This is a genomic window from Lacrimispora sp., from assembly GCF_032078915.1.
Taxonomy (GTDB): domain Bacteria; phylum Bacillota; class Clostridia; order Lachnospirales; family Lachnospiraceae; genus Lacrimispora.
Genome location: NZ_DAMAUN010000044.1, coordinates 1 through 48001, shown reverse-complemented (window position 1 = coordinate 48001; position 48001 = coordinate 1). Strand labels below are relative to the sequence as shown.

The following is a 48001-nucleotide window of genomic DNA, read 5'->3' as shown; positions in this document are numbered from 1 at the left end:
GGTTCCGCTTCCCTGTTCCTGTACATCAGAAGAAACTCCGCTTCCATGGGAGATGGCGCCATTGATGCCTGATTTGTAAGTAATCCAGGCCCACTGGGACTGGACACGGTCATACCCGTAGCTGACGGTTAAGTCATCGCTTGGCATGGTCCCCGTATAATCATGTCCGGTATCAAAGCTTCCACTTGAATCCGGTACTGCTGCCGCACTTTCATAGCTATAACCGTATAAATCACGGTACTCCGCACTGACCGCCGTATCCGCTGTTTTCTGCTGGACTTCAGGAATAACGATATTCCTTAAGTTATTATCGGTCGTGTTGTTATCAAGATAGTTGACCGTAAACCGGTAGCCTTCCCCTGTTGCTTCATATACATATGTAATTTCTACCGGCTGGTTCGGCATGACGCCTGTAAAACCGCCGCTGCTTCCAAAGCTTCCCTGGACTGCACTGACCAGATTCCCATCCGTATCATCCGCAGTATCTCCGGCTGTTATGCTTCCTGATACGAACTGGTATCCGTATATATCCAGCGGACTTGTACTTATGGCATCCTCCGGGTAATACGCTGTCACACCCGGAGTATGGATCACGGTTCCGTTCTCCGTCACATAGCGCACCGTTAAATCCGATCTGGCTGCCGGATTATTGCGATCTACCTTGTATGCGTATTTCACAGCCGCATCCTGTCCCGGCATCCTTCCGGTAAATTCCCCAGTCGAGCCGTTAAAGGTTCCGATCGGCACTGCTCCAAGCCCGTCATAGTTATATTCAGCAGGGCTGGTCAGGGAATCCAAAAGGCTCCACAAATATCCATGGATGTTCTTTTTCTGGGACTGGAGTACCGATTCCACGGAATAGGTATTTGCCGTGGTCGTCGACTGGAACACGATGGAGCCGTTCTGATTGGTGTAATCCACCGTATAATCAAACTTTACTCCCGGATCCGACTCCCATATGGCATAGTAAGTAACCGGGCTTTCCGGATAGACAGCCGGCAGGGAGGAGATGTACTCCGGACTCGTCTGGCTGTTCACTTTGCTCCAGCCCTTAAATACGTATCCGTACCTGCTTACACTGGGAAACAGGGCGTTTACGCTGTTCCCGGCCGTTCCTGCCAGTGTCTGCGGCTGAGGCGTCCCTCCGTTGACGACAAAGGCGATGGATGCATCGATCCGGGTGCATTCATAGGTGACCACCACATCCTGCCCCGGCATGGTCCCGGTTATCTTTCCAAAATCGGCTCCTGCTGTTTCTATCGCAGTTAAGGTGCTTCCGGTCCCCTGGTCAATGGCGATTCCGGTAAAATCATACCCAGAAATAGCCGATGGCGGCGAAATTACCACCCCTTCTCCCGATGCAAAGGACTGGCTGGGGGTATCCGGTGCACCGGTTACAGTTCCTCCTGTAGCAGAATCCTGGTACGCAAAGCTTACGGTATATCCGTTACGCTTTAAGACCGTGTTCCGCGAGTTGTTTAAAGCTGAAGAACCAATCGCGGTATAAATCCCAGTACCGTTCCCTGTGTCTTTATCTGCAAAAAAGTTGTCTGCAAATGGGCAAGAAGTAATGCTTCCGGAATAATCAGCCGAAGGTACAGCTATAACAACTTCATGTCCCGCGACTGTTGAATCTCCGACCGAGGCATCCGGTATCTGCTCTGCAGTCACGCCGATCCGTGAGGCATCCAGATCTCCATTTACAGTAATTCGTTTTCCCTGTGCAAGATAAGCATTGTTTTTTTCTCCTGAAGAATTTACATTATCCTCAATGGTTACCAAATTTTTAACGGAAAAGCTTCCGTTACTGTCAAAATAAACAGCTCCCTTACCATTGGAAATGTTATCCTTTACCGTTCCATAATTCATTGACAGATTTGCTGCTCCCGTTATCTCTACCGCACTTCCTGATCCAGTTGAGGTCCCATTGCAATTTTTCACAACCGCTCCACTATTGATCTCAACCGTTCCGTTAGCTGCAGATATAAGCGGAGAGGATGTTTCCACGCCATTTCCGTCAAGGATGATGTCTGTAAATTTTATTGTTCCGCTTGAAACATTAAAAACTGAGCCGGTATAGGAATCTGCACGTTTCAAAGTCTTAATATAATCCGAATTTTCACTTGTGGGATTTCCAGCAGAATCAAAATCTGTACTTGCTATTGTAATATCCTTAGAAGACCCGGATATTGTTATAGGAGCCACTATATCCGGATAATCCATCACATAGATATACCCTTTTTTATTTCCAATTTTATTTAAAGCATATTCAATAGTTTTATACGGACTGCTGTATGTCCCTTGTGCCGAACTGCTGTCAGATCCAGTTGAAGATACATAGTAGGATGTATCTCGGATTGCAAAAGCCACACGCCTATGTACCACCTCATATGGATGGAGCTGAAAACTCCATGAATAAGCCATTGCTGAATCGGTTCCGCTTAATGAACTTCCTCCGCCCTCATTAAATACGTTAGCCCCCCATGAGGAATAATAACTTATCCATCTGGTTGTTGGTGGTGTAACGCCAAGACTACTGTCGTTTGTGATACAGTCAAATGTTTCCTGTGTTCCCGAGTTCACCATATGAAAACCGCGGTCATTTTTGTATATCGTAGCATTATCAGCAGTGCTTCCCGATCCTATCATTACATCTGTACCTGTCCCCAGTTTAACAGACCTGCCATTAGTTCCACCCTGTCCGTTTTTGTCATAAACGTAATAATCCACAAATACATATTTGTCATCCGGACTTGGTGAGACTGCAATTTTTAATTCCACACCCATACTTGCCAGTTCTTCCACGGCTCCATTGGTATTCCCATTTGCCTTATAAATGGTACCTCCATCAACCTGAAGGTAGGTTGCATACCCTTGCCAGCCATAGGTTGTCTGAATTCCACTTGTGCTGTATTCTATCTGCCCTGCTTGTAATCCGCACAAGTCAAAACGGTATGAGTTACCCCCAGTTTCGCCCGTTCCACTTCGTGGTCCAATCCATTTATATGCAGTTGCCTCACTGGCTCCGTTTCCAAGATCTTCATTTGTCAATTCTGAGGAAGCATACGCGATCACACTCATTCCCGGCAATAACTGGCAACCTATGATACAAACTGACAGAATCATCGCAAAAAAGCGTATACATAGCTGATACCATCTTTTTGATATTCCTGCTTTTTTACTTTTTATAGTCATATCCGTTATCTCCTCTGATTAGAAATTAAGCCTTTCTTCCGGAGGCAGTTCATCTGTGTAAGACTCTGTACCATAACCGGCAATCAGACCCTCTTCATATGGATTCTCCTTGTTGTCTTTGTCATAGTGATAGAAACCAATTCCATCAACTCCGTCTCTCCATCTGGGCTTTTCATCATCTCCCACCCATGCTGCAAATCTGTCGTTGATAATAAGGAGATATCCTCCATCTTTATCCTTTACTGCCTTTTTATCACCTTTTACAATCTTTCCATTCATATCTACCACCTGGTAATAGGTCTCATCGTTATTCCGAACCTCTACCACACCGTAGCCATATTCTTCATCTGCCTCCAGCCTAAGTCCGTTGATGTAATATCTGTTGTCTTTTCTCTGAAGCTTGTTCCGGTTCCCATATGCCTTTCCGTTTCCGGAAAATCCAAATGTAAAGATTCCATCCTCCAGCTCCACCTTGATCTCCTTTCCAATCTGCATGGACCCGTCATTTAATTCGTCTGGCGCAAACAGATACAGATCGGATTTTTCAATTCCATACAATGAGCCATCTATAAAATCCTCTGAACTCCAATCATCCACATCGTACTGGGCTACAAACTCCGATTTCCCGTCGAACAATACAAAGCCCGTCTTCATCCTTCCGATTCCGTCAAAGGCATAATTTTTTCCGCTGATGTTACGGATCCGGTTCCGGTAGACTTCCCCTTTTTCATCCGTGTGCCACCAGCTGCATTCCTGATCAAAATAATCCGTTTCATCCAGATTTTCAGACGGGTACATCCAAAACCACATATTTTTCAGAAGCTTGCCTCCATCGTATGCGGAATAAAATCTTGCAGATGTGGAGCTGGTAGGATTGCTTTTATCCGCATTGCTGATGGTTGCCACTTTGCCCCACCATGGATTCATAATTCCATTTTCATCAAATCCATAGGCATTTCCGCCGATATTCTTCTGCTTTAAAGTCTCTCCTTTGCTGAAAACCTTTTTAGAGCTTTCATCAAAGTAGATCCACATTTTTTCATAATCCGAATAATAGCGGTCGGTCATGTTGCTAAGCAGTTCAGAACCACCGGTTCCATAGCCGATTTCACCATAATCCAGCCATTTTTCTGTAAACAGAATCCCATCTTCTCCGGAATAATAAACCCCTTCTACAAACGGATCATCCGAATCATTGATGGAATTTCCATTTTCATCAAACCAACCAGTTAACATAAGTCCATCTTCATTAAACAGATAGGTATTTCCATTAATCTTCTTTTTGAAACTGTTGCCCTTTCTTTGATACGCCTTGCCATCCGTTCCAAAATAGTACCAGCCTTCTTCAAAATCACCTTCCGGATCTTTGGTTTCATCAATCCAGATCCAGGTGTTTTGAACCATCTTTCCATCTTCATCCACGAAATAACTGGTGTTTCCCAGATGGAAGATACAATTCTTAAGAATCGTTCCTTCCGATGATAAGTAATACCAACTATCCTTTGATTTTTTCCAAACGTTCGTCACCGGCTGATCATCCGAACCAAGGTATGACCATTCGCCATTCTCGATCTTCCAGCCTTCAGCAGCATAGACATCTTCATGAAAAGATGACATTAAAAAGCCTACCGATAGCGCGAAGATCATTAGCACACATAATCTCTTTTTCATTCCTCATCATTACCTTCCTTTCTCTTAAGCTACAACTTCATGGAGTTTTCCCCGTCATAGAGAAAATTGTCACTCAACATGGATACTGTTTGCAAAATACAACAGAATTCCTCTTTTGTTGTTTAAAAATAAGAAAAACCGGGTTTGATATAACGCTCCGGTTTTTCATATCTAAATATAAACACTATAAAAGGCCGGTTTTGCAAAAATAATGCAAACCAGCTTATTTGTTGTACCTGAATTTCAAAAAAGGGAGATTTTGAAGAAAAATAGTGGATTTTATTTCCTTTATGTAGTAGAATATTTTAAGATACTATTATGCTTTTACAACAAAAGAGGAATTCTGTCGTCAACTTCAACCAGCAATTTCAGACCTTCCAGCTGCCTTATATGGTTATAGCCGCTTTCTATCGTATAAATACGTGTCGTATTTACACTGCTATGTCCCAGTATATCAGCAAGCCTGGACAAATCCTTCTCTGAATCATAGTAAGATCTGGCAAATAAATGTCGTAAATTATGGGGATAAATTTTTTCCTGTGCAACGCCCGCTTCTACGCCCAATGCTTTCATTTCTCTCCAGATATTACTTCTGTCCAATGCAGCTCCATTCCTTGTTATAAAAATCATACCGCTTTCTATATGCTTTTTTTGTGCATACAATATTAACATCTGAGATAACTGTCTTGTAAGGAACACAGTTCTCACTTTCCCCTTACAATCCACTTCCGCCCGTCCTTTGGCTGCGGCTTCTACCGTAATAAAAGGTAGCTCCGATACCCTTATTCCGGTTGAACAGATCGTCTGCAGCAATAAAGCCAATCTTATATTACCTTTTTCCAAAGCAGTTTTAACCAATCTCCTATACTCATCCTTTGATAACTCCTTGTTCTCTGAACAAAAAGTATTGCGGCTGATTTTAAGAAATTTCACTCTACAATCCTCCCAATTGCAATAATTAAAAAAACCATTAAGCGCAGCCAAGGCCCCATTTACCGTCACAGGAGCCATTTTTTCACGCATAACACCCTTCCACATAATCACAATTTCTTTATTAGCAGATCTTCCATTGAGATAGCGCATGAATAAGCAGAGATTATATCGGTAACTCCGAATTGTTTCTTTGCTTTTTTCACAACCGTGCAACCACGCACAATATTCATTGATCAGCGTATCTGTAACGATTCTTGCTTTATTCTTACAGGCTATATCCATATTGTCCTCCTATTATGCAATACCATATTTCAAATACGAATCGTTCCCAATTCAGGGATAAAATATTCTACATTTGCGAAAAGTTAAAAATAAAAAACAGAAATCCTCTTGCAGAAAAAACAAGAAGATTTCTGTCTGGCATTGAAAAGAAAACCTATCAACTTTCCGTGCTTTCGTTTTTTAACGAAGCTTCTTCGAATTAAATGATTCTTGTTATAGTATAATAATATCGGACATAAAACCCAAAATTTCTCTTCTTATCTTCACCTATTATTCTACTTTAACGTAAATCAAACTAGTTGTATCATGTAATTAATATTAGATTAATTGTATTAAATAATGTTATATATTACCATCCTTCATTATAGCTAACGGATTCTGCTTATCTTAAAAACCGGCTCATGACATAATTACTGATGTCGATCCCTCTGGAGGTCAGACTATAACAGCCATCTTTATACTCCATTAGCCCTTCCTCTTCCATTGCATCCAGCACCATACCGTAAACACTCCGGATATTGTGGCCAAAGTTGCCGGCAAACCCGTGGGCTGAAATACCTTTCATGAGACGCAGTCCCAGAAACATGTATTCTTCCATCTTTTCCTCTAAAGACAGCTGCTCAAACTCCTGCCTCAACACTCTCTGAAATGCTTCTTCCTGGTCTAAATGGGCGCTGCAATACTCATCGAATGAAGAAGTATTGTGAAAACGGCATCCATTCAAATAAGAAGCTGCCCCCAGACCTAAGCCCAGATACTCAACTCCAGTCCAATAGCCAATGTTGTGCCTGCATTCGTATCCGTTTTTGGAGTAATTGGATATTTCATACCTTTCATACCCCTGTTCCTTTAGAAACTCCTGGGTCAGGTAATACATTTCTCGCTCTGTATCCTCATCCGGCAAATCCGGCAGAGACATAAGACTATGACCTTCTTCCGATGTCAGAGAGTGGTTTTTCATGTTTCCCTGCTCTCCATACCGGTCAAAATAAGGTGTCCCCTTTTCCACGATCAGACTATATGCAGATATATGCTCCGGCTTCAGCATTGTCACCTTTTTTAAGGTATTCTTCCATGATTCCAATGTCTGCCCTGGAATTGCTGAAATCAAATCCACATTTACGTTGTCAAATCCGGCCATACGAATTCTTTGATAGCTTTTCAGGAATTCATCGTAAGTATGAATTCTGCCTAAATAGCGCAGTTCTTTGTCATCTGCGGACTGAAGCCCCATACTGATCCGGTTTACTCCTGCTTCTCTGTAACAGGAAAGCGCCTCGGCCGTTACCGTACCAGGATTTATCTCCATCGTGATCTCTGCACCAGGAAGGATCTCAAACGCTTCCCTTAGAGCATGAAGAACTGCTGCCATGTCTCCTATATCTAATATAGAAGGAGTGCCTCCTCCTATGAATACACTGATTACCTGGTATTCTTTGACATTGGCACTCTGGCATTTGATCTCTTCTATTAACTTTTCTGTATATTCCCGCTGCATCTTCCGGTTACCGGGAAAAGATAAGAAATCGCAGTAAGCGCATTTACGTGCGCAGAACGGGATATGCACATAAATCTCAAGATTCTTTTTATTCATCATCTAATTTCAGTACGCTCATAAATGCCTTTTGCGGTATCTCTACGTTACCGACCTGGCGCATACGTTTTTTACCTTCCTTCTGCTTTTCAAGAAGTTTCTTCTTACGGGAAATATCACCGCCATAACATTTGGCTAAAACGTCCTTTCTCATGGCCTTCACTGTCTCACGGGCAATGATCTTGCCGCCGATAGCCGCCTGGATGGGGATCTCAAAAAGCTGTCTGGGGATCTCATCCTTAAGCTTCTCGCACATTCTCCGTCCCCTGTCATAGGCAGATAATGCATGAACGATAAAGGAAAGGGCATCCACTTCTTCCTTGTTTACCAAAATGTCCAGCTTCACAAGCTCTGACCTCTGGTAGCCCTTTAATTCATAATCAAATGACGCATAACCCTTGGAGCGGGATTTTAAGGCATCAAAGAAATCGTAAATGATTTCGTTTAAAGGAAGCTCATATCTTAAGAGTGCCCTGGTAGCTTCCATATATTCCATACCCAGATACACCCCCCGCCGTTCCTGGCACAGAGTCATGATGGCGCCTACAAATTCCGTGGTCACCATGATCTCAGCACTGACAATTGGTTCTTCCATATATTCAATTTCCGTTGGATCAGGCAGATTGGAAGGGTTTGTCAGTTCCAGCTTCTCACCGTTCTTTTTATAAACACGATAAACAACGCCGGGTGCCGTTGTTACCAGATCCAGATTATATTCCCGTTCCAGACGCTCTTGAATAACCTCCAGATGAAGAAGACCTAAAAATCCGCATCGGAAGCCAAAGCCAAGGGCAAGAGAAGTCTCTGGCTCAAAGAACAAGGAAGCATCGTTAAGCTGAAGCTTTTCCAAAGCATCCCGCAGATCATTATAACGGGCTCCATCCGCAGGATACAGGCCGCAGTATACCATGGATGTCACTTTCTTATAGCCTGAAAGAGGTTCTTTACAAGGCCGGTCCGCATTGGTGATGGTATCACCCACTGCGGTTTCTTTTACATTCTTTATGCTGGCTGTCAGGTATCCTACCATACCGGCGCTTAATAACTCGCACGGTAGGAACTGTCCTGCGCCGAAATAGCCAACCTCCACTACCTCTTCTATTGCTCCTGTCGCCATCATGCGCACCCTGTCGCCTTTTTTTACCGTTCCCTCTTTAACACGGAAGAAAACGATGACGCCTTTATAGGAATCATAAAGAGAGTCGAAAATCAGGGCCTGGAAGGGAGCTTCAGGGTCTCCCTTTGGAGCCGGGATCTTTTCAACAATCGCTTCTAAAACTGCTTCCACATTTTGACCTGTCTTTGCAGAAATCCTGGGAGCATCATGGGCTTCGATCCCGATGACATCTTCGATCTCCTCCACCACACGCTCCGGTTCCGCGCTTGGAAGATCGATTTTATTTAATACCGGAAATACGTCAAGATTGTGATCCAGAGCCATATAGACATTAGCCAGTGTCTGGGCCTCGATTCCCTGGGAAGCATCCACAACCAGGATGGCTCCGTCACAGGCTGCAAGGCTTCGGGAAACCTCATAGTTAAAGTCCACGTGACCTGGAGTGTCAATCATGTTAAAAATGTATTCTTCGCCGTTCACGGCCTTGTAAACGGTCCGGACTGCCTGGGCCTTAATGGTAATTCCCCGCTCCCGTTCCAAATCCATATTATCAAGCACCTGGGATTGCATTTCCCTGCTGGTGAGCAAACCTGTCTTCTCTATGATCCTGTCTGCAAGGGTCGACTTTCCGTGATCAATATGAGCGATAATACAAAAGTTGCGTATCTTATTCTGCTGGGCAGCTGCCATATAGTTAATTCCTCTTTTCTGATGTTTCTGGTGTTTTCCGGCCAGGCCCATCCCTAAGGGCACAATCCGCCAGATTACTATGATATCTTTAAAAATATACCATTAAAATTACCGATTGTCCACTGTGAAAGCGTTGAATTTCCTTGTAATTCCGTTGAAATAGCAAGGATGATTGCTTGATTTGCTGTCCTTGGTAAAAATAGCAGTATCATAGCGTTACTAAAATGGTACCACTTTCACTTGCAAATACAGTAACTATGTATTAGAATAATATTAAAGAAACAACCGCCCCAATACAAGTGGTTGGCCAAATACTCAGAATAGAAACTCCACCCTTTTCACTCGCCAAAGTTTACAAGGGTGGTTTTTCTATGCCCATTTCTGGGACTTTATAGAAAAACTCAACTTACAATTATAAAAAATAAAGGTAAGCAATGCTAAAATGAATGTACCAAAAGCCATAAGGTCTTTAAATTCGTACTTCATCCGCACCACCTCCCATCTATGTAATAATGGAAGGCCAACACCCTTGCAGTGACACGATTGTTCCATGTCATTATGGTAACATATTCCATTTTAATCTGCAATTATTTTCCTGGCAGCAAATTGATGGATACCTATATTCTGTTATATCTTTGATAATCTATACAGAGAAAAGACTACTAAATAAGTGGTATTTTTACAAGCATAGCCATTTTTACCCCAACCGTCATATTGAGGTTGCAGTGAAATTGCAGGAAATCGTATTAAATTTGCATCATTTCATAATAAATAGCAGGGATACCTAGGAGCTAAGCCGGTTCCCTGCTTTTTATTATTTAAATATACCATTTCTTAGTTACCTTGCAACACCATATCCAAAATTTCTGACAGAGGTTCCATGGCGTTTAACGCTTCCTGGTATGTATTGGTCTGGGCGCCTACTTCAATCAGGGCTGACCTTGCTCTTAAGTGCTGATTATACCGAAGGCCTTTTATGTATATTTTCCGGGTCAGATTCGGAAAATAGGCCGCAGCGTCAAGCTGCATCTGCAAGCTGAAAGCAAGGTTCTGCGTTCGATAAGGATTGGGAAGATACTCAATCGGCCCTTTTGGTGTCTGGCTGACCCCATTAAAAAACATAATGGGAGCGGTTGGTTTCCCGTTGACCTGGTTCACCATATGCAGATTCTCATTTACCCCATCCCGGTGAACATCCAGTATCACCTCTATCGAGGGGTTCTTCTGGAGGATTTCTGTAATGCCATCCAGGGCATAAGTATATGCTTTGTTTCTATCCAGCTTTCCGTTTTGCAAATCATAAACCGAAGTATCATGAATCACATTGTAACCTTTTTTGGTCAAAAGCTCCGTAAGATAGTTTCCGATTCCTACCACGGTTGCATTGGGATTATTCGGCCCGTGGTCCGAAAATTCCTCCTGGGAATGGGTATGGTAAATGAGGATCTGTGGTTTGTCATTTCCACCCTCCAGGGTAAAATCCTTGGAAAGAAACTCATCCGCCTTCATTAAATCCCTGCCTGCCGTTGTGGAGGTATGGATACTGTAAAAATGCTGGATGAGGAAGTCATAGTCAGCCAGCTGTTCCTTGCGGTATACGGCCCCTGCTATCGGCCATAAAGCGCTGGACGCACAGGTCATTGCAGGGTCCTTATCCGCAGTCAGCGTATTTCCTTTATCAGCTTTTGCCGCCTGGGCAGTCTCTGTTGTCTGATTTTGTTCCGGTATCTGATTGGCTGTCGTGTCCCCTCCAGCCGGCGGCTGCTCTGCCGGCTGTGCCTTATGGGTTCCGGCATTGATGCTTCCGTCTTCTCCGCTTTCCTCTCCGCCGTCATATAAAAGGAAGCTGTGTTCCTCATAAAATTTTCCGCTTTCCAAATATCCTTCATAGGCCGGATCCACTTCTCCATGGTTCGCTGACCCTTTGCCGCTGCCGCCATACCGGTAAAGCGGTGACTGACTGAAAAGGATATCACAGAGAGCGTTTATCATGGATTTTTCATGGGTTCCGGACAGAATACTGTTTTGATCACTCTCATCCCATGTTGCGGCCGGATACTGGAGCCTCCAGATATAGGAAATCCCGAAGCCGGCCCCTTCTTTCGCCCAATGTTCCACTTTATGCGGATCCGCCTTTTCTCTCACTTCTGATACTTCTTTTATGCTGAGAAGAACGGCCAGGACCAGGCTTACGATGATCATCATTTTTCTTATATACCAGTTAATTTCCTTCTTTCTCCGCCTCATAACCGCCTTCCTGCATAGATTATTCATAATATCCTATGCGGAATGCCTGCCATTTACTACGAATCTTCCTGTCCCAAAAATGCCAGATGGATTCCTTCCGAGATGGTAAAGCTAAGTTCCTTTACCGTTTCATCAATATCCGGAGGTGTCACATACATTGGCCCGAATTCCGGTTCCAGCAATTCCCGGATAAGATCATACTGCTCATCCGAATTCAGATTACTGATGAAATCTCCCATTCCCTTTGTTTCCATGCTTTCAGAAAGAGCGCCAATCATGGCGGAAAACGTATCATGGACAATGGCTGCCGCCCCTACAACGGTAGGCACTCCGATGGCCATGACCGGCACGCCAAGGCTTTCCAAAGTAAGGCTGTGTCTGTGATTGCCAACTCCTGATCCCGGATGGATTCCTGTATTCGTAAGCTGAATGGTAGTTCCAAGCCGCTTTACGCTTCTGGCTGCCAGCGCATCAATGGCAATGATGAGATCCGGCTCTGTTTCTTTAATAATTCCTTTTAAGATCTCGGCACTTTCCATTCCTGTCTGAGCCATGACTCCCGGAACGATACCGCTGATAATTGGCATGGTTCTTCCCTTCCAGAAATCATCTCCGTACTGGATTTTCAGATGCCTTGTTACCTGTAGATTTTTTAAAACTCTGGGGCCAAGGGAGTCCGGTGTCACGGAAGAATTGCCAAGCCCGGCCACCAAAACATGAAAATTCGGTTTCCGGTAATCTTTTCCTGCAAGGAGTCGTTCGATCTGGTTTGCCAGCTCCTCCGATACTTCTCTGTGATAATCTTCGTCTTTCATGGAAAGCTCATCGGCCTCCAGGGTAATATAGGTCCCAATGGGTTTTCCCATGGCCTTTGAGCCTTTTTCGTCAAGAATTTTTACCTCGGTCATTTTTATGTGACTGTCTGATCGATGCCACTCACGCAGAGACACTCCTGATATCTCACCGCCATCACCCGGGAAACTCTCTCTTTCTTCTACCGCAAGGTCTGTACGCACTGTAAATGTGTTTTCCATTTTTTCCACCTTTCCTATTTACTGCCCATGCTTTTTGGGCATAAAGGTATTCCTTAAGGCATTCCTCTTTATTGCCAATGTTTTTTGGCATAAAGGTTTGCCTGTACGGCTTTCCTCTTTATTACTCATGCTTTTTGGGCATAAAGGCATGCCTATATGGCTTTCCAGCATTTCTAAGGTATTTTCTGCAAAAATACGGGAATTATGTATTGACATCTGCGTTGAAATTCGATAGAATACTAAGGTATGTTTACATTGAACTGTCCGTGTCCAGGCTTTGATGCAAAACAAATAATAATCATATATCATATTATTGGAGGTGTACCGATTGGCTAACATTAAATCTGCAAAAAAGAGAATTTTAGTAAACGAAACAAAGGCTGCAAGAAATAAAGCGATCAGATCCAAAGTGAAAACATCTATCAAGAAGGTAGAGGCTGCTATCGTTGCCGGTGACAAGGCTGCTGCACAGGCAATTTTAGTAAACACTATCTCAGAGATCGATAAGGCTACTACTAAGGGCGTATATCATAAGAATACCGCTTCCAGAAAAGTATCCAGAATCTCAAAGGCTGTAAACACAATGGCTTAATTCATAGAACAGACTTTTATCCCATTCGGAATAACCCACTGAATGGGATTTTTTGTGCAGTTTTAAGGCTTTTACAAAATAGTCTCACACAGAACTATTTTGTAAAAGCCTTTTTTTATAGTCAATTGGATATTCTCAATCCGCTGCATGATGAGGTTAAACTATTGATAAATCACAAATGCTTCATAAGGTTTCAGCTCTCCGCTTTTTCTCTCCTTTGTATCATAATTGCCGATCAAAACGGTTCCTGATTCAAATTCCTCTGGTATGCTGTAATTTAACGTCCGTCCGCAGAAGCTGCATACGACCAGAAGCTTCCTGTCTCCCAGGGTCCTCACGTAGGCATAGATATCCGGATCATCGGGAAGCAGCAGCTCGTAACTGCCATAAACGATGATCTCATATTCGTGGCGCAGAGCGATCAATTGTTTATAATAATGGAATACAGAAGTCTTTCGTTCTACCTGTTCTTTGGCATTGATGCTTTCATAATTGGGATTTACCATGATCCACGGGGCGGCTTCTGAAAATCCGGCATTTGCGCTTGTATCCCACTGCATAGGGGTCCTCGCATTGTCCCGGCTCTTATACCTTAAATACTTCATCATTTCCTCTTGGGTAAAAATTCCTTTTTCTGTCAGCTCATAGTAGGCATTTATGCTGTCCAGATCCCGAAAGTCATGGATGGTTTTAAAGGGGACATTGGTCATTCCTAATTCCTCTCCCTGATACACATAAGGAGTTCCCTGCATCATATGGAGGCAGGTAGCAAGCATCTTGGCTGAGCGCTCCCGGTATTCCTCACAGTCGCTTCCAAAACGGGAAACAACTCTGGGCTGGTCATGATTATCCCAAAACAGGCTGTTCCAGGCTATTCCCTCAAGCCCTTTCTGCCATTTTGTCATAATGGCTTTAAGATCCGGAAGATGGAGCTTCTTATCCGTCCATTTGTTGTCGGGATCCCCATCCACATCCATATGCTCAAACTGGAATACCATGTTAAGTTCACTTCCATCAGAGGATGCGTATCTGGCCGCTTCCTCAAGAGTCACGCCGGAGCACTCTCCTACCGTCATGATATCATAGCCGGATAAAACCTCCCGGTTCATTTCCTTTAAATATTCGTGAACCTTTGGACCGTTGGCGGAAACATTAAAGCTGGCATACCCATTGATCATGGCCGGACCGTCGGGAAGTCCTTCCTGCTTGGAAATCAGGCTGATCACATCCATGCGGAATCCGTCGATGCCCTTATCCAGCCACCATTTCATCATATCGTATACCTCTGTCCGGACTTTCCCGTTATCCCAGTTTAAGTCAGGTTGTTTTTCGGAAAAAAGATGAAGGAAATACTGATCTGTTTCCTCATCATATTTCCATGCAGGTCCGGAAAAGCAGGATCCCCAGTTATTGGGCTCTTTTCCGTCTTTTCCATCTCTCCATATGTAATAATCCCGGAAAGGATTATCCTTTGATTTTCTGCTTTCTAAAAACCATGAATGCTCATCTGAGGTGTGGTTTACCACAAGATCCATAACCAGTTTGATTCCCCGTTTATGCAGCTCTTCTAAAAGTCTGTCAAAGTCCTCCATGGTTCCAAATTCCTTCATGATGTCACGGTAATCACGGATATCGTAGCCATTGTCATCGTTTGGGGAATCGTACACGGGAGACAGCCAGACCACATCGATCCCCAGCTCTTTTAAATAGTCCAGCTTGCTTATGATCCCCCCTATATCGCCGATCCCATCCCCATTGCTGTCACAGAAGCTTCTGGGGTAAATTTGATATACTACAGATTCATTCCACCATATTTTCATAGTCTTCTCCTTTCTACTACAATATATTTATGGTTAATGTGCCTGACAGCCAGTCAGGTCACGCCCCATCTATTCCAATACATAATCACGCAACAGAATAAGAAACACACTGGCTGTCCAGGTAAAGCCGTGATCCCTCAGGCCCCGCCCGTCCAGTGCACTGTAATTTTCATAAAATCCATTTTCAGCACAAAGTCTGCAGAAACGTTCCGCATAAAAGCGTGCCTCTTTCTGTCTGCCGCACTGTCTTAAGGCATCGACCAGAATCATGGCAGCGGCTGGCCATACCGCTCCCCGCCAGTATCCGTCTTCTTCAAACAGCATGCTGTCTAAAGGCTCTGATGCAAACCCCCAGGGACCGGCCAGATGGCCTTTCTCTAAAAGCTCTGAAATCAGATTTTCCCGAAGCTTCTCTGGAAGGCGTTCCCCAAGAATCAGGGGAAGATACAAGATCAGGGAATCGGAAGGAACCACTTCCATCTCAGGGATCTTCACCGCTTCAAACCGGCCCTCTCTCACAAAATAGGCCAACAGCTTAGAGAGCAGATTTTCCCCTTTTTCCTTCCACGCTTCCGCCTCTGACATCCACCCAAGCTGTCTTGCCGTATGCTCCAGAAACTCCATCTGCAAGACTAGCCAGGCCGATAAATCCGGCGACTGGACCGGCAAGCCCAGACGGAAAACGGTGGCATTGTCCCAGCCGGAATCATTGCCATGCTGGTAGGTAGGGATGCCGTTTTCCTCCACCCGGTAGGTCATCCACCAATCGGTAAAGGAGGCGACGGAACGGTACAGCCTCTCCTTTACTTCACTGCCCGGATCATGGATCTGAAACATTTTCTTTAGAATAAATCCCTGGACCGGAGGCTTAACAAAGGAACGGATGACCGTCCTTGCCTGGTAAGCATCGGGGTATGCGCCATACTCATCCTGTTGGTCCGCCATGGCTAAAAACTGGCCGTATGCCAGCTCTGGATGGGACGAGACCAGGGCAAGGCCGTTAAAGGCATAATCCCAGCTCCATACAAGATTCATCCAGTTCTTCGTCATGACCATAACCGGTCTTTTGATATAACCGGAAGGCTGGAGCACGGAATGCCACAAAACATAGGCTGCTTCCCTTCCAGCTTTTTCAAAAGCAGGATCTGTCCCTTTTAAACCGTTCATGATCCCGTTCATGATCCCTTTCTCAAACTCCAGATATTCTTCTTTTACCGTCTGGCGGCACAAGGCATAGCTCCCGTACTCTTTTTTCTGCGGGCTTAAACCGGTAAGGGTAATTACGGCCAACAGCTCTCCCTTCTCCGGGCTTAGAAGAAGTTCCAGCCTGCTGCTTCCAAAGCCATTGTCCGGACATGCCGATTGATCCTTTGCCTTTCCTTTTCGCAGGATTACATGGAGGGCCATATCATCTCCCGCTATTTCAAAGCTTCCATCCATGTGTCCCATCACTCTGTCATAGGAACCCGCTTTTGTCTTTGTAATCAGAACAGAGCTGTTTGATTTCAGAAGAAACCCTTCCTCATCCCCAAAGCAGATGGAGTATTCTCCTGTTTCAGAAGTTACGTCCAGTTCCCAGGGCGACATGGAAACTGCTATCGTCTCTTCCGGCTTCCCATCATCGTTTACCGGGATGATGGGATAAGTCTCCTGTTGGGAAAACGCACCGTAAAGTACCCGCACCGCCATGTGGCCGTCAAATTCCTTCGTGCCATCCTGAGGATAGGAAAATGCCAAATAAGAGCCGTATCTGCTAAAGGGTACGGAGCGGATATCCAGTTGTCTCCTGTGTTCCTCCATCTGATTTCCTCCTTATCCAACGATCTCCAGCAACTGGCAGAAGGCTGACAGCTTATAATCTGCTAATAACGATTTTACCGCATCTCCCACTGCTCCGCAATCCATTCCGCCAGATTTTGCTGCCATAAGCCCTGCCTCGGCGTCTTCTACCACAAGACAGCTTTCCGCCTTGCAGTTTAGCATGGCTGCTGCCTTTTGAAATACTTCCGGATGAGGCTTTGAATGAGTGATTGCATTTCCGTCAGAGACTGCGTCAAAAAAATGTTCCAATCCCAGCTGCTTTAAGATCAGCCCTGCGTTCTTGCTGGAGGAACCGATCGCCAGTTTTATCCCCCGTTTTCTAAGCTCTATCAACGTATCCTTTGTTTCCTCCGGCAAATCGGAAGGGGTCATGCCTTCCAACAGTTTTTTATAACCCTCATTTTTCTTCGTTAAATATCTTTCCTTATCTTCTTCCCTCATGACCTTATCATACCGTTCCAATATGATATCAAAGCTCTCCTTCCGGCTGACACCCCGCAGCCGGTTATTGATGACCTCATCAAAATAAATCCCCAGCTCATCTGCCACCTCTTTCCATGCAAGATAGTGGTAATGATCGGTATGGCAGATCACTCCGTCCAAATCAAAAATAACCGCTTCATAGATTTTCTTTTCCACGTAAACAGATGCTTCCGGTTCCACACTGCTGTTTCTTCCGAATACCATAAGCGATACCGGGCAGCTTCCGTTGTTTGCGATTGTAACGCCTTTCTTATCCACTGTAACCGTCAGCTTCTGGCCCTTCCATACCAAAGGAAACCGAAGCTCTTCCCAGGCCTTAGGAAGCTTGGGATTAAGTTCCAGGCCGCCGCGGCGGATCCTAAGCCCTCCAAAGCCCATGACGCAGCTTAACCATATCCCACCGATGGAGGCACTGTGAATTCCTTCCTCCGATGATTTCATATTGGGTCCCAGATCGATGGAGCATGCCGCCTGATGCATCTGGTAGGCCATGTCCTCCATTCCGTAATCATTGGCTAACACTGCATGAACGCAGCGGCTTAAGGATGAATCATGAAGGGTCTTATCTTCATAAAATACAAAGTTTTTCCTTTTTGTTTCCAAGGAAAACAAATTAGGCATCACAAAATCCAGCATGACCGTATCGGCCTGTTTGGAAACCATGAGTTTCCCCATCTGCTCCATATTATAATCCTGGTGGATTAAAAGGACCTTTCCGGAAGCCTTATAAGGTGCCAGTTCAATGGGCTCTAAGCTCATATACTGGTCGGTCTGAGGAACAATGCCGTTTTCCCCCGGCGCCGGTAAGTAGAGCTTTGCCCTCTTTTCCTTCAGCCTCTGTTTTAACCGGTCAAAACGGAACTTCTCATCCAGCCGGTCTGAAACCTCCTTATTTTCCTTTGGCAAAGCTTCCATAATACGTTCGGCCAGCCCCATATTATAATCCGCCATATAATTGGTATAGGCATTATTATCCACATGCTCCTTATACTCATCCGGCCCGATCACATCAAGGATTTCGTAACAATCCTTTTTCTCATTCCATTCCAGCCGGCTGGACCAGAAAAGAGCCGTATCCAATATGATTTCATATCCGTACCGGTCCATATAGTCCTGATCTCCGGAGGCCTGGTAATACTGCCATACCGCATAAGCCACATCTGCACTGATATGATGCTCGATTAATCCTGTCAGGCACTTTTGCACCTTGCCCGTTACCACGTCGGTGCCAAGATATAAGGGAGTTACCTCACCGTCATCGATCCAGGCGCACTCCCATGGATACATGGCCCCTTCCCAGCCGTTTTCGACGGCCTTTTTGCGGGCGCCGTAGAGATTTCTGTAGCGGTATTCCAGAAGGGTTCTGGCGGTTTGGGGTTCCGTAAGGGTAAAATAAGGCAGGATGAACATTTCCGTATCCCAAAAGGAATGGCCCTTATAGCCTTCTCCTGTCAGAGCCTTTGCAGCGATCCCCACCCGGTTGTCGTCCTTTTTCACCATGATATTCAGATGATACTGGGCAAACCGGAGGGCAAGCTGGTCAAAATCATTATTTCCCCGTATGGTCACCTCATGATCTTTCCAGAATTCTTGCCACACTGCCTCTGACTCTGCCAGCAGTCTGTCATATCCCTTATCAGATTCGATCTGCAAACACTCCATGCCGTCTGCTTTCAGCCGATTAAGAACATCGGAGTGCTCTTCCTTTTCGTAAGCCAGATCCCTGGAAGAATGAAAGCAGGATATCTTTTCTAAGCGGATGGTTTCACCGGCCTCTGCTTTCACGGACCAGCGCAGATCCATAGTTCTTCTTCCCATAACCGGAAGAGGCTTTTCCTCCCGGCTTATCCTGCAGGCACTATGGACCGCCGCCAGCACCCGGGACTCGGTGGTTTCCGCCAAAAACTGCATGGTGATGCCGTCATAGATCCTGCGCCTTAAATTCTCAAAATGCATGGCCCCATGGTTTGTCACATCTCCATGAATTCCCGTTTCAATCACCAGCTGCGCGCTGTTGTCACAGGACAGCTCCAGGCATTCCGCCGCAACATGTTCATTTTTTAAGGACACAAACCGTTTAAAAACAGCCGTTACCAGAGTCTTGGACGGACATTCCCACACAACCTTTCTGGTGGTTTCTCCGTTCTTTAAGTTCATGATCCTGGAATACTCCATGACCTTACCTGACTGCAGGTTCAGACGATATCCGTCAACATAGATATCCATAGCAGTTACATCAGGAAGATTGGGAAGCTCCGTCACCTCTTCATCTCCCGCTTTATTGAAGGTTCCGGTGATGAACGTGTTCCTCACCTCTTCCACATACCGCTCTTCCAGAGCGTTTCGCATCCCTATGTAACCATTTCCCTGGGCAAAAACCGCCTCATATTTTCCCAGGTTCCGGACATCAAATTCCGTTTCCTCCATCAGCCAGTTTTTTAAATCTCCCTGACCCTTCAAAAAATTCATTGTGTTAATCATTATGCTCTCCTATATTGTCAGCCTTTTACTCCTGATGCCGCAACGCTGGCCTGTACCTGCTCCTGGGCCAGCGCATATAAAATGATGCCCGGAAGCACGACAAGGGTCAAAGCGGCAAACAGCTTTGTGTAGTCATATGAAAATGATTCGGTAAAAAATTGCAGCGCCACCGGCAGAGTCCTGTTCTTATTGGAAGAGGTCAGCAGGGAAGCGTAAAAAAATTCATTCCAGTTATTCAAAAACATAAGAATTCCGGCCGTAGCCAGCCCTCCTTTTGCCAGCGGAAGGTTGATCTGGAAAAATACCCGGAGAAAACCAGCCCCTTCCAGCCTGGCCGCCTCATCTAAGGATGACGGAATGGACATAAAGGTGGATTTTAAGATAAACACGGACATTGCCAGCCCCATGGATAAGTAAACCACCGCCAGACCCCAGATGTTGTCATACAGATTTATCTTCATGATCAGGGAAAAGATGGGCTGTGCCTTGGAATGGGAAGGGACCAGCAGGGTAATGGTAAACAAGGCAAAAATCAGGGATTTACCTGGAAAACGGTACTTTCCGATCACATAAGCGCCCATGGCAAAGAACAGCAGCGACAGGAGCGTTGAGGTAATGCAGACCAGAAAGGAATTGACCGCGTACCGCAGAAAATCGTATTTCTCAAATAAGTATATATATGGTTCAAAACTTATGGAAGTCGGCAGTGTAAATGGATTTCCAAGAATCTGGGCATTTGTTTTAAAAGATGACATGATCACCCAGAGAATCGGAAAGACCGATATGAGCACAGTAAAGACCATAAGAAAATACATACAAAACACAGTAATTTTTTTCTTCATTTCGCCCCTCCTCCTAATAGATGCTGTCATTCATACGGAATGTAATATTGACGGCTGCCAGAATGATTAAGCCCAAAGCAAACATGACCATACCGTTGGCATTGGCGTATCCGTATTTCATATCAGAAATGGAATTGACCAGAATTAATGGTATGTTCATAGTATCGTCCCCAGGGCCGCCTGCGGTCGTCAGCCTGATCTGCTCATACATGGCGATCCTGGAAGTGATGGAACAGATCACTCCGGTTCCAATGGCATTTCTGCAAAGGGGAAGCATGATATGACGGGTCAGCTGCCACGGGGATGCCCCGTCTACCCTTGCCGCTTCCACCACTTCCTCCGGGACCGCCATCAAATCATTTAATACCACCAGGGTTACAATCACCGCATAAAAGATCCAGGTGCATGTAACCGCCCAGAATGCATATGGGGACTGGAAGAACCATTGGACATGAAAGTCCGGAGAAAATTTTCGGATCAGGTTATTTAAAATACCCATATCATCATTGAAGATGAATTTATAAATCATGGCCCAGGCAGCCGCTGAGATCACATTAGGCACCATAAAGATCACTCTGGTGAATTTCCAGCCTTTAGGCTTTGCATACAGGACAAAGGCCATCAGCACGCCGAATCCTACGTGGAGAGTGGCGGCAATCACGGACCAGGCAAGAAGGTTTTTCAAAGATATGAGAAAGGTTTTGGAATGAAAAAGATCGATGTAATTTTTTAGCCCTATGAAGACCGGTTTGTTGAAGCCATCCCACTTTGTAAAGGATGTGGCGATTACTGTAAGGATTGGTGATAAGTAAAACAGCAAAAATATCAGGAGGGAGGGCAGTAAAAATAAGTAGCACCACTTATAATTCCTTCTCTCCAAAACAGTGGAATTTGATTTACCTGCTTTCATTTTCTTCCCCTCTTTCTAAAAAATACTGTTGCATTACACCTGTTCACACAGGCTTTTGCAACAGTATTTAACCGAATTCCCATGTTACAATGTTTAGTTTTTAGCTTCTTCCGCCTTCTGAGTCAACTGACTGCAGAATTCCTCCGGCGTAAGAGTTCCATCTGCAAGCTTAGGAAGCAGCTTTCCAAATTCCGTATCAGCAACAGAAGCCGGCATCACATCGAAAATAGATGCTGTGTATCTGGTATTTTCATCCATGCTTTCGGCAAGCTGGGATAAGATGCGGTTTTCTGCCTGTTTCTTTAAGAATTCGTCGCTGTAATCAAGCTTCGGAGCCACTCCGCCTTCGGTCAGTACCAGCTGCTCGATTTCTTCCTTGGAATCACGGAAAGCAAAGAAAGCTTTTGCCAGCTCCTTTTCCTCATCAGAAGCGGTATCTGCGATCCAGAATTCACCGAATACTCTTGGATTGGCAATAGCAAAATTCCCTGGATAAATATCTGAAGTCACTTCCTCACCGGTAAACCCATTTGACCACTTGTCTGCTGATTCTTCATCAAAATCGGAGGCCATCCAGGAACCGTTGCATATGAGGGCAGCACTCTTGCTCATAAATGCATTGGCTGCATCTGCGTAAGCTGCGCCAATGGTATTGGCTGATGCATTACTCTGAAGGAGTTTCTGCAGAATGGATATAGCGGAAACGATCTTTGCATCGTTGTAATCATACAGCTTGTCATCCACATACTGTGCCAGATATGTCTCTCCCCCCTCCTGATTTGCAATAAGGGCAGTGAGAAGAAGTCCTGATGTCCAGGCATTTTCCGCAGTCTGGAATGCAAACTTATTATCTCCGATGCTTTCCATGAACTCGTCAAGCTTCATATCCTTAACGGCTTTTTCCGGCTTATACATGGTATTGTTATAATAAAGACCCACAGGCTTTAACACGGAAAGGGGCTTGCAGATGAGTTTTCCGTCCACGGTGCAGTAATCCATGGAGTCATCAATCCAGTTATTTTTTACCTCCGGGTTCGCATTTGCAAAGTCGCTTAAGTCATATGCCATGCCATTGGCAAGAACTACGCTCTTAAACCACTGAAGATCGATACCACCGGAGCCAGGTGCGTGGACAATGGCGGGAAGCTTATTCTGCTGGGCCAATTGCTTAATCTTTTCCGCATACTGGGCCTGAGGAACCTCCTCGATCACGATCTTATACTTGCCTGCGTACTTCTGATTAAACCGTTCTACTTCAGGAAGAAAGAAAACAGCACCAACATTTTCACCTGCCAGATAGGTTGGAAAAGTCATCTGTATTTCCTTACCCGGCGCATTATCTGAATTGCCTGCCCCTGGTGCCGTTGTTTTACTGTTCCCACCGGAACAGCCGCTGATCACCGCTGCCGCAGCCATAACAGCTGCCATAATCCCCGCCAATTTTCTTTTCATAAATTTCCTCCTTAATATTTTTTTACAATTGTTTCACACTCTTGCCTTCCTCAAGAAAATATTTCGTCATATGAACTCTGGAATACTTTTCGTCATTCACCATTTTCATGAGAAGCTTTGCCGCATCGTAACCTTTTTGCCACATGTTCTGGTTGATGCGGGTGATAAAAGGATCAATGTATTTCATAAAGTAGTTGCCGTCATAACCGGTAATGGAAAAATCTTTTGGGCTCTGATATCCCAGCTCCTGAACTGCTCTTAAAACACCTATGGCCGTTAAGTCACTCATGCAGACAAACGCGGTCCCAGCCTCCTCTTTATATTCCTTCAGCAGTTTCTTTGTTCCTTCATACGCTTTCTGTTCCATAAAGTCCGTATAAATCACTTTGCAGCTTTTGGGATCAATGCCGTTCTTTTCAAGGGCATCTAAGTACCCCTGTTGACGTCTGATGGAAACATCGGACTTTTTCCGCCCATAAACAAGAATCAGTTTCCTGTGTCCACGATCGATCACGTACTGGGTGACCTGCTCAAACGCCTTTCTGTCATCTGTCATGACTGCTGATGTGCATGCTCCGTCCAGCTGGATATCAATGGACACACAGGGCAGGGCGGAGTGAGGCAGGCTTTTTACCAGAGGGTCCGTTATCCTGAGTCCCATTATTACGGCTCCTGATAATGAATATTCTCTGCAAAATGTGTCAAAATCCTTTTTTTCCTGTTCTTCCTTCCCAATGGAATACATGGCCAGATTGATCTCATGCTTCATCATGTAAGTATAAGCACCCTGGATAACATTCATCATGAACTCGTTAGACTGGGCCTCTTCCAAAAGTCCGCAAATGAGTAAGGCCACATTCTTTTTGTTCTTTGAAGACAGATTTTTGGCACTGGTATTGGGAACATACCCAAGTCTTTCCGCCGCCTCCACCACGCGCGCCCTGGTTTTGGCCGATACATCGCTGTATCCGTTTAATGCTCTTGATACTGTACTTACTGATAATCCCGTTTCCTGTGCCACGTCATAAATTGATTTTGCCATTCTACACCTCATTTTTCCAAAAACGTTTTTGGTCTTTGGTTTTTTTTAACACTTCATTTTAGAAGTGTTGCATGAAATACCTATTTACGAAAACGTTTTTGATGATTACAAAATAACATTTTCTTAGGCCTGTGTCAATATATTTTATATTGTTTGTTATAAATGCCGAATTATTGTCGCAAATTTTAGGCATATTGTCCTCCGGGCGTTTGCTTGAGAAGATTATTCTCATAACTTCCACGCGGATGGGAGCTATTCTTTTCTGTTTCGAGTGATATAAAAGAAAAGTACTATGAGAAATGAAAGGGTTTGTGCAATGGTGATGCGGACAGCCAGTAGTTCATCCACACCGGAAAATGTGACTACGTGCAGCAAATTGGCCGTGGTGTTATTTACAAAATGAGCCGCCATTCCTGCCCACAGGGATCCTGTAAGCTTATAAAGCATACAGTACTGAATTCCAAGCAGAGTACTGGTGACCACCAATAACAGGCCGGTTATAAATGCACCTGCAATGGACTGATTGCCGTCTATTACAGTTCTTAATGGCTGCATGATATGCCATACTCCAAAAAGAACGGAAGACAGGATACATGCCGCGGGAAAGGAATACTTTTCTTCTGCCAGCCTGACAAACAGTCCCCGGAAAACTCCCTCTTCCATTATTACATTGATCATGTTTCCTGCTATACAGATCATGATAAACAAAATGCTGTTTTGCATCCCCTGGTTGCCTAAAACGGAATAGCTGGTTACGTAAAACTTAAGTCCTGAAAAATCGCCTGTTGACGATTGAATCAGGATTTCAATTCCATAGCCTGCAGTAAAAACAACGGCACCAAGCAATGCTCCTGATAAAATAGTCCGGAGCACCTTTTCAGGAGAAAAACCGACTTCTGTCCATGAATACCGGAAAAACGGAATGGAGATCCCAAGCAGTAGAATGCCGGCCAGTTTATGTATAAATGCTTCACCGAACATTGATTGGTCCGTACGGAATATAAAATATTCTATTGTCCGGAATGCAAAGCAAATGGCATAGAACATAAGAATGATTGGAATTGGGTTTCGTTTATAATCCAGCATAGGGTTACCTCACTGACTGTTGGTTATTAAGTTGGTAAAATTTGGATGCCGCTGATTCATTGGGTCTTCTTCTGATAAATCCATGGGATGCACAATTATCTGCTATACAGGCAATTTTAGCATAGTGTATGAATATTTTCCAGTATCTTTAGGCAGCTTTAGACGGCTTCCATATTTTTAGACGGGGCCGGATTGCCGGGCTCCCGTCTTTTTTTCAGACAATATGCAAAGCACCTTTTTCATCTGTGCTCAGATTCATCTTTCCTTCAAACATGCTTCCGTCTTCCGTGACCCGGTATAGCTCTTCTTTCCAGATGATCCACTGGTTTTTTGCCATAGAACCGTTGTTGTTTAGATAATACCATTTGCCATCTGACCCGGTTTTCCATGTATCTTTTACCATAAATCCGGCACCGTCGAACCAGTACCAGTTTTCTCCGTCCTTATACCAATCGTTCGTAACATAATTTCCGGTATTCCCTAAGTAAAATCTCCAGCCGCCCTCTTCTTCAATCCAACCGGATTTATGCTGCTCTTCTGCCAGTGCTGCTTTAAAGCTATCCCAGGTATGTTCGGTATGATTGTATACATAAGGATTGGGACAGATTTTTCCCGTTACATCATAATGGCGGATTACGTGATCCGCCGGAACGCGGTACTGCTTCATTAGTTCTTTTGTCAGCCGGACTGCGGCTGCTACTGTTGCATCTTCAAAATACCAGTCTCTGCTTGTATCTGACTGACTTCCATTGTTCCTGACACAGAACTCTATTCCCAGGCTGTTGCTGTTGCGGCATTCCGGATGGGTATATGTTTTTGCTCCGCAATGCCATGCAATATCTTTGTCCTCAACGGATTGCCATATTTCTCCGTTGAATCCGACAAAATAATGGGCACTGGCTCCAATGTATTGGGAGGCGTAATATTTACAGTTTGCTTCTGCTCCTCCAAGAGCTCCTACGTAGTGTATTACAATATATTTTATTCGGTCTATTTGACCGTTGCTGTAGTTGTATGGTGTCAATAGTTTCTGAACTTCCATATTAAATTCCTTCCCTTAGGCCCACAAAACCCATCTCGTCTGCATCAAAGGATTCCCTGAAACGTTCAATCTCAGTGTAATCGGAATTCTTTAGATTCTCCTGTATTCCCAACAGTTCTATGTTTGGCATAGTTTTCGTTGCTTCGCTTTTAACCATTAAGTCACCTTGTCCTTTTTGTATTATTATATGATGGATGGGGCGGGAATGTACCGGGATTAAGATGGGCTTTTGATGGGCTTTTCATTGTTATTGTGATGTTTGTGATTTGTTGTTTAAAATATCTATGGCTTTAACAAGAGCCGCTGGGAGAGGCAGGCCCATAAGGCCAGCATTTTCTATAATAGATATGAGCTCGTTTGCCATAAAACCGATGATGACCGTATCTCGTATGTAGGAGGTTCCCAGGGATAAGTCTAGTCGGTGGGCGATTAATACAAATAGCATGGTCATGCATTTTCTGCATAGGCCTTTCCAGCCGGCTTTTGATTCCAAGGTACCTGTTTTTGTCTTCTGGCTGTTGTGGAATATTCCGGCTACAGCTAAGCCGGAGGAAAAATCAATGGTCATGAATAAGATCAGGGTGCCGATCGCAGTGTCCCAGCCACCGAAAAGGGTTGTGATCATATGGCCAATGATTCCGATTAAGACACATAGTGTGTGCTTCATTTTTTCTCACCTCATTTTTGATAATTTGTAGTAATTTGAAAATTGTTCTGTGTGAGACCTCTCACCTTCCCCAAATTCCTAAATTTTATAAAGCTCTTCTTTCTTAACTACCGAATGTAGTCATTAAGTCTACTTTCTTTATAAAAATTTTTATTCTTCTTTTTCAACGATGCAATCTTTAGCTACATGTACAGTGCATTGATCCCTCCTGCCTTGAATTGATTCTTATCATTTATTTTCTATCAAAAACTGTAATTTCACAAACTCTATTCTGCATCGTTCCACCTATTTTTAGACCAGAATTTTAGATTTCATCGTTGGTGTGAACCATAACTATTTTACTATTCCTCCTTTCTTTTGTAGTCATATCGTCTACATTTATTATCATACCCTGCTATATTATATTTGTCAATAACATTAGAAAATTTTATTGAAGGCCTTTCAATAACGTAACATAATGCTTCGGAAAAATACTAGAAGATTTTCGCCATTTACATGAAATGCCAAAAGTTGATCATTGCCGGAATAAAAAACATTTTCTAAACTCAGGTAAATGGTTACATATTATTTACAGTTTAGCAACTTGTATAGTATAATAACATTAAAATTTTCCAGAAAAGAATACGGAATTTTATTATGAGGAAACCCACCTGACAATTTCAGAAGAAACAAAAGAAGCTATTTTTGACATATATTTTATCTCTCTGTTTTTATGATGATTTTTACAAACTTTAAAGATTATGCATATAATAAAAAATAGTGAAACAAAAAGGAGGTAATGAATGGAAGAATACTACCATGGAACCGGAAAAATAAACCAGAAGGTTATAGAAGAGATAAAAGATTACTTATATCCGAATGTTTACCGTATTATTGTTATTGTTTGCAATATTATGTTTGCTATTATAGGGTTGCTTTTCATGCTAGTGGGAGCATTTACAAGCGCTGCTATTACTGCATCAGGAATTGTTATATTATGTGTCATAAGCATATGTCTTAAAGGATCTATCGCAAGAAAATTCATGAGTGGGCTTAAAGAAATGGGCATATCAGAATTGGTATATGATATGACTTTTTACGAAAATACCTTATCCATCAAAAATCTATCTGCTGAAAATGCCATAAATCTTGAATATAGGAATATTAATAGAATTATAGAGACAGATTCCATGCTTTTTTTCTTAACAAAGAGTAGTCTTCCTTTTCCATTGATGAAAGATTGCTTAGTCAATGATAAAAAATATGAATTGCTTTCTTTATTAAAAGAAAAAAACCCAAAAATAAAGTTCATTGGTATCTTGTGATTATTGAGACAGTTTTGTACCCCAAAATAGACAGTTTCAAAATACATCAAAAAAACAACCCCATACGACTTTTCAGAGCTAAACCTGATTATCGTGGGGTTGTTTCACCATAGGAGTGAGCGGGGCAAAAATGCTAATTATCCGGCAGCCTCCTATTATTTTTTTATACAAATTGAATGTTAACTTTTATGTCTGTTATGGGCGTGATGGTATCCGAATTATGGTAAAGATGCCGAGACATTAACCACTATTGCACCAATAGTCTTTCCTAAGGCAACAAGCCCTCCTTCTGGTCCTAAATAGAAGAATAGCCCAATAACTGCAGCAATAACCAGACAAACTACAACTGCCGTAGCGATTTCCTTCTCATGTTCTTTCACGAATGCAAATACCGGTTCTAAAACAGAGTTACCTCCCCCCTTTACTTTTTGACAAAATGTGTATTTAAATGTAAACTCAACCGGTGGAAACCCTACGGCAACCTGCACCTCTTTTTTGATTGCATAAGCCACATAAATCCAATTCCCTCCAGCATCTGATTTTAAACCAGCATCAAAAGCGGATACACCTATATCTATTGAGGCATTAAGATCAAACACAATGTCCATGAAGCTCTGAGCGTTTTCCAGTCCCTCTACGGAAGCAGTAAAATAATCTGTAAGAGCAATTTCACCTGACATAGCAACACCATTCGTTACATCACATACAGCAGAGGCAGGGTTATTCGCTGTATTGTCAAATAAAGTGGATTCTGCACTTGCCTCAACAATAATCTTTCCATCCGGGGGCACAGGAATTTCAACTGCCTGGTCTAACTTAATCATTTCAGACGGAAGCACGGCATTACACACCTCTAAAAATTCCCTGTAATAATCCAGCTGTACATTTTCGATTTCTTTAGCTGTAGGTGGCTTCGGAGCTTCTATTGCTTTCCCTCCATTACTGCCATAACCGTCTATTGTTGAATGGTTGCGGTTATACGTGCATTCCTGTACTCGGTCCAAGCTTGTATTGCCTTCAATCGTTGTAACATATTTCTCATCACCGTCAATTACGATGCCAGTATGGGCAACTCTCCCAAGCTCATTATTGTAGAAGAAAATAACATCTCCACGTTTTGGAATATACCCACTGTTACGCTTATAATATCTGCTTCTTTCTTTGTACCATGTGATTCCTGACGGACACCATGCGTAATTTGGGACCAAATCACCAATAACACCCGCCTGATAAGCACAATATGAAACGAACATTGCACACCAGGCACTTCCATTCATTCCGTACCACTGGCCATAAGGATTGATATTGTTAGCATTATCTTCCTTAAATTCCCACTTCAACTCATGCTTAGCTACATTAATCAGCTTTTCGACACCTTTTCCAGAAACGTTCACATGATACATCTCAAAGAGCTTTTTCCAGGTACCCCCGCCTACGACACCATCTGCCGCCAAACCATTTACCTTCTGGAACGCAATTGCAGCATCACGAGTCTGGTCATCAAAGATTCCATTCAATGTCACTAGAAAACCTAATTCATTGAGTAATCTCTGCAGGTATAAAGTCAGCGAACCGTTAGAGCCAGTCTTTAATGTTGAGGATATTGTACCACTGCCAGAAGTCCCACCCAGAAGCATAGCCTTTGTTGCTGTTCCGACCATACCATCGGCAGTTAAACCATTGTCACTTTGATATTTAAGTACTGCATTATAAACCTTATCAGTTGCTATACCGTCAACAACTCCAACATCATACCCCTTGTTACCCAATGCTGTCTGAATTGGTGTAATATCTTTACGCATCTGTTCCCAAGTAGCCGTACCAACAATTCCATCCGAAGCAATATTAACTTTCGTTTGATAACGCTTTACGCCTGCTTCAGTTCCAGTTCCAAAAACACCATCTGTACCATTCGGATTAATGCAATTAATTCGTAGGGCATACTGGAAATAAAGAACTCTTGGTCCGCGTGATTTTAGTTTCAGAGGCAAGGCATCCGTCGCTCCATCAGGAATATCACTCATAAGAATATCATATGTAGAAGGACCGACCTGACCATCAGCAGTTAAATAATTCGCTTCCTGAAACTGCTTCACGGCTTCTGCCAAAGCAGATGTTGCAATACCATCAACGAAAGGAACGCTATAGCCTCTGTTATGAAGACGCTTCTGTATTTCATTAATTAACTGCTTTAATTTATTCCATGTTGTAGTATCACATGTACCAGATTGAGTTATTCCATATCTAATCTGAAAATTTGATACTGCTGCGGCAGTACCAGATCCGTACACACCATCAATACTGCCCGGGCTGCAGCACATAATGCGCAGTCCATGCTGCAGATATAAGACATAATCTCCCCTATCTCCAGTTCTAAGTGGAAGCATCAATTCATCTCCACCATTTTCATCATTAAATAACCTTGCACGGGTAGAATTTCCCACCATACCATCAGCCGTCAATCCACGGCTTTTCTGGAAAGCAATGACAGCATCATAGGTAGTTTCTTTAGCAATACCGGTAATTGCTTCTTTATAAAAGCCCTTTTCCTTTAATGCCTGCTGAATCGGCTTAATTTCATCAATAAGACAATTCCACGTTTTATCACCGACGATTCCATCAGTCCCCAGCCCCCATTCTTGCTGAAACTTTTCTACTGCCGCCTGTGTTCCTGGTCCATAATTTGAATCAATAGAACCTGGATTGCAGCACATAATTTTTAATGCTTGCTGAAGGTATTTTACCTGAATACCCTTATCTCCGCTTTTTAATAACATATGGATCTCTCCTTTTTATATTGATTTTGTTAAATTGCAGCATAGTGTTAGTACAAAGTGATGAGGATAAAAATTGTAGTCATTTCATCTACATTATTGACAAAAAAATAATTCTTCTTCATCTCAAACAACCTACACAGCTTCTTAATTTCCTGCCTCAAACCGATAGCCATTGCCTATCTTTCCAAAAATCCATAGCTTAGCAAACCAAATTCTGCCACCTCCCTCCTCTTTTTCAGTCCAGACTTTTTAATTTCATCATTCTTCCAAACCACATCTGCCCTCCTTTCTTCTCTTTTGTAGTCACATTGTCTACATTCGTCATCATAATCCCATGTCCTATATTTGTCAACAACATTTTGCAATTTTGTTGAATATTTTTCTACACCGTGATATAATACCGATATGGAGGTGATCCTTTGGAAATAGGACAGATTATTAAAAGGAGACGGGAAGAGCTTGGAATCTCACAGGAAGAACTGGCACTGAAAGCCGGCTATAAATCCCGTTCTTCCATTAATAAAATCGAGGTAGACGGAAGAGGGCTTCCCCAGTCAAAGATTATAGCAATAGCCAATGCTTTGAGGACAACCCCGGCCTATCTCATGGGCTGGGAAAGTGATACTACATCCGCTTTTGACTATATCAGCGGACGTTTCGGGGAATATGCCGGAGAAATGATTGAGAACTTTCACCGTTTAAATGAAAAAGGGCAGAAAGAAGCCCTAAAACGTGTCAGGGAGATGGTTCATATCCCCGAATATGTAAAAAACCAAAGCCCGGTTAAGATTTTTAATACTGACAACAGAGCCTACCTGGAGCCGGTAGCCGCCCATGAACGGACCGACATCGAGGTGACAGAAGAAATGAAGAAGCACGATGATGCCTTTTTTGATGAATAAAAGATAACTCATTGAGGTGATTTATTTGAACTATGAATCTTTATTAGAAGAAGCGGATTCCCACGGAATCATCATAAAGGAACGGCCGCTGATAGCCAATGACGGCAGGATTAAAGGCACCCAGATACTGATCCGCCAGGATATGACAGACTGCCAGAAAGCCTGCGTTCTGGCGGAAGAACTAGGACACTACCATACCACCACCGGCGACATTCTGGACCAGTCCGATGTGTCCAACCAGAAGCAGGAACGTTCCGCAAGGCTTTGGGCCTACAATAAAATGATAACCCTAGATAAGCTGGTAGCGGCAAAAGAAGCCGGATGCCGGAATGGGTATGAAATTGCGGAACATCTGGATGTAACGGAAGAGTTTTTGCAGGATGCCATTCACTGCTATCAGGCTATATACGGAAAAGGACTGCAAAAAGACAATTATCTGATACTTTTCGAACCTTTTAACATCTATAAGATAGTGTAAGATATTTTCTGTCTTGCCGCCGCCCCTCTGCCACATATACTATCCAGAGGTGATATGTTTATGCAACCCTGCGAACTTGTAATTCTTATATCTACCATGGCCTGCCGTATCGCCGAGGGCCGGTCTGCTGATGAAATCGCTTTGATAAGTGCCATATTTTCACAGCTTGGAGACACACTGAGTACCATTTCAGCCCATCAGGATCTCTGTTGTGATAACGATGAAGAAAAAGACACCAGCTGCTGAAAGCAGCTGCGATAAAAGGGGATTCCGTAAAACCCGGTCCATAAAGAAAAGAGTGCTGCTTCCATGGATGAACAATCATCTATGGAAGCAGCACTCCTTTCTTACGCCTCAAGCAGAAAATCAGGTTTCTAAGAACCTGCCCTCTCAGGCAAATCTATTCCTTACGACCGGCAGAGCCATCATCCGGGAAAGGGTCTGTATTGACCGGGACCAGGTCTGCGTAAGCTTCCCGGACCTTTTTCTCCCTGGCTGCAATGACATCTCCGGCAATAATCTTTAATATATGAACGACGGGTACTGCCAGGACCATTCCCCATATCCCGGCAATTGCACCACCCACAGTGATTCCTATAACAATCAAAGCCGGGCTTAAGGAAAATGAGGTTCCCATAAGCTTTGGCTGTATCACATTTCCATCAATCTGCTGAGTAACAAGTAAAACCAGGCCAGCAATCGCCCCTGTATTGATCCCGCTTGTACACGCTATGATAATCACAACACCAATGGAGCCAAAAATCGAGCCAAAGTAAGGTACAATATTACAGATACCCAGCATAACCCCAAGCGCCAGCGAATACCTGGAACCAAGTATGGTAAATTCGATGGTGGTAATCGTACATAAAATCAGGGAATCTAAAAGCTGGCAGACAATAAACTTTTTAAAACTGTCATTGATAATGGTTCCATACCTTAAAGCTGCATTTCTGATGTTCTCGTGAAGAAACAAATCCATGAGCCGCTTCATCTGAAATTTAACATTATGAGTTTCCAGAAGGAAGTACACGGAAGATACAATTGTAATAAATCCGCTAAATATATGAGAAGTAACTCCCAAGACAGCATTTAGTGAGCCCATTACCTCTTTCAGTCCAATTCCCTCCAACACATTTTTCCAGGCAGTCTGAGGCGGCAAAATCTCTCCAAGCTTATCCAATAAGCCAAACTTTTCCAACGGCAATTGTTCAATAGCCGTTATGGCGTTATTATAATAAGTATTGAAATTTGTTATAAAATCCAATATGCTTCTCTGAAGCAGGGGGATTCCCTTGTTTATAACCAGAACAACAACAGAGATAAATAAAGCATAAATAATAAAGACACTGATCCCTCTGGACCTCTTTTGAAACGGACTGGATTTAATCCTGCTTAAGCGTCGTTCCAGCGCAGAACATGGGATATTCAGCAGATATGCTATGACAAATCCATAAAAGAAGGGAATAAGTACCTTAGTCGATGATTTAAGCCAAATCATCACATCCGAAACATTCATAACTATTTTATAAAATATAATGACCAGCATAGCAAGCAGCAGCCTTGATAAAAATACCCTTATCTGCTTTTTTTTCAACAATTCTTCCATCCTGACCTCCTTTCCAAATAAAGTAACCAAGTTTTACCCGTTAAATCGTTAAACCCTAATATCTTTGTGTCAGCAGCAACTCCACCGCCATTCGGTCATTTAACCTCCCGGTCTTAACTGCTTCTTCCGTTTCCACACACAAGTTTACATAAGACAGAATCTGACCTTTGGAAAACGTCCTTGCCTGAGGCATGATCTTTCCTGCTGCAAAAGGAGGGATCTTAAGCTTTGAAGCAATGCCGCCCTTATCCATTCCCTTCCCCATCAGCTCCTTTGCCTGCAGAATCTGATTAAACTGTCTGGCAATCAGAAACAGGATCCTCATGGGAGGTTCCTTTAAGGTGAGCAGGTCCTCATAAAGATCCATGGCCTTTTTTGTTTCCCTGTTCACGATCGCCGCCACCATCTCAAAAATTTTATTGGTTGTCCGGACTGTGCAGATGGTTTCCACATCCTCATCCGTAATAACCTCTCTACCCAGAGTATAGCTTATAAGCTTCTCCAGTTCCATACGGATATTTTCCATATCATCTCCGGCCATGTGAAGAAACAGTTCCATGGTACGTCCCGTGATCTTCTTTCCTTCCCTGGAAAGCATAGTCCCCGCCCATCTTGCAAGCTGGGCCGTATCCTGACGTTCCATTTCAACCGTATACCCCAATTCCTTCACCTTTTTAAACAGTTTGCTTCGCTTATCTACCTCTGATTCCACAAAGATCAGGCAGGTGGTATCCGGCATCTGGGAAAGATAAGATACTATTTCATCGGAAGCCGATTTAAAAAAACCGCTGTTCTCTACCAGGATCAGACGTTTATCTGCGAAAAAAGGCATGGTATCTGCAAGGCTGATGACTTCCCGCACATCGATCCCTTTTCCCTCAAACTGATTAAAGTTCATGGTATCGCCTGCCGTAATGGCTGCCTTCATTTGATTTTTATAGCTGTTCCTCAAAAAGGCTTCTTCTCCATATAGAAGATAGACCGGCTTGAAGCTGCGATTTTTTATATCCTGAGTCAGCGTCTGCATGGTTTCCTCCCTCTTTGGCATGACTTTTTTATCCTCTCTAATTATAACGGGAGAACTACTCTCCGTCAACGAAACTTTCAAACCGGATCTTCTCCCCATCGGTCCACATCATTATGGCCCCTCCTTCTCCTGTTTTGAAAACTTCAGTTCCTCTCTCTTTTAAGCGGTCCAAAACCTCCGGATGAGGGTGTCCATAAGAATTACCCGCCCCATAAGACACCACAGCCCACCGGGGCTTTATTGCGTCGAGGAACGCCTCCCCGGAAGAATATTTCGAACCATGATGAGCCACCTTTAACACATTCACATCTGCCAGCATCTGCCTTTCCCCAGGCCTTTCAAGAAGCTTTTCTTCTCCTCTTTCTTCCATATCTCCGGTAAACAGCATGCGGCAGCTTCCATAGTCCATTTTTAATACTTCTGACTCCTCATTGGTGGTTTCCGGCCTGTCTTCTTTTCCTGGATACAGGCAGGTAATGCAAAGGTCCTCGACCCGGACCCCATCCCCTCCTGCCACGTACATCACTTTGGTCCCCCGCCGTTTTGCAAGTTCTTCCAGCTTCTTTATTGCCTCATTCTCTCTTCCATGATAGGGAAGCATGAGATTTTCAATTCTTATATCTTCACTGTTTTCCAAAAGATAGGCGACTCCGCTTAAATGATCCTGATCCCCATGACTGATAAATGCATAATGAATCACAGGTACTCCCATACTTTTTAAACAAGGCTCCAGGGAATATTTGCCCAGAGATTTTTTAGAAGAGCTTCCTCCATCCACTAAAACCGCAGACCTTCCTGCCCGCAGCAGGATGCCATCCCCTTGTCCCACATCAAGAAACACTGCTTCCAGACCTTTCACAGGACCTGGCTTAAAAAACAGAATGCCAAAGCAATACATCCCTGCCAGGAAAAGAACTTTTAATCCATAGAAACTCCTTTTCTTTTTCTCTTCCTTTTTCTCTTCCTTTTTCTCACCGGCTCTTTTAGCCTCATACTCCTCCCAGACTTTCAAACAGTAAAGCCCTGCAAACAGAATAAGTCCGTAAGCCGCCAGCCGTCCGGCCTCCGGTCTGCCAAAGGTCAGGCTGTACCCAGGAAGTTCTTCCATGCTCCCACAGATCCATTCATAAAAGGCAAGAATATAATGTCCTGTTCCTGCCGCGCCGATCCCAAGAAGGGGACTGAAGCTTCCAAGAAAGATAACACCGATTCCGGAACAAACCACCCAATCCATTAATGGAATAAGCAAAAGATTTAAAAACAGTCCATAGAATGGAATCTGATAAAAATGATATAGGGTAATTGGCATGGTGACCATTTGTACTGACACTCCTGTGGAAATAGCACTTGACAGGAATCTCTTCCTTCCAAGCCATTTTTCAAGGATGGGGCTTGCCCCTCCGATGGCATAAACAGCCCCAAAGGACAGCTGAACACCACCATTCGTAAGGAGAAGAGGTGACTTAAGTCCCAGAAGCAGCAGCGCCAGGGAAGCGGAGGATAAAAGGTCATAGGTCCTTCCAAGATAGGAGGCCAGAAATGCGACAGACATCATAATCACTGCCCTCATCACCGAAGGGCCGCTGCCTGTTAAAATCCCGTACAAAACAACCAGGACAGTTCCTGCAAAACCTGCGCTTCCCAGGCTCAGACCGGTTTTCCTCAAAATCCGGTAAAAAGAAAGGCCCAGGAAGGACATGTGCATACCGCTGATTGCAAGAAGATGGGAGATTCCGTTCTTCTGATATAGAGTTTTAATATCTTCCGGAAGCCCGCCCGTATCCCCTAAAACGGCTGCTGTTAATATGCCGGCATCTTCTTTGGCGGTATACTTATAAAGGAGGGCGCGTCCCCATTCCCTGACCTGGCGTATCCCATCTAAGAGAGGATCTTCTCCTGGATCCAGAATCTCCAGCTCCTTCCCAAGAAACCTTCCGTCAATCCCCAGCCCCTCATAATATCCCTTGCTGTCAAACTCCCCCGGATTCCTTGGTGACTGAAACGGCTGTACCTCTCCCTTTACTTTGATAAGCTGTCCCAGGCGCAGACTTATATCTTTATTATCGCCAGTTCTTGGGGGATATAACGACGTGTCTGTACCCGGCTCTCCTAAAAGCTTCACAGACACCATCAGATTTGGGACAAAATAGCAGCTCTCCTGCTTCCATACCTTAGTTTTCTTTAAAACAATCTGAAGAGATCCATTCTTTTCTTCAAAAGAAGAAACCCTTCCCTCTGCTTCCGCATAATCACCGGATAGCTCCTCAATGGTTCTTTCCCTTTCCTCCCACCTTTTGCAATCGTATCCTGCCCAGGCCGCACCCAGGTATAAAAAAAGAAGAGGCAAAAGAACCCAAAGCCGGTTTCTGCCTCTCCAATAACCATAAAGAACAATTCCGGCAGCTAAAAAAGCCGGAATTAAAAGCCAGGATGTCAAAACCAGCAAAGCGGCAGTCTCTCCAAGTACAAATCCCCCTGCGATCAGACATAATGGGCGTTTTATTGTTCTGTTCCTCCTATATCACCAGATACTTCTTCATTTTCCGCATTGTAATCCAGATTGCGCTCAAAAAGCTGGTTTAAGGAAATGGAATCCCGAAACATGACTTCCTGAGAACCGTTTACCGTAATCTGCACCTTATTGATGGAAGAGGCCGCAGCCAGGGAATTCACGATAGAATAAATCGGGATATATTCCTTTACCTCCAGGTTGTTATTCAGAAATGCGGAATCAAAATTAATATAACAGATATTTTCATTGACCGACACATTAAGAAGCTTTGTATCCTTCGGCAGAGTCGGATTCATCCCCGGCCTTCCCGGACCGGCGATCAGCTGTTCAATGACCAGCTTTTCTAAGGAAGTGTTTACGTTATGCACCACTTCTCTTGTTTCTTTCACCAGCTTCTCACCGGTATCATCAGAGAAATACAAGGGCAGTTCTGTCTTCTCATAGGAGTTGACGTTGCTGATGTTATCAATAAAATCAGTATTGGCCATAGGCCCTACCGGACTTCCGGAGCTGTCCATTAAGGGCTGTTCCGCAGTATACACGGCAACATAATCCACTCCTTTTACCTGAGTCAGTGTTCTTACCAGGGAAGCCCTGCATAGAATCTCCCTGGTTCCATTCATCATGGCATAATTGTTATCAAAATACAGATAAAGGACTGTGTCCTCCAGCTTATAGCGTTCAAAGCCTACCTTATCCGGAACCGCTGCCTGCCGGTCTAAGTCCTTTGGCACAGTGCGAAGCTGTTCCATCAGGTTCCTGATCCTCCAGTCCGTCACATCTTCCAAGTCCCCTTCCGGTTTCTGTGTCATGTGATAATCCTGAGGCTCTAACTTTGTCATGGCAGAGTTTAAATAATAGATCTTATACGCATCTCCAATGGTTTCCGCTCCCTTTCCTTCTCTTTTTCCACAGCCGGTCAGACATAGAAAGCACACCAGGAAAAGGAGCCCCCTCCTAAGCAGTTTCAGTTTCATCTAATAGCCTCCTGTTTCTAAGAAATATACGTGAGTGGGATCCGTACGGTAAATGTGGCGCCCTCGCCCTCTTTGCTCTGAAGCTTCAAGGCTCCCTGGTGCATCAGAACGATTTTTTTTGTAATGGAAAGACCAAGGCCCGTGCCTCCTGTTTCTCTGGATCTGGCCTTATCCACCCGGTAGAACCGCTCAAACACATGCTCCTGGAACTCTTCCGAGATCCCGATTCCGGAATCAGCCACCTTTACGTAAAAAAACTTATGATCCGCGTCAAGGGTCACCCGTACCCAGCCGCCTTCCACATTGTATTTGATGGCATTCTCCACCAGATTGCTTAATGCAAGGGACAGCTTCATCTCATCCACATCGGCAGTGACCTCCCGGATGCTTTCAAAGGTAAGCTCCACATTGCGTTTCCCGGCTATAGGGCGCAACCTTTTTAAGATCAGCTCCATCAGTCCGTTAATATTCACCTGGGCAATGTTTAAATTTCCCCCAGCAGTCTTGTCCATGCGGACCAAAGAAAGCAGGTCATCAATGATCTTGTTTTCCCGCTCGATTTCATCGGATATATCACTCAAAAATTCCCGGTATAGATCCGTCGGAACATCTTCCATTCCCATCAGGGAATCGGCCAGCACCCGGATGGACGTGATCGGGGTCTTTAATTCATGGGAAACATTCGACACGAATTCTTCCCTGGACTGGTCTACTGCCTTCAGCTTCTTTAACGTTAAGTTAATGGTTTCCGTAATCTGTATGGTTTCCTTATAAGCATAGGGGCTGATATTCTCGTCCATATCCCCTTCTGCCGCTCTGTTTAACGTCCGCTGCAGTTCCCGGAAGGGCTTCATCAGGAGATTTGCAAGTAGCACCACAATGATGGCCAGGACGGAAAAGATCATAAGCTGAAGAAATGCTCCCTTTTCCGATACCACAGAGATCCGGTTCAGCAAATCCTCTGTGGATGCTGTCACAATCATAACCCCGGCAATTTCCTTTTCCTGGCTGTTGGAATAAATGGGAATCGTCAGTGCCGAATAATGTTTATCAGTATTATATTTGCTGCTGTTCTCTCCGTCAAAGCAGCGGAGGACCTCCTCAGATATATTGAGCTTTCCCACAGAAAGGGAAAAGGTATCGCTGATGATTCTGAAATTCCGGTTTACCACCACGATCCGCCCATTGAACATATCTGCCTTTACGGACATTTCATTATCCAAAAGAGGGTCCCTTGGCTCCATGGTCAGGTACCCGATCCTTGTCATCTTGTTGCTTAAAATCCAACACTGGTTTTGGATGTCCTGCATTCTGGACTCAATGAGGTTCTGCCGGTAAGTACCCAGCATAACTGAATTCTGGATAAATACCGGTATGATTCCAACCACCAGAAGGGCAATGATTAAGGTAACCCGCAGGCTTATGGCATGTTTCTGATTAAAAAGCTTTACCTGGAACATGTCCCTGCACCTCCAACCTTATTTCTGTCATACATCCAGCCTTTTCGAACATGCAATAGCCAGTGCTCCAGGCCCAATGTGGCAGGATACGCTTAAAGAAAGATTGTCCACGTAGATTTCTCCCGTCTTTGGAAAAATCTCCTCCAGCTCCTTCTTAAATTCCATGGCAGCCGCTTCATTATTGGTATGGGCAATGGCAATACCGGTACGGATTCCTTCCGGATCTCCAAACCGCTCCTCCATATCCTTTTTCGCGGCCGTAATCATCATGGTTTTGGCCTGCTTCATGGTTCTTGCCTTGGCAAAGGCGTCCAGCTTCTCTCCCTGAATGGTAAGAACCGGTTTAATCCTTAAAAATGTCCCCAAAAGAGCCGCTGCCGGAGTGATCCTTCCACCCTTTTTTAAATATTCCAGCGTATCCAGGGTGATGTAAATGGTAGATTCCATTTTCGTCTCTTCCAGCTTTTTCTTAATGGCAGCTGCAGTCATTCCATCGTCTGCCATTCTTTTAGCTTCCATAACCGACTGCCTTTGAGTGACAGAGATCCTCTGGTTATTGACGACAAACACCTTTCCCTCGTAATCATCAGCCAGCATGAGGGCAGTCTGACAGGCACTGCTCAATCCGCTTGACATGGGAATGTGTACAACTTCCTCATATTCTTCTAACAGTCTGTTCCACAGATCCAGTAGATCGGCCGGAGATGGCTGAGAGGTGGAAATGTCCACCCCACCCTCCAGCTTTTCATAGAAATCCTTCTGTGTCAGGCTGATATCTTCATAAAACGTTTCCCCTGCCATCATAAATGGCATGGGTACTACGTAAATCCCAGCTTCCTCTCCCTGTCTTTGGGTGATTCCGCTGTTGCTGTCTGTTACTATCGCTACTTTCATTTCTGTTCTCCTTCATTTCCGTAAGCAATGAGCCAGGCGCTGGAATGCTTGCATTGATGCATCTGGCGAATGCTGTGAGAGTCAAAAAGTTCACAGCCTGCTGAGGACTTTTTGACTTCCGTAAGCAATGAGCCAGGCGCTGGAATGCTGAGAGGATCAAATCCCCCATAGCCTGCTGCACGGTATTTGACTACCTTGTCAGGGCTTCCTGTCCTTCTTCACCCGCAGACGTATAAAGCTGATAATACATTCCCCGCTTTAAAAGCAGCTCCTCATGATTTCCCTCTTCCACAATATTGCTGTCGGAAAGCACCAGTATCCGGTCCGCATTCTGGATCGTGGTAAGGCGGTGGGCAATGGTCAGTGTGGTGCGGCCTACTGCCAGACGTTCCAGGGACTGGGAAACCAGATGCTCGCTCTCGTTATCAAGAGCAGAGGTGGCTTCATCAAGAATCAGCACCTGAGGATTTTTAAGAAATACTCTGGCAATGCTGATGCGCTGCTTTTGTCCTCCTGAAAGCTTTACACCCCGCTCTCCCACATAAGTACTGTAGCCATCTTTAAGTCCTGTTATGAATTCGTGAGCTCCGGCCAGCTTTGCAGCCTGGATCACTTCCTCCTCGGAAGCTCCGGGGTGGCCGTATTCAATATTTTCAAAAACCGTTCCCGAAAAAAGATACACATCCTGCTGCACCACGCCTACGGTGCTTCTTAAGCTCTCTAAGGTCACATTCCTGATATCCTGGCCGTCAATGAGGATCTCGCCCTCCGTCGGATCATAGAAACGGGGGATCAAGTTGCACATCGTTGTCTTACCGCCTCCGGATGGACCGACAAGAGCCACCTTTTCTCCCTTTTTGATATCAAGGTTTATGCTGCTCAGCACCGGATTATGGTCATCCGGGTATTCAAAGGATACCTGATGAAAGGTGATATTTCCTTTTACATCATGAAGAGGCTTTGCACCTTCTTCATCAAAGATGTCTACACTGGCATCCATTAACTCCATAAAACGTTCGACTCCGGTTATTCCTCTCTGGAACTGTTCCGCAAATTCGATGATCCTGCGGATTGTTGCCAGAAGCGTAGTCACATATAAGGTGTAAGCCACCAGATCTCCGGGCTCGATCAGTCCCTTAATCATGAATATGCCGCCTGCAACGATGACTACCACATACATCAGGCCGTCAAACATCCGGATGGTATTCTGGAAAGCAGCCATGTATTTATAAGTTTTCCGTTTAATCTCCAAGAATTCCAGATTATCCCGGTTGAATTTTTCGATCTCAATTTTTTCGTTGGCAAACGCCCGGACTACCCGGTTTCCAAGAAGGCTGTCCTCGATCCTGGCGTTCAGCTCCCCGATGTGGTTTCTTTGATGTTTAAACGCCTTTCTCACCTGTAAGTTAAAGTAGGTACAGGATACCGCCATAACCGGAATCAGCAGGAAAATGATAAGCGTCAGGGGGAGATTGATCCCCGCAAGTATAATAAAGGATACCACCGTCTTTAAGAAGGCAATGAAAAATTCCTCCGGACAGTGGTGGGCAAACTCCGTCACGTCAAATAAGTCGCTGGTGATCCGGGACATGATCTGCCCAACCTTTGTATTGTTAAAATAATTATCCGACAGCTTCTGCAAATGTGCAAAGGCATCCTGTCTCATATCGGTCTCAATCGCCGCTCCCATGACATGGCCCGTGTAAGCCATGTAGAAGCTGGCCATTCCGTCTATTATTCTGAGACCAAAATAAAGGACACCGATTGCGATGATCGTACGGATTGAAAGGGACGTTACGTCTCTTAATCCCTGATTGGTAATATAACGTAAGATCAAAGGCAATACCATCTCACAGATGGTGGTAAGGGATGCACAGAATAAATCCATGACCATAACTTTGGTATATTTTTTATAGTAGGGCACAAAGCGTTTTAACAATGTGCCCGTTTTCATCTCATTTTGTTTCATATAATCCTCTACTCTGTAATCTTAATATTTTTAATAAGTCCCAAAGCCCAATCCCTTTCCCCCGGCTTTCGGCTTATAATATTAATGTTCATACGCTGCTCTTTGTAAAGTACCTGTGCGGACATCCCATAAAGGATCTCCCCTTCCTTCTCCTCCGGTTCATAAAAAGCAACCCGTGCTTTGGCCTTTTCTATGTCAAAATCCACGATTTCCGGCCCTTTCCCCTGCTCAAACCATTGCTTCTTAAACTCGGCCTTACGCCCTTCAAAAACTGCTGCATAGATGTAATAATCATGACCACCATACCCTTTTCCATCATAGTAATGGTCCATGCTGCCGCTATTTGACTCATCATAAAGAAAATTTCCCGGAATCCCAAAGCTCATATTGCCGATCTTTCTGTAAACCAGGTGCTTTCTGCATCCGATGGAAACCTCCTCCGGCAAAGCTGTCACGCCTTCTAAATCCACAGGAATGTGGCCGTCAAGGCTGCATACCTCCAAATACTCCTTCTTGGGGAAGGGAAGCCTGCGGTCCATGGAAAGCGTCGTTTCAAGGAACTCGATAATTTGCTGATTTACCTGCTCATCCTGCCTGCTGCGGGCCGACGGCATAAAATAACAGAACTGGTGAAGAAGGACCATGGCGCTGTTTCTGTAATAATAAGCATCCATTTCCAATTCATTCCATACAAAAAAATCCCTGGCAAATGCAACGCCTATACCAGAATGCATCATCCCTTTTATCTCTTTAAAAGAAAATGACCGAATATGGGTGACCAGTTTCCCCTCCTGACGATCCGGTATATAATAGACCGCAGGCCAGCAAAACATGTATTCCCCATCCCCGCTCCATCCGGATACCAGCTTCATAAGATCAGAAAACCACTGGTAAAAGTACTTCTGTCTCATGGCAAGAAAGTCCCTCTTTACATAATATCCGGTCCTGTCCTCGAGCCTGAGCTTAAGCTTTTCTTTTTTTGCCAGCCGCTCCAGAAAATCGATGGCTGCCGCATGAAAGCCAGGGCCGGCAATGTTCGTCTGGCTCTCTCCCTGAAGCTTGCTTTTGCTCCACTTAAGCCAGACATAGCCTTCCTGGCATAGCTGTACAATCAAAAATCCTTCGATCCGAAAACAGCGGTACCCCATTTCCTTTGCCAGCTCTTTTGCCATACCTTCCGCTGACTGGCCATTCCAGACCATTCCTGAAAATATTTTTTTCTTTGGCTCCAAAGAAAATCTGATTCGAATACTCATCTGAAACCCTTCCTAAGATATCTTTCTCTATTCTATCTTATTTTCATTAGAAATGGAAGCATAAAAAAAATATGGACAAATTTAATTTTCAGTTTACATAAACCAAACCTGCTGCCATCGGATAGAAAAGGTTATTCGTATACAAAAATGAGGGCTGCCCAGCACAATCACTGGAAAGCCCTCATTTTTGGCATAATTAAACTCATTTCACGAGTAATGATTTTCCTGTCATCTCTTTTGGCTGTTTTAATTCCATCAGTTCAATCAGAGTAGGCGCGATATCTGCCAGGCAGCCGCCTTCTCTTAACTTATAAGCCGGGTCAGCATTTACCAGGATAAACGGAACCGGATTGGTGGTATGGGCAGTAAATGGTTCTCCTGTCTCATAATCCAAAAGCTGTTCTGCATTTCCATGATCAGCGCAGATGAACAGAATTCCATTGGTTTCCTTGATCGCCTCAACGGTTCTTCCTACACAAGTGTCCACAGTTTCAATCGCCTTAATGGCTGCGTCTTCGATTCCCGTATGACCAACCATATCAGGGTTCGCAAAGTTTATGATTACACAGTCATATTTTCCGGACTTGATCGCCTCTACCAGCTTATCGCATACAATAGGAGCGCTCATCTCCGGCTGCAGGTCATAGGTGGCAACCTTTGGAGAAGGAACCAGGATCCTGTCCTCTCCCTTATTCGGCGCTTCCACTCCTCCGTTAAAGAAAAAGGTTACATGCGCATACTTTTCAGTTTCAGCAATTCTGGCCTGAGTCATGTTGTTCTGAGCCAAAAATTCGCCAAAGGTATTTGAAATGGCTTCTTTCTTGAAAGCAACCAGCTTGTTTTTAATGGTTTCATCGTAATCCGTAAAGCATACATAGGTCAGGTTTAAGCGTTTTTCTCTTGGAAATCCCTTAAACTCATCATCACAGAATGCTCTCGTTATTTCTCTTGCCCGGTCAGGACGGAAGTTAAAGAAGATCACGGAATCACCGTCGTTCACCGTAGCTAACGGTTTTCCAGCCTCTGTCACAACAAAAGGCTCCACAAACTCATCGTTAACCCCTTTGTCATAGGAAGCCTGGATTCCGGCAGCTGCCGAATCCCCATGGTTTCCTTCTCCCTTTGTCAGGGCATTGTATGCCCGTTCCACGCGGTCCCAGCGGTTATCCCTGTCCATTGCATAGTAACGTCCCATGACCGATGCCACTTTTCCTGTACCGATCTCCTTCATCTTTGCTTCCAGCGCTTCCACAAAGCTCTTTCCGGAAGCCGGAGGCGTGTCACGTCCATCCAGGAAGCAATGAACATAGACCTTGTCAAGTCCGTTTCTCTTTGCCAGTTCTAAAAGGCCGTAAATATGGGTGTTGTGGCTGTGAACTCCGCCGTCGGATACCAGGCCCCACATATGAAGGGCTGTTCCGGATTTCTTACAGTTTTCCACTGCCTGTAAAAATTCTGCCACCTCAAAAAAGTCGCCGTCTTCTATGGACTTTGTAATCCTGGTAAGCTCCTGATATACAATACGGCCTGCGCCCATATTTAAATGTCCTACTTCCGAGTTTCCCATCTGTCCGTCAGGAAGGCCTACTGCCAGTCCGCTGGCATTTCCTTTAACAAATGGGTACTGGCTCATAAGCTGATCCATGATCGGGGTCTTGCCTTCACAAACAGCGTTATGGTCGCAGTTATCATTTAATCCATAACCATCAAGTATCATTAATACAATCGGTTTTCTGCTCATAACTAGTTCTCCTTTTTCTCTATCGTTCTATTATAATAGAAGCATCTTATATCTATATCGTTATGCCTCATAAGTGTGGGAAATCTTAAAGAAATCATTGTCTCACAGTATATATTTTACATGATTTGCCCATTTCTTGCAACCGGTGAATGATGAAATAATAACCAGACTCCGGTACCCGCTTTTACGATGAGGAAAAAGCTGCCATCCCCACCATTTAAGGAAGGGGCAGCAGCTTTTACCCACTTATTTGTTGTAATTTACGATCTTTCCAAACTCCGGTTTTAAGGAAGCGCCGCCAACCAGGCCGCCGTCAATATCAGGCTGTGCAAATAATTCCGGCGCACTTGCCGCAGATACGGAACCGCCATACTGGATGCGGATAGCTTCTGCTGTTGCTTCGTCATAGATTTCAGCGATGCATTCGCGGATCGCGCCGCAAACTTCCTGCGCCTGCTCGGTTGTTGCAACTTTTCCGGTACCGATTGCCCAGATCGGCTCATAAGCGATAACCGCATTGGCCGCATTCTCTGCCGGTATATTTAAGAAAGCGATCTTGATCTGCTGACGGATCCAGTCAAGAGTGATTCCCTGTTCTCTCTGGGTCAGTGTTTCTCCGCAGCAAACAATGGGAGTGATGCCGTATTCAAAGGCTTTTAAAACCTTTTTGTTTACGGTTTCATCTGATTCCGCAAAGTATTCCCTTCTTTCGGAATGGCCGATCACCACGTATTTCACGCCTGCGTCTTTTAACATGGCAGGAGAAATCTCTCCGGTGTAGGCTCCTTTATCCTCATAGTACATATTTTCAGCACCGATGTGGATATTGGTTCCCTTTGCTGCTTCAATTGCCGGTATTATGTCAATAGCCGGAACACAGAAAATAACGTCTACCTCATCATTTGCCACCAGAGGCTTTAATGTATTCACCAGTTCAACCGCTTCGGTTGGGGTCATATTCATCTTCCAGTTACCTGCAATAATTTTCTTTCTGGACATAGTATCAACCTTCCTTTATGTTTGTCATTCAGAAGACCGGGATCTCCTGTTTGCAAGGCCCGGACAGTCATTCTTTGTCCGGGCCGGTATCGTAAGTCGAATTTCTTATTTATTATCTGCTGCAGCAACGCCTGGCAGTTCCTTGCCTTCTAAGAATTCCAGAGAAGCGCCTCCGCCTGTAGAGATATGGGTCATCTTGTCAGCAAAACCAAGTCTCTTAACCGCATTTACAGAGTCACCGCCTCCGATTACCGTAGTAGCATCGGAAAGCTCTGCAACTGCACGGCATACCTCTAAAGTACCTTCTGCAAAATTAGAGAATTCAAATACGCCCATCGGTCCGTTCCAAACAACAGTCTTGGCGCCCTTTAAAGCATCCTTGAAAAGTTCAATGGATTTTGGTCCGATATCAAATCCTGACCAGCCTGGATCAATCTCGCTTACTACCTTTCTTTCTGTATCATTAGAAAACTCCTTGCCTTCTAAGTTATCTACAGGAAGCAGCAGCTTTACGCCCTTAGCCTCTGCCTTTTTAATCATCTCTAAGGCATAGTCAAGCTTATCTTCCTCACATAAGGAATTTCCGATCTCCTTGCCCTGAGCCTTAGCAAAGGTATAAGCCATGCCGCCGCCGATGATCAAAGTATCAACCTTATCCAGTAGGTTATTGATTACGTTGATCTTATCGGAAACCTTTGCTCCACCCAGGATTGCCACGAAAGGACGTACTGGATTCTCAACTGCCTGGCCCAGGAATTTGATTTCCTTTTCCATCAGATAACCAACTACATTGGTTGTTGTGTATTTGGTTACGCCTACATTGGAGCAGTGAGCTCTGTGAGCGGTACCGAATGCATCGTTTACGAAGATGCCGTCGCAAAGGGAAGCCAGCTCTTTTGCATACTCATCTGCGCTCTCATCCTTGCCGTACTTCGTCTCTTCCACTCTGTAACGGGTGTTCTGAAGCAGCAGAACTTCTCCATCCTTTAATTCTTCAGCGGTCTTTCTGGTCTCAGGACCTGTTACCTTTGGATCGTTTACAAATTTAACTTCTACTCCAAGTCTTCACTTAAAGCGGGAGCAACCGGCTCCAGAGAC

34 protein-coding genes and 1 pseudogene are annotated in these 48001 nt (G+C 44.3%); 5 read left to right on the top strand and 30 right to left on the bottom strand.

Features of this window, described 5'->3' with window-relative positions; all coding sequences use genetic code 11:
* From RT269_RS17130 to gpr, 7 genes are all read right to left on the bottom strand, one after another.
* A partial coding sequence (locus RT269_RS17130; RefSeq protein WP_442913826.1) for a MucBP domain-containing protein occupies positions 1 to 3168 on the bottom strand: 3168 nt, incomplete at its 3' end.
* Positions 3169 to 3213: 45 nt separating this feature from the next.
* Positions 3214 to 4866, bottom strand: a complete 1653-nt coding sequence (locus tag RT269_RS17125) for a cell surface protein (RefSeq protein ID WP_313184367.1) — start codon at positions 4864 to 4866, stop codon at positions 3214 to 3216.
* A 324-nt stretch (positions 4867 to 5190) separates the two neighbouring features.
* Positions 5191 to 6081 carry a tyrosine-type recombinase/integrase gene (locus RT269_RS17120; protein WP_313184366.1) on the bottom strand — a complete coding sequence of 297 codons (891 nt, stop codon included), beginning with the start codon at positions 6079 to 6081 and terminating at the stop codon, positions 5191 to 5193.
* A 382-nt stretch (positions 6082 to 6463) separates the two neighbouring features.
* On the bottom strand, positions 6464 to 7678 hold the full coding sequence (gene hemW, locus RT269_RS17115; protein WP_313184364.1) for a radical SAM family heme chaperone HemW: 1215 nt from the start codon (positions 7676 to 7678) through the stop codon (positions 6464 to 6466).
* Positions 7668 to 9482: a translation elongation factor 4 gene (gene lepA, locus RT269_RS17110; RefSeq protein ID WP_313184362.1), complete on the bottom strand. Its 1815-nt coding sequence runs from the start codon at positions 9480 to 9482 to the stop codon at positions 7668 to 7670. Before lepA ends, hemW begins: the two co-directional genes overlap by 11 nt.
* Before the next feature lie 834 nt (positions 9483 to 10316).
* Positions 10317 to 11729 (bottom strand): stage II sporulation protein P, encoded by a 1413-nt coding sequence (locus RT269_RS17105; RefSeq protein ID WP_313184360.1) that lies wholly within the window; start codon positions 11727 to 11729, stop codon positions 10317 to 10319.
* A 56-nt stretch (positions 11730 to 11785) separates the two neighbouring features.
* Entirely contained in the window at positions 11786 to 12763 is a 978-nt protein-coding gene (gene gpr / locus RT269_RS17100) for a GPR endopeptidase (protein ID WP_313184359.1), read from the bottom strand.
* Between the two features lie 328 nt (positions 12764 to 13091).
* On the opposite strand from gpr, the gene rpsT reads away from it, so the two are divergent.
* Positions 13092 to 13355 carry a 30S ribosomal protein S20 gene (rpsT, locus tag RT269_RS17095; protein ID WP_025231537.1) on the top strand — a complete coding sequence of 88 codons (264 nt, stop codon included), beginning with the start codon at positions 13092 to 13094 and terminating at the stop codon, positions 13353 to 13355.
* A 161-nt stretch (positions 13356 to 13516) separates the two neighbouring features.
* Here rpsT and RT269_RS17090 read toward each other — a convergent pair whose 3' ends face one another.
* The 11 genes from RT269_RS17090 to RT269_RS17040 all read right to left on the bottom strand — a co-directional run bounded on the left by RT269_RS17090 (position 13517) and on the right by RT269_RS17040 (position 27001).
* Positions 13517 to 15175: a glycoside hydrolase family 13 protein gene (locus tag RT269_RS17090; RefSeq protein ID WP_313184357.1), complete on the bottom strand. Its 1659-nt coding sequence runs from the start codon at positions 15173 to 15175 to the stop codon at positions 13517 to 13519.
* Between the two features lie 69 nt (positions 15176 to 15244).
* Entirely contained in the window at positions 15245 to 16975 is a 1731-nt protein-coding gene (locus tag RT269_RS17085; RefSeq protein WP_313184356.1) for an amylo-alpha-1,6-glucosidase, read from the bottom strand.
* 12 nt (positions 16976 to 16987) lie between these two features.
* Positions 16988 to 19960, bottom strand: a complete 2973-nt coding sequence (gene pgmB, locus RT269_RS17080) for a beta-phosphoglucomutase (protein ID WP_313184354.1) — start codon at positions 19958 to 19960, stop codon at positions 16988 to 16990.
* A gap of 17 nt (positions 19961 to 19977) precedes the next feature.
* Complete coding sequence (locus RT269_RS17075) at positions 19978 to 20802, bottom strand: carbohydrate ABC transporter permease (RefSeq protein WP_313184353.1); 825 nt, start codon at positions 20800 to 20802, stop codon at positions 19978 to 19980.
* Positions 20803 to 20815: 13 nt separating this feature from the next.
* Positions 20816 to 21712, bottom strand: coding sequence for a carbohydrate ABC transporter permease (locus RT269_RS17070; protein ID WP_313184351.1), 897 nt, complete (start codon positions 21710 to 21712; stop codon positions 20816 to 20818).
* 93 nt (positions 21713 to 21805) lie between these two features.
* The gene (locus RT269_RS17065) at positions 21806 to 23164 is read right to left on the bottom strand and encodes an ABC transporter substrate-binding protein (protein WP_313184350.1); all 1359 of its coding nucleotides are present in this window, start codon (positions 23162 to 23164) and stop codon (positions 21806 to 21808) included.
* 22 nt (positions 23165 to 23186) lie between these two features.
* Positions 23187 to 24206 carry a LacI family DNA-binding transcriptional regulator gene (locus tag RT269_RS17060; RefSeq protein WP_313184348.1) on the bottom strand — a complete coding sequence of 340 codons (1020 nt, stop codon included), beginning with the start codon at positions 24204 to 24206 and terminating at the stop codon, positions 23187 to 23189.
* A gap of 252 nt (positions 24207 to 24458) precedes the next feature.
* Positions 24459 to 25292: a CPBP family intramembrane glutamic endopeptidase gene (locus tag RT269_RS17055; RefSeq protein ID WP_313184346.1), complete on the bottom strand. Its 834-nt coding sequence runs from the start codon at positions 25290 to 25292 to the stop codon at positions 24459 to 24461.
* A 214-nt stretch (positions 25293 to 25506) separates the two neighbouring features.
* Positions 25507 to 26334 (bottom strand): peptidoglycan recognition protein family protein, encoded by an 828-nt coding sequence (locus tag RT269_RS17050; protein ID WP_313184344.1) that lies wholly within the window; start codon positions 26332 to 26334, stop codon positions 25507 to 25509.
* A gap of 1 nt (position 26335) precedes the next feature.
* Positions 26336 to 26491, bottom strand: a complete 156-nt coding sequence (locus tag RT269_RS17045; protein ID WP_313184342.1) for a hypothetical protein — start codon at positions 26489 to 26491, stop codon at positions 26336 to 26338.
* 90 nt (positions 26492 to 26581) lie between these two features.
* On the bottom strand, positions 26582 to 27001 hold the full coding sequence (locus tag RT269_RS17040) for a phage holin family protein (protein WP_313184340.1): 420 nt from the start codon (positions 26999 to 27001) through the stop codon (positions 26582 to 26584).
* Positions 27002 to 27783: 782 nt separating this feature from the next.
* Between RT269_RS17040 and RT269_RS17035 the strand changes: the two genes are divergently transcribed.
* A complete protein-coding gene (locus tag RT269_RS17035) occupies positions 27784 to 28305 on the top strand; it encodes a hypothetical protein (protein ID WP_313184339.1) in 522 nt (173 codons plus the stop codon).
* 218 nt (positions 28306 to 28523) lie between these two features.
* Here RT269_RS17035 and RT269_RS17030 read toward each other — a convergent pair whose 3' ends face one another.
* On the bottom strand, positions 28524 to 31082 hold the full coding sequence (locus RT269_RS17030; RefSeq protein WP_313184337.1) for a peptidoglycan-binding protein: 2559 nt from the start codon (positions 31080 to 31082) through the stop codon (positions 28524 to 28526).
* Between the two features lie 419 nt (positions 31083 to 31501).
* Between RT269_RS17030 and RT269_RS17025 the strand changes: the two genes are divergently transcribed.
* The 3 genes from RT269_RS17025 to RT269_RS17015 are packed head-to-tail and all read left to right on the top strand — an operon-like array spanning position 31502 to position 32708.
* Positions 31502 to 31984 (top strand): helix-turn-helix domain-containing protein, encoded by a 483-nt coding sequence (locus tag RT269_RS17025; protein ID WP_313184336.1) that lies wholly within the window; start codon positions 31502 to 31504, stop codon positions 31982 to 31984.
* Positions 31985 to 32000: 16 nt separating this feature from the next.
* The gene (locus tag RT269_RS17020) at positions 32001 to 32462 is read left to right on the top strand and encodes an ImmA/IrrE family metallo-endopeptidase (RefSeq protein WP_313184334.1); all 462 of its coding nucleotides are present in this window, start codon (positions 32001 to 32003) and stop codon (positions 32460 to 32462) included.
* 60 nt (positions 32463 to 32522) lie between these two features.
* On the top strand, positions 32523 to 32708 hold the full coding sequence (locus RT269_RS17015) for a DUF6774 domain-containing protein (protein ID WP_313184333.1): 186 nt from the start codon (positions 32523 to 32525) through the stop codon (positions 32706 to 32708).
* Between the two features lie 154 nt (positions 32709 to 32862).
* On the opposite strand, the gene RT269_RS17010 is transcribed toward RT269_RS17015, so the two are convergent.
* From RT269_RS17010 to RT269_RS16960, 11 genes and pseudogenes are all read right to left on the bottom strand, one after another.
* A complete protein-coding gene (locus RT269_RS17010; RefSeq protein ID WP_313184331.1) occupies positions 32863 to 34068 on the bottom strand; it encodes an AI-2E family transporter in 1206 nt (401 codons plus the stop codon).
* Positions 34069 to 34123: 55 nt separating this feature from the next.
* Positions 34124 to 35095 (bottom strand): DNA polymerase III subunit delta, encoded by a 972-nt coding sequence (gene holA, locus RT269_RS17005; RefSeq protein WP_313184369.1) that lies wholly within the window; start codon positions 35093 to 35095, stop codon positions 34124 to 34126.
* Positions 35096 to 35150: 55 nt separating this feature from the next.
* A complete protein-coding gene (locus RT269_RS17000; RefSeq protein WP_313184329.1) occupies positions 35151 to 37541 on the bottom strand; it encodes a DNA internalization-related competence protein ComEC/Rec2 in 2391 nt (796 codons plus the stop codon).
* 53 nt (positions 37542 to 37594) lie between these two features.
* Positions 37595 to 38584 (bottom strand): GerMN domain-containing protein, encoded by a 990-nt coding sequence (locus RT269_RS16995; RefSeq protein ID WP_313184327.1) that lies wholly within the window; start codon positions 38582 to 38584, stop codon positions 37595 to 37597.
* Positions 38585 to 38601: 17 nt separating this feature from the next.
* On the bottom strand, positions 38602 to 40044 hold the full coding sequence (locus RT269_RS16990; protein ID WP_313184326.1) for a sensor histidine kinase: 1443 nt from the start codon (positions 40042 to 40044) through the stop codon (positions 38602 to 38604).
* Between the two features lie 27 nt (positions 40045 to 40071).
* Positions 40072 to 40938, bottom strand: coding sequence for a DegV family protein (locus tag RT269_RS16985; RefSeq protein WP_313184325.1), 867 nt, complete (start codon positions 40936 to 40938; stop codon positions 40072 to 40074).
* Positions 40939 to 41128: 190 nt separating this feature from the next.
* Positions 41129 to 42907 carry an ABC transporter ATP-binding protein gene (locus RT269_RS16980; RefSeq protein WP_313184323.1) on the bottom strand — a complete coding sequence of 593 codons (1779 nt, stop codon included), beginning with the start codon at positions 42905 to 42907 and terminating at the stop codon, positions 41129 to 41131.
* A gap of 8 nt (positions 42908 to 42915) precedes the next feature.
* On the bottom strand, positions 42916 to 44163 hold the full coding sequence (locus RT269_RS16975) for a hypothetical protein (RefSeq protein WP_313184321.1): 1248 nt from the start codon (positions 44161 to 44163) through the stop codon (positions 42916 to 42918).
* A gap of 202 nt (positions 44164 to 44365) precedes the next feature.
* A complete protein-coding gene (gene gpmI / locus RT269_RS16970; protein ID WP_313184319.1) occupies positions 44366 to 45904 on the bottom strand; it encodes a 2,3-bisphosphoglycerate-independent phosphoglycerate mutase in 1539 nt (512 codons plus the stop codon).
* 246 nt (positions 45905 to 46150) lie between these two features.
* On the bottom strand, positions 46151 to 46903 hold the full coding sequence (gene tpiA, locus RT269_RS16965; protein ID WP_313184318.1) for a triose-phosphate isomerase: 753 nt from the start codon (positions 46901 to 46903) through the stop codon (positions 46151 to 46153).
* A gap of 105 nt (positions 46904 to 47008) precedes the next feature.
* A pseudogene (locus tag RT269_RS16960) lies at positions 47009 to 48001 on the bottom strand (phosphoglycerate kinase); the annotation flags it as partial.

Excerpts from the sequence above, each read along its gene's own strand:
- RT269_RS17120 (WP_313184366.1), bottom strand. The coding sequence starts at position 6,081 with ATGGATATAGCCTGTAAGAATAAAGCAAGAATCGTTACAGATACGCTG.
- RT269_RS17030 (WP_313184337.1), bottom strand. The coding sequence starts at position 31,082 with ATGTTATTAAAAAGCGGAGATAAGGGTATTCAGGTAAAATACCTTCAG.
- RT269_RS17050 (WP_313184344.1), bottom strand. The coding sequence starts at position 26,334 with ATGGAAGTTCAGAAACTATTGACACCATACAACTACAGCAACGGTCAA.
- pgmB (WP_313184354.1), bottom strand. The coding sequence starts at position 19,960 with ATGATTAACACAATGAATTTTTTGAAGGGTCAGGGAGATTTAAAAAAC.
- lepA (WP_313184362.1), bottom strand. The coding sequence starts at position 9,482 with ATGGCAGCTGCCCAGCAGAATAAGATACGCAACTTTTGTATTATCGCT.
- RT269_RS17065 (WP_313184350.1), bottom strand. The coding sequence starts at position 23,164 with ATGAAAAGAAAATTGGCGGGGATTATGGCAGCTGTTATGGCTGCGGCA.
- RT269_RS17040 (WP_313184340.1), bottom strand. The coding sequence starts at position 27,001 with ATGAAGCACACACTATGTGTCTTAATCGGAATCATTGGCCATATGATC.
- tpiA (WP_313184318.1), bottom strand. The coding sequence starts at position 46,903 with ATGTCCAGAAAGAAAATTATTGCAGGTAACTGGAAGATGAATATGACC.
- RT269_RS17075 (WP_313184353.1), bottom strand. The coding sequence starts at position 20,802 with ATGAAGAAAAAAATTACTGTGTTTTGTATGTATTTTCTTATGGTCTTT.
- RT269_RS17070 (WP_313184351.1), bottom strand. The coding sequence starts at position 21,712 with ATGAAAGCAGGTAAATCAAATTCCACTGTTTTGGAGAGAAGGAATTAT.
- RT269_RS17090 (WP_313184357.1), bottom strand. The coding sequence starts at position 15,175 with ATGAAAATATGGTGGAATGAATCTGTAGTATATCAAATTTACCCCAGA.
- RT269_RS17060 (WP_313184348.1), bottom strand. The coding sequence starts at position 24,206 with ATGGCAAAATCAATTTATGACGTGGCACAGGAAACGGGATTATCAGTA.
- RT269_RS16995 (WP_313184327.1), bottom strand. The coding sequence starts at position 38,584 with ATGAAACTGAAACTGCTTAGGAGGGGGCTCCTTTTCCTGGTGTGCTTT.
- RT269_RS17035 (WP_313184339.1), top strand. The coding sequence starts at position 27,784 with ATGGAAGAATACTACCATGGAACCGGAAAAATAAACCAGAAGGTTATA.
- gpr (WP_313184359.1), bottom strand. The coding sequence starts at position 12,763 with ATGGAAAACACATTTACAGTGCGTACAGACCTTGCGGTAGAAGAAAGA.
- RT269_RS16975 (WP_313184321.1), bottom strand. The coding sequence starts at position 44,163 with ATGAGTATTCGAATCAGATTTTCTTTGGAGCCAAAGAAAAAAATATTT.
- RT269_RS17045 (WP_313184342.1), bottom strand. The coding sequence starts at position 26,491 with ATGGTTAAAAGCGAAGCAACGAAAACTATGCCAAACATAGAACTGTTG.
- RT269_RS16985 (WP_313184325.1), bottom strand. The coding sequence starts at position 40,938 with ATGAAAGTAGCGATAGTAACAGACAGCAACAGCGGAATCACCCAAAGA.
- RT269_RS17055 (WP_313184346.1), bottom strand. The coding sequence starts at position 25,292 with ATGCTGGATTATAAACGAAACCCAATTCCAATCATTCTTATGTTCTAT.
- RT269_RS17010 (WP_313184331.1), bottom strand. The coding sequence starts at position 34,068 with ATGGAAGAATTGTTGAAAAAAAAGCAGATAAGGGTATTTTTATCAAGG.
- gpmI (WP_313184319.1), bottom strand. The coding sequence starts at position 45,904 with ATGAGCAGAAAACCGATTGTATTAATGATACTTGATGGTTATGGATTA.
- RT269_RS17085 (WP_313184356.1), bottom strand. The coding sequence starts at position 16,975 with ATGGAGGAACACAGGAGACAACTGGATATCCGCTCCGTACCCTTTAGC.
- RT269_RS17125 (WP_313184367.1), bottom strand. The coding sequence starts at position 4,866 with ATGAAAAAGAGATTATGTGTGCTAATGATCTTCGCGCTATCGGTAGGC.
- RT269_RS16980 (WP_313184323.1), bottom strand. The coding sequence starts at position 42,907 with ATGAAACAAAATGAGATGAAAACGGGCACATTGTTAAAACGCTTTGTG.
- hemW (WP_313184364.1), bottom strand. The coding sequence starts at position 7,678 with ATGATGAATAAAAAGAATCTTGAGATTTATGTGCATATCCCGTTCTGC.
- RT269_RS17015 (WP_313184333.1), top strand. The coding sequence starts at position 32,523 with ATGCAACCCTGCGAACTTGTAATTCTTATATCTACCATGGCCTGCCGT.
- holA (WP_313184369.1), bottom strand. The coding sequence starts at position 35,095 with ATGCAGACGCTGACTCAGGATATAAAAAATCGCAGCTTCAAGCCGGTC.
- RT269_RS16990 (WP_313184326.1), bottom strand. The coding sequence starts at position 40,044 with ATGTTCCAGGTAAAGCTTTTTAATCAGAAACATGCCATAAGCCTGCGG.
- RT269_RS17105 (WP_313184360.1), bottom strand. The coding sequence starts at position 11,729 with ATGAGGCGGAGAAAGAAGGAAATTAACTGGTATATAAGAAAAATGATG.